Source organism: Streptomyces sp. NPDC038213 (assembly GCF_055600495.1).
In genome coordinates this window covers 110,959-165,949 of sequence record NZ_JBVJYM010000015.1, presented here as the reverse complement: position 1 = coordinate 165,949, position 54,991 = coordinate 110,959, and the positions used below count along the sequence as shown (strand labels likewise).

Here is a 54,991-nt window from a genome sequence, read left to right as displayed (position 1 = left end):
TTAAGGAGATGGCGTGCGGAGGCCCCTCTCTTCCCCCCCCCCCCCGCTTCCTTTTTTTTCACGCCTCCCCCCCCCCCTTCCCCCCAAGGTGCCGGACCCGTGTCACACGGTCAGCGCTGGAGGGTCAGCAGGCCGGGCCGGTAGGGCCACTGGCCGTAGTCACCGCCGGAGTTGGGGTCACGCCCCTGGTAGAGGAACTGCAGGCGGCAGGGGTCGACGGTGAAGGTCTGATCGGCGGAGGTGCGGATCAGTTCACCGTGGCTTATGTCGTTGGTCCAGGTGGCGCCGCTGTTGGCCTTGCCGGCGAAGGGGTTGCTCTCGGTCGCGGCCTGGGGCGTCCACGATCCGGTCAGACTGGTGGCCGTGAACGAGCGGAAGTAGCGGCCCTGCGAGCCGATCGCCTCGACGATCATGAGGTAGCGGTCCTGGCCCTGCAGCTTGTAGACCTGCGGGGCTTCGAACAGGTTGTTCGTCGTATCGCTCATGATCGTCGTGTACGAGGAGCCGAAGCTGCCGGGGAAGTTCCCGATCGGCATGCTCGCCCGGTAGATCCTGCCGTTGTCACCGGCGAAGAACAGGTACATGTTCGTGCCGTCGCCGATGAGCGTCTGGTCGATGGGCCCCGTGCCGGAATCGGCGATGCCTCCGGAGAAGAGCACCTGCTGCGCGGACCAGCCGTTGGGGTTGGAGGGGTCGGTCGAGGTCCGGTAGGAGAAGGCGCTGCCGCCTCCCCACTGGTAGGCGAGCACCCAGATGTTCTTCGGCGCGAAGTAGAAGAGCGTGGGCGCCACGACCGGGTTGGTCATCGTGTTCTGGGCGGCCGAGGCCATCTCCGGCCAGGCACCGAACAGGCCGAAGTTCATCGAACCCCAGCCGGTTCCGGGTCCGGCGCCGTGCGTCGTCGCGTAGACGAGGTGCTTGCCGTTGTACGGGGCGACGGTGAAGTCCTTGAGCGAGGCCCAGCCCGCCTTGGGCTGCGCCAGCGCGCCCGTGGAGGTCCAGCGGTACGTGGACGGCAGGGCGCACGTGCCGGGGGTGCCGGCGCCCACCTTGAGGAGCTGCCACTGCTGGTTGGTGCCGCCCCAGTCGTCGTACTGGACGACGTTCGCGCCGTCGGCGGTGGATCCGCCCTGGACTTCGAGGGCCTTGTTGCTGTGCCGCGCGATGAACCGCACGTAGCCGTCCGGGCTGTCGGCCAGCCGCCACTGCTGGTTCGTCCCGTTCACGTCGGCCCATTGGACGACCGCGGCGCCGTTGGCGGTGGACCGGCTCTGGACGTCGAGCACCTTGCCGGAGTGGCGGGACTTGATGCGGTAGTAGCCGCCGCCGGAGTCGACGAGCTGCCACTGCTGCTGGTTCTGGTCGTTCCTGGCCCACTGGGTGATGCGGGCGCCGTCGTCGGTCGCCAGGTTGTACACGTCAAGCGCCTTGCCGCTGTTGCGGTTGACCAGCACGTAGGAGGCATTGGGGTCGACGGTCGCCGCCCTCGCCGGCTGGACGCCGAGGAGGGTGGCCAGGAGCAGCAGGGGTGCGAGCACGGCCGGCAGCCGTTTGATGGACATCCGGTACGGATGGTGAAATCTCATCGGGAGGGCTCCTTCGGGGGTGGAGGTGGGGTGATCCGACGGACCGCCGGATGGCGGCGTCGGTGGTCTGCGCTGCTGGGCGGGGGTGGCACGGCGGGCTATGTTAGCGCTAACAATTTTGCGCATGGCACGTGTACTCGGACGTGTCACGAGGTCTCCTCGGGTTGGCCGTGCAGGCCGGGTCAGCCTTTGGTGGCGCCCGCCGTGAGGCCGCCGATCAGCTGCCGCTCGGCGACGGCGTAGAAGGCGAGCGCGGGGACCATGGCGAGCACGACGTAGGCGAAGACGAGGGCGTAGTCCGTCGAGTACTGGCCCTGGAACTGCTGGACTCCGACGGGAATCGTCTGCCATTTCGGATCGGTGAACACCAGCAGCGGCAGGAAGAAGTTGTTCCAGCTCGCGACGACCGCCAGCACCGACACAGTGCCGAGCGCGGGGCGTGCCATCGGCAGCAGGATCCTCCAGAAGAAGCGGAACTTGCCGCAGCCGTCCATGACGGCCGCCTCCTCGAGCTCTGCCGGGACGGTCCGGAAGAAGCCGCGCAGGATGACGATCGTCATGGGGAGCCCGAAGGCCGCCTGCGGGAGGATCACCCCCAGCGGGTTGTCGAGCAGGCCGAAGGTGCGCAGCAGCAGGAACAGCGGCAGGACGGCCACCGTGAACGGGAACATGAGCCCGATCGTGAACAGGGTGTAGAACAGCTCCCGCCCCCGGAAGGCGTAGCGGGCCAGCACGAACGCCGCCATCGCGGACGCCGCCACCGTGCCGCACGCCGTTCCGATCGCGATGCCGGCGCTGTTGGCGATCTGCCGCCAGAACATTCCGTCGCCGAGAATGCCGGTGTAGTTGCCGACCTTCCAGTGCTCGGGCAGTCCGAACGGGTGGGTGGTCAGCTCGCCGGTGCTCTTGAACCCGGAGATCACCGCGTAGATCAGCGGTACGGCGACGAACGCGCCGATCAGCCAGAGCAGGGCGTGCAGCGACAGGCCCCGGGCCGTTCTCCGGGCGCTCATCGGGCACCTCCGGTGGTGACGGCTCCGCTCAGGTCACGGCGCAGTACGTAGCGCTGGTAGAAGAGGGAGAAGACCAGGCTGATCATGAACAGCACCACGCTGATCGCACTGGCGTAGCCGACCTGGTAGCGCCGGAACCCGAACTGGAACATCGAGATCGCCATCGTCTCGGAGGAGTGGTTGGGCCCGCCGGCCGTCATGACCCACACGAGGTCGAAGAGCTGGATGGCCCCGATGACCGAGAGGAACACGCTGATCCGGATCGTCGGGCCCAGCAGCGGCAGCGTCACGTACCGGAAGCGCTGCCAGGCACCGGCGCCGTCGATGGCGGCGGCCTCGCGGATCTCGCCGGGGATGCTTTGGAGCCCGGCGAGGAAGAGCATCATGTGGAAGCCGAAGTACTTCCAGGTCATGACCACGAACAGGGTCGGCAGGACCGTCGACGGATCGGCCAGCCACCTGCCCTGCAGCCCTTCCAGGCCGAGCGCGCCGGCCAGCCGGTCGGCCAGGCCGTCGCCGGGAAGGAGGATCATCGCGAAGAGAACCGCGGTGACCACCTCGGACAGCACGTACGGCGCAAAGAACAGCATCCGGTAGACGGCCCGGCCGCGCAGTCCGCGGTTGAGCAGGACGGCGGTGAACAGCGCGAACGGCAACTGCACCGTGAGCGACAGGGCGATCAGGTACAGCCCGCGCCCCAGGTCGCCGAGGAAGACCTCGTCCCCGAACAGCCTGGCGTAGTTCGCGAAGCCGACGAAGTCCTCCATGGGGCCGGCCCCGCCCCACGTGAAGAACCCGGTGTGGACGGCGACGGCGATCGGGGCCAGGACGAAGACGAGGAAGAGGACCAGGGCCGGGACGAGGAACCAGGCCACCGACGCCCAGCTGCGGACCCCTCGCAGGAGCGAGCGTGCCGGGGCGGGCGGACGCGCCGGCGGGGCGTCCTGTGTGCGCTCCTCGATCAGCGTGGGCACGGGGCTAGGCACCCTGTGCAGCCTCGGTGATCGACTCGGTGACCTGCTCGGGCGTCCTCTTGCCCGCGATGAGGTCGGCCACACTGTCGTTGATTTCCTGGCCGACCGCCGGCGGGTACGCCTGGTCGAGGTAGAGCTGGAAGCCCGTCGCCCCGGCCAGGCTGTCCGCCACCGCCTTCCTGTTGGCGTCGGCGAGGCCGCTCTCCGCGCCCTTGACCACCGGCAGGAAGGCGTTGGAGGCGAGCAGCTTGGACTCGTTGTCCAGGACGAAGAACTTCAGGAAGTCCAGCGCCTCCTTCGGCGCGCCCTTGCGCAGGGCGAAACCGCCGCCGCCGCCGAGCACCTCGGTGGCCTGGCCGGCGCCGCCGTCGACCGCGGGGAAGGGGAAGAACCCCAGATCGGCCCCGAGGTCCGCGCCCGCGTCCTTCTGGACCGACGGCCCCCACTGCCCCATCAGCTCCATGGCGGCCCTGCCGTTGCCCATGGTCGCGGCCTGGCCGCCGGGGGTGGAGTAGCCGGCGCCCAGGAAACCCGTCTGGAACGGCCGGAGGTCGACCAGCTCCTTGAGGTGCGCGCCGGCCCGGACGAAGCCGGGGCCCGTGAAGTCCTTGGTGGTCGCGGCCTGCTGCAACGCGGGCAGTCCTGCGACGCGCATCGCGAGGTAGGCCCAGTAGAAGTGGCCCGGCCACTTCTCCTTGCCGGCGAGGGCGATCGGAGTGACGCCCGCGGCCTTGAGCTTCCCGACGTCGTCGAGGAGTTCGGCCCAGGTGGTCGGCGGGGCGGCGATCCCCGCCTTGGCGAAGAGCTTCTTGTTGTACCAGAAGCCGACCATGCCGGCGTCGTAGGGCACCGCGTAGGTGCGGCCCTCGAACTGGTAGGCCCGGAGCGAGACCGGGGTGAGCCGCGAGGACCAGCCGAGCACGTCGGTGAGGTCCTCGACCAGTCCCGCGTCGACCTGCTGGCGCAGGACCCCGCCGCCCCAGGTCTGGAAGACGTCCGGCAGCCTGCCCGCGGAAGTGCCGGCCGTCAGCTTGGTCTTGAACGCCTCGTTCTCCAACGAGGTCGTCTTGATCGTGATGTTCGGGTGGGCGGCCGTGAACGCCGAGGAGATCTGCGGGAACAGGGACTTGCCCGGCTCCGTGGTGGCGATGTTCCACCAGGCCAGGGTGACCTTGCCGCCGGCCGCCCGACCCGCCCCGGATTCCCCGCCGCCGCAGGCCGCGGTCAGCGAGGCGGACAGTGCGGTCAGGCCCGTGAGCGCAAGGAAGCGTCGTCGACTGGGGGGTGTGCTGGCCATGGGACCTCCGGAGTGGGGATGCCGGTGCGACGTCGAAAATGTTTCGCAACATCCTCGAATTCGTGCTGCCACAAACTAGGAACACGGGATCCACCGGTCAAGCCTTATCAACGAATTCCCTTTCCACACGGCCTGCTTGATGGTTGACAACCCGGTCACGCCGACCGGAGACTCGTCGAAAGTTTGCGATATCTGTCGCCAGCCCGGGCGTCCGCGCAGAAGGAGAGAAGTTGAGCGAGCAGCGTCCGACCCTGGCCGTCATCGCCGCCGCGGCCGGGGTCTCCCAGGCCACCGTGTCGAAGGTGATCAACGGCCGCACCGACGTGGCGCCTTCGACACGCGAGCGGATCGAGAGGCTGCTCGAGTCCCACAACTACCTCCCGCCCGGCCGTCAGGGCAGGGCCCGCAGGTCGGGTCTGGTCGACTTGATCATCGGCGGTCTGGACAGCGCCTGGGCCGTGGAGATACTGCGCGGCGTGGAGGCCGAGTGCGCCCAGCGGGGGGTGGGCACGGTCGTGTCCCTCCTCCCGCCGGGCGAGGCGACCCCGTCGAGCTGGGCCTCACTGCCGGTCCTGCACCACAGCGACGGCGTCATCCTCGTCACCGCCTCGGTCACCGCGGCGCAACGCGCCCAGGTGGAACAGGCCGGTGTGGCGCTGGTCGTCATCGACCCGGTCGACCTGCCGGGAAACGGTGTGCCCAGTATCGGCGCGACCAACTGGGCGGGCGGCCTCGCCGCCACGGAACACCTGCTGGGCCTGGGGCACCGCCGGATCGCCGCGATCGGCGGACGCAGGGAGATGCTCTGCAGCCAGGCCCGCATCGGCGGGTACCGGGCCGCGCTGGAGGGGGCCGGGATCGAGGTCGACCGCGACCTGATCCGGTTCGGCGACTTCCAGCACGAGGGCGGATTCCGGCGCGCCCGGGAACTCCTCGCCCTCCCCGAACCGCCGACCGCCGTCTTCGCCGGCAGCGACCAGCAGGCGATGGGCGTCTACGAAGCCGCCCGGCAGGCCGGGCTGAGCATCCCGCAGGACCTCAGCGTGGTCGGCTTCGACGACCTGCCGATGTGCGGGTGGCTGTCACCGCCCCTGACGACCGTACGCCAGCCGCTGGAGGAGATGGGCCGGCTCGCCGCCCGCACGCTCTTCCAGCTCCTGGACGGACAGCCCCTGGTCAGCCCCCGGATGGAGCTGTCGACCGAGCTCAGGGTCCGGCTCTCCACCGCCCCGCCCCGTCTCTAGGAGAACTCCGTTGACCGAGCCCTGGCGCGACCCCCTCCTCCCCGTGTCCGCACGGGTCACCGATCTGCTGCAACGCATGACACTGGAAGAGAAGGCGGGCCAGCTCACCGGCTTCTGGGCGCTGCCGTCGGATCCCGGGGCACCGGTCGCGCCGATGGAGGACGACTCGGGCGAGTCCGCACCCGCACTCGACGACATCGCCGCCCGCGGACTCGGCCAGCTCACCCGGGTGTACGGCACCGCGCCACTCACCGCGGAAGCCGGTATGGAACGGCTCGCGTCGCTCCAGAACAGGGTGACCACGTCGGGCCGGTTCGGAATCCCGGCGGTCGCGCACGAGGAGTGCCTGACCGGGTTCATGACGTGGGGGGCCACGGTCTTCCCCGGACCGCTGGCATGGGGGGCCTCCTTCGATCCCGGTCTCGTGCGCCGGATGGCCGCCGCCATCGGCACCGGGATGCGGCGGGTGGGCGTCCACCAGGGGCTGGCCCCGGTGCTGGACGTGGTCCGCGACTACCGCTGGGGCAGGACCGAGGAGTGCATCAGCGAGGATCCCTATCTCGTCGGAGCCATCGGCACCGCCTACGTGCAGGGCCTGGAAGGCGCCGGGATCGTGGCCACGCTGAAGCACTTCGCCGGGTACTCGGCCTCGCGCGGCGGCCGGAACATGGCTCCTGTCGCCTCGGGACCGCGGGAGTTCAGCGACGTGCTGGTCGAGCCGTTCGTACGGGCGCTGCGCGAGGGAGGGGCCCGGTCGGTGATGAACAGCTACACCGACGTGGACGGCGTCCCGGTGGCCGCCGACGGACAGCTGCTCACCGGGCTACTCAGAGATGAGCTCGGTTTCGGCGGGGTGGTCGTCGCCGACTACTACGCCGTCTCCTTCCTGGAGACCCGGCACGGAGTCGCCGGATCGCGTGCCGCGGCGGGCGCGCTGGCGCTGACCGCCGGAATCGACGTCGAGTTGCCCACGGCCCGCTGCTACGGCGAGCCGTTGACCGGACTCGTGCGGTCGGGAAGCCTCTCCGCGGATCTCGTCGACCGGGCCGCGGACCGGGTCCTGCGGCAGAAGGCGGAGCTCGGCCTCCTCGACCCCGGCTGGGAACCGGTCAAGCCCGAGCCGGTCGACCTCGACCCGCCGGAGAACCGGGCCCTGGCCAGGCTCCTGGCGGAACGGTCCACCGTCCTGCTCGCCAACGACGGCGTCCTGCCGCTGCGGCCGTGCCGGGTGGCGATCAGCGGGCCGTACGCCGACGACCCCCAGTCCTTCCTCGGCTGCTACTCCTTCCCCAACCACGTCGCACTGCCCGGCGACCCGGGGGTGGAGATCCCGACCCTCCGGGAGGCGCTCACCGCGGCGGGGTTCGCGGTCACCGACGACGAGCCGGACGTGAACCTCCTGGTGCTCGGGGACCGGGCGGGCCTGTTCGGCCGCGGCACCTCCGGAGAGGGCTGCGACGCCGAGACCCTCGACCTGCCCGGCGACCAGGCCGCACTCGCCTCCGCCGTACTGGACTCCGGGGTGCCGACCGTCCTGGTCGTCGTCTCCGGGCGGCCCTACGCGCTCGGGGCGCTCGCCGAGCGTGCGGCGGCCCTGCTGCAGGTCTTCTTTCCCGGGGAGGAGGGCGGGACGGCGCTGGCCCGGATCATCAGCGGGGCTGCGGAACCGTCCGGCCGGCTGCCGGTCTCCGTCCCCCGCCGGGCCGGCGGCCAGCCCGGCACCTACCTGCGCGCCGGGCTGGGCGGCCGCACCGCCTGGAGCTCGGTGGACCCGACCCCGCTGTTCCCCTTCGGCCACGGGCTGAGCTGGACCGGCTTCACCTGCTCGGACCTCTCGGTGGATCCGGTCGCCGCGACGGACGGGTCCGTCGCCGTTTCGGTCACCGTACGGAACGTCGGCGAGGTCGCCGGAACCGAGGTGGTCCAGCTGTACCTGTCCGACCCCGTGGCGTCCGTGGCCCGGCCGCAGCAGTGGCTCGCGGGCTTCGCCCGGGTCGAACTGCGGCCCGGCGCGGCCGCGCGGGTCACCTTCGACGTCCACGCCGACCGGACCTCCTTCACCGGGCTCGACCTGCGCAGACGAGTGGAACCCGGAGAGGTGGACGTGGCGGTCGGGCGCTCCAGCGGCGACCTTCCGCTGCGCGGCTCCTTCACTCTGGAGGGCCCCGTACGGCACCCGGGTGCCGACCGGGTGCTGTCCGTGCCGGTCCGGATCGTCCCGGTGCCATGACGCGCTTCTCGGGTGATCCGGTCCTGCCGGGGTTCCGCCCCGACCCGTCCGTCTGCCGGGTGGGAGCGGACTACTACCTGGTGACGTCCAGCTTCGAGTGGTTCCCGGGCCTGCCCGTGTTCCACAGCCGCAACCTCACCGACTGGCGGCGCATCGGCTCCGCACTCGACCGGCCGTCCCAGCTCGACCTCACCGGGTGCGCGCCCTCGCGGGGGCTGTTCGCCCCGACGATCCGGCACCACGACGGGGTCTTCCACCTCGTCTGCACACTGATGGACGGCCCCGGCCACTTCGTCGTCACGGCGACCGACCCGGCAGGGCCGTGGTCGGAGCCGCACTGGCTGGACGGCGAGGGCTTCGACCCGTCGCTGTTCTTCGACGACGGGCCGGACGGCGACGGCCGGGCCTGGTTCACCGCCGCCCGCGCAGTGGACGAAGCCGCCGGCCGCACCGAGATCTGGATGCGCGCATACCTTCCCCGCGAACGGCGGCTCACCGGACCGGAGCACGTCCTGTGGTCGGGCAGCCGCCCGGGCGCCCGCTGGTCGGAGGCCCCGCACCTCTACAGGGTCGACGGCAGCTACCTCCTGCTCACCGCCGAGGGCGGTACCGGTGTGGACCACAGCGTGGTGGCCGCCCGGGCCGACCACCCGACCGGCCCCTACCGGGGCGCTCCCGGGAACCCCGTCCTCCCGCCCGCCGGGGGCCCGGTCACCTGCACCGGGCACGCCGACCTCGTCCAGACCCCGGACGGTGACTGGCGCGCCGTCCTGCTGGGCGTCCGCCCGGGCTCCGCCCTCGGCCGCGAGACGTTCCTCACCACGGTCACCTGGGACGACGGCTGGCCGGCCCTGTCCCCCGTCGTCCACACCGCCCCGCGCCGCCCCCTCCACGAAGGCTTCGCCACCCTGTCCGCCGACTGGAGCACCCTGCGCACCCCACCCGGGCGGTTCTGGACCACCGGCGACGGACTCCGCCTGCGGCTGCGCCCCGAACGCCTCGGCGAACCCGCCACCCCGTCCCTCCTGGCCCGCCCCCAGGAGCACCCCGACTGCGACGTGTCCACCGAACTGCGCTTCACGCCGGCCGTGCCGTACGAGGAGGCGGGCCTCGCCGTGGTCCTCGACGACGACACCCACCTCCTCCTCGTGCGCACCTCCGAAGGACTCAGCCTCCGCCGAGGGTCCGAGGTCCTGGCCGCCTCTCCCCTGCCGCCGGGACCGGTCCGCCTGGGGGTCCGCATCCGCGGCTTCCGCCACAGCTTCGCCCACGCGGCACCGGACGGCCCCTGGCAGGAGCTGACGACCCTTGAAGCGACCTTCCTCGTCCCGCACTTCACCGGCGTCCAGCTGGGCCTGTACGCCAGTTCCAACGGCCTCCCCTCCACCGCCGAAGCCCACTTCGCATGGTTCGACATCACGTACCCGACCAGGCGGGACGCGCCGGAACGCGGGCGCCCGTGACGCCCCGGCCGGTCCCGGACCCCCGCCCCCCGCTCAGGCCGGCAGACCGGGGGCGGACCCGCGCACGGTCAGGCTGGTCGGGAGCACCAGCGGACTGGGGCGGCGGCCTTCGAGGGCACCGACCAGCATCCTGGCCATCTCCTCCCCCAGCGCCCGTACCGGCTGGTGGACCGTGGTGAGCGGCGGGCTGGTGTGCCGGGCGCTCGCCAGGTCGTCGAAGCCGATCACGGCGACGTCCCCGGGCACCCCGATCCCCCGTTCCCGCAGGACGCGCAGAGCGCCGACGGCCATGGCGTCGGAGGCGGCGAACACGGCGTCGAGGTCCGGATGCGCCCGCAGCAGTCGCTCCATGGCCCCGGCGCCCCCGCCCTCGGTGAACCGCCCGGGCTCGACGCCGAGGAGCGGCAGGCCCGCCAGGGCGAGCCCGCCGGCGAAGCCCTCCTCCCTCGCGGCGGAGGCCCTGGTGTCCCCCTGGCCGCTGATCATGACGGGGCGCCGGCGGCCCGTGCGGGCGAAGTGCTCGGCGGCCAGGCGGGCACCGCCCTCGTTGTCGGCGTCCACGTACAGCGCCGGCTCGCCCTGGAGCGGGAGCCCGCCGAAGACGACGGGGAGATCGGCCTGTTCGCACAGCCGCCCCAGCGAATCGTCACCCCGCAGCGCCATCAGCATGACCCCGGCGGCCCGGCGCGAGCGCAGCAGCTTCTCGAACCTCTCACGGCCCCGCTGGGTGTTGGCCAGCAGCAGGACCAACTCCAGTTCGGTCTGCTCCAGAGCCGTGCCGACGCCGACGACGACCTCCGCGAAGAACGGGTCGGCGAACAGTCCCGGCTCGTCGCTCGAGACCGCGAGCACCACCGCTGCGGACCTGCGGCTCGCGAGGGCACGCGCCGACGGATCGGGTACGAAGCCCAGCTCGCGCACCGCCCGTTGGACCGCCTCCCGCTTGGCGCGGCTCACGTGCGGGGCGTTGTTGATCACCCGGGAGGCAGCCGTGCGCGACACACCGGCCCGCGCGGCCACCTCGTCGAGCGTCGGCGTGCGTCTGGGCGACGGCTCCATGGGCGACCTGCTCCTCGTGCTCACGCGGACGGCGAACGCGGGCCATGATTCCACGCGCCGACGCGCTGCGGACCGTTGCGGGCACGCTCCGGGGCCCCGCTCCGGCAGCGCCTCCAACCTCTGGCGCTATGACGCAGACGGAATTCGTTTTGCGTTCAACCTATTGACACGTCCGGGGACCCCGCCCAATCATCCCCTCAGCGCGCTCCGGTCCGCCCGCTGGACCGGAAGCGCTTCCAATTCCCCCACCCCTCGGAGGAAGCACCACCATGCACACACGCATCCGAGCCGCATCGGCTCTGCTCGCCGGTGTCCTGACCGCCGGTTTCACCCTCCTCGGCACCGGCCCGGCACAGGCCGCCGACCCGACCACCATGACCAGCGGCTTCTACAGCGACCCCGACAACTCCGCGCTCCGGTGGGCCGACGCGAACCCGGGCGACGGACGGGCGGCGGCGATCCGCACGTTCATCGCCCGAACGCCGGCGGCCCGCTGGTTCGGGAACTGGAGCGGCGACATCGGTGCGGCAGCCGGCGCCTACGTGGGCCGCGCCGACTCCCACGACAAGCTGCCGGTCCTGGTCGCGTACAACATCCCCCACCGCGACATCTGCGCCGGCCACTCCGGCGGCGGCGCCGGGAGCCGCGCCGCGTACGACGCCTGGATCGCCGCCTTCGCCAGCGGCATCGGCAACCGCCCGGCCGTCGTGGTCCTGGAACCCGACGCGCTCGGCCACGAGAGCTGCATGACGGCCGCCCAGGTCGCCGAGCGCAACGCGATGCTCAAGAACGCCATCGCCCAGTTCAAGGCCAAGGCACCGAACACGTGGGTCTACCTCGACGCCGGGAACCCCGGCTGGGTGCCCGCCCCGGCCATGGCGCGGCAACTCGCCGCCGCCGGTGTCAGCGGAGCCCGCGGCTTCGCGCTGAACGTCTCCAACTACTTCACCACCGACCAGAACACGGCCTACGGCAACGCGGTCAACTCCGCCCTGGCCTCCTACGGCTCCACCAAGCCGTTCGTCGTCGACACCAGCCGCAACGGCAACGGGTCCAACGGCGAGTGGTGCAACCCGGCCGGCCGCCGGACCGGTACGCCCAGCCAGCGGGGCGGCGGTGCCGAAATGCTGCTGTGGATCAAGATCCCCGGCGAGTCCGACGGCAACTGCGGCGTCGGGACCGGATCCTCGGCCGGGCAGTTCCTGCCCGAGGTCGCCTACAAGATGATCTACGGCTACTGACCCCGTCACCCGAGATTTCCGCCTTGGAGGCTCCCCATGGGGTTATCTGTCATGTACGCGTCACAATCGCACACTGCCCGCCGGCGTTACGGCGCTCTGCGAACGGTCCTGGTCGCCGGCGTCCTCGGCGCGGCCGCCGTGCTGGTGCCGCCAGCGCCCGCGCAGGCCGCCGAGAGCACGCTCGGCCGTGCGGCAGCGCAGAGCGGCCGCTACTTCGGCACCGCCGTCGCCTCGGGAAGGCTGGGCGACCCGGTGTACACGGCGGTCGCGGGCCACGAGTTCAACTCCGTGACTCCCGAGAACGAGATGAAGATCGACGCCACCGAGCCCCAGCAGGGCCGGTTCGACTTCGCCGCCGCCGACCGCGTCTACAACTGGGCGGTGCAGAACGGCAAACAGGTGCGCGGCCACACCCTGGCCTGGCACTCCCAGCAGCCCGGCTGGATGCAGAACCTCAGCGGCAGCGCACTGCGCCGGGCGATGACCGGCCACATCAACGGCGTGATGGCCCATTACAAGGGCAGGATCGTCCAGTGGGACGTCGTGAACGAGGCCTTCGCGGACGGCAGCTCGGGGGCCCGGCGCGACTCCAACCTGCAGCGCACCGGCAACGACTGGATCGAGGTCGCCTTCCGTACCGCGCGCGCCGCCGACCCTGCCGCAAAGCTCTGCTACAACGACTACAACACCGACAACTGGACCTGGGCCAAGACCCAGGCCGTGTACGCCATGGTCCGGGACTTCAGGCAGCGCGGCGTACCGATCGACTGCGTCGGCTTCCAGGCGCACTTCAACAGCGACAGCCCGTACCATCCCAACTTCCGCACCACGCTCCAGAGCTTCGCCGCTCTCGGCGTGGACGTGGCCGTCACCGAACTCGACATCCAGGGCGCCTCGGCCACGACCTACGCCAACGTGACCAACGACTGCCTGGCCGTCCCGCGCTGTCTCGGCATCACCGTCTGGGGGGTGCGCGACACCGACTCCTGGCGGGCGGAGCAGACGCCGCTGCTGTTCGACGGCAGCGGCAACAAGAAGCCCGCGTACGCGTCGGTGCTCAACGCACTGAACGCCGGCTCCTCCCCACCGAACCCGTCGCCCGGTTCCGGGCCGATCAGGGGCGTCGGCTCGGGGCGCTGCGTGGACGTGCCCGGGGCCGCCACCACCGACGGCACCCAGGTCCACCTGTGGGACTGCAACAACCGCGTCAACCAGCAGTGGTCGTACACCGCCGAGCGCGAGCTGCGGGTGTACGGAAACAAGTGCCTCGACGCCGCCGGCACGGGAACCGGCACCAAGGTCCAGATCTACAGCTGCTGGGGCGGCGACAACCAGAAGTGGCGCATCAACGCTGACGGTTCGATCGTCGGAGTCCAGTCCGGTCTCTGCCTCGACGCCACCGGCAACGGCACCGCCAACGGCACCCTGATCCAGCTCTACACCTGCTCCAACGGCAGCAACCAGCGGTGGACCCGCACCTGACCCGGCTCCCGCACGCGGTCCGCCCGCCGACCGGCCTGCCGGCCGGCGGGCGGACCCGGCGTGCCGGGGGTCAGGAGCAGGGCGCCCCGCCCAGCGTGAAGCCCGCCGGGACAGCGTTGGCTCCCGAGTACGTCGCCTGGAAGCCGAAGCTCGCGCTGCCGCCGGGCGCCAGCGTGCCGTTCCATCCGGCGTCCCGGGCCGTGACGGTCCTGCCCTCCTGGCTCACCGCGGCGTTCCAGGCGCTGCCGATGCGCTGATCACCCGCGAAGCTCCAGCCGAGGCTCCACCCGGTCACCGCCGAGGCCCCGGTGTTCCTCACCGTCACCGTCGCCGTGAATCCGCTGCCCCAGGAGTTGTCGATCCGGTACTCCACCGTGCAGGAGGCCGCCGGAGCGTCGTCGTCCGACTCCGTGGCCGTGAACGTCGCCGACTGCACGCCGGGCCCGCCGGCCGAGAACGTCGCGACGCCCGGGGACGTGTCGGCATCCTGGGCGGCATGGACCGGGACCTGCCGCACGGTGGCCCAGTCGGACGGGGTGAACACCAGGGTCGCGGCCGCCGACAGGTCGCTGTCGCCGGAGACGCGGGCCACCGTCACGGTCACGTTCTGCGCGGGCGCGGCCGAAAGGCGCACACCCACCGGCGCCGAGCCTCCCTCCGGGACCGTCACGGCCGCCGGTCCCACCTGCACCACGGGCACCGCCGGGACGGCGCGCCGCTCGGCGGCGAACGCCGCCAGCCAGGCCAGTGAGGCGTTCCAGTTGACGGCCACCTCGTTGGTGGAGTACGAGCCGATGTCGTCCACGTAGCACGCCGCCGGTGCGCAGCCCGCGAGCCTCTCCCTGGCCACGGGGTCCTCCAGTGCGGCGTTCGGCCCGCCCGCGAAGGAGCCGGCCGGCGGGTGCGGCAGCGAGGCGTCGTTCTGGCGGGCCCAGAACCGGTGGTGCTGGTTCTGGGAGTAGCGGTCTCCGTATCCGGTCACGTAGGAGAGGTCGAGTGCGTTGCGGCCGAGCAGGTAGTCCAGGGACTCCAAGGCCCCGGCCCGGTAGCGCTGCTGACCGGTGAGCTCGTACGCGACGGCGAGCACGATCGCGTTGTTGGCGACGGAGCTGTTGGAGCCCCAGCCGTACCCGGTGGCGGGGAGCGGGACCGCGTAGCCCTGCCCGGCCATGGTCGACAGGTGGGCGTCGGCGGCGGCGGTCAGCAGCGCGCGCAGCCGGGCCGTGTCGGCGGCGGGCAGGGACACGCCGGGGACGGTGGCGAGGGTGATGCGGCCGGGTGTGGCGGTGCCGCCCCACCAGAAGGCGTCTACGGGCCTGGTGTGGTGCGCAGAAGTGGTGACGGCCTCCCGGTACTGCGCCTCGCCGGTGGTGGCGAGGAGTTCCGCCGCCGCCCAGTAGAACTCGTCGGACACGTCGGCGTCCTCGTAGGCGCCGCCGCCGGTGTTGTCGCTCCCGGGGGCCAGGACGTCCGGGTTGGCCCTGGCCGCCGTCCAGGCGCGGCGGGCCGCGTCCAGGCAGCGGGCGGCGAACGCGGCGTCGTACGGGGCGTACACCCGGGCACACTGTGCGGCAGCGGCTGCCAGGTTCAGCGTCGCGGCGGTCGACGGCCTGTGCAGCTCGCGTGGTGAGGAGTCGAGTTCGGGACGCGTCGGCAGTGCGGTCCACGCGGCGTCGTGCATCTTGTGGAAGGCCATGCCCGCCATCGGCTTCCCTGCGGGGACCTGCATCCGCAGCAGGAACTCCAGCTCCCAGCGGGCCTCGTCCAGCACGTCCGGGGTCCCGTTGGCGCGTTCCGGCACCCGCAGCGACCCGTCGCCGAGGGCTGCGCCGCCGCCCGAACGCCCGGCCCTCTCGAAGGAGTTGACCATCTCCCAGACGGATATGCCGCCGTTGACCACGTATTTTCCGTGGTCGCCGGCGTCGTACCAGCCCCCGCGGACGTCCAGGGCGTAGTCGCACACCCCGGGCTGGCAGGGGACGCTGGTGTCGCCCCGGTTCGGGGCCACACCCAGGTGCCCGGCGGGGCGGGCGTAGGCGCTGCCGCCGGCCAGGGCGGCATCGATCGCGACACCGCTGCGCTGCTGGTAGAAGAACGACATGCTGTCGGCGCGCAGTCCGTCGTACAGGGAGGCGGAGATGTCGAACGGGTGGCTGGTCCGGTCACCCGCGACCAGGGTGAAGCCCGTGCCGGCACCGGTGTAGGCGCCGAAGTCCACCAGGTGCGCGGACTGGCCGGAGGCCCGGTCGGGACCGTGCACGGTGGTGGTGCCCGAGGCGACTGCCGCGCCGGAGGCGCTGCGCAGTTGCCAGGCGAGCGGGGTGGTTGAGGGGGTGACCACAGTGGCCCGCTTGGGGCCGTCGGGCAGGTAGCCGAGCTGGTTGACCCGGACGGGCGTGTCGGCAGCAGCGGTGGCGCCGGCCGCGGCCGGTGCGTCCACGGCCGCCGCGGACGGGGCGCCGAGGGCGAGCGCCAGGCAGGCGAGGACGGCGGACGCGCGGCGCGGCATGCCGCGGGCGGGGGTGGCAGGGGGCACGGTGAAGCCTTCCGTTGGAGCGGGCGGGTCCGTGGGAGCGCTCCCATCAAGCCAGCGGCCGGACGGTCCGTCAAGACCGCCGGTCTGAGGGCGGGTTGGGCCGCGGCGGGCCACCCCCAGGCCTACCGGGTGTGAGCGGCGTTGCCGTAGTAGGCGTCCGGCCCGTGCTTGCGGGTGAAGTGCCGCTCCAGCAGATGCCCCGGCGGTTCGGACGTGCTTCCGAGGCGGGACCCCAGCGCCAACGTGTGCAGCGCCATCTCCGCAACGGCTTCGCAGACGACGGCGTGCTCCAGCGCAGCCGTCGCGGAGGCACCCCAGGTGAAGGGGCCGTGCCGTGAGACGAGCGCTCCGGGGACCTCGTCGGCCCGGTGCCCATCGCCGTCGAGCAGGTCGACGATCACCTGCCCGGTGTTGTACTCGTAGTTCTGCGCGCACTGCTCGGCGGTGAGGTCCGCCGTCACCGGCACGGGACCGTTGAAGGTGTCGGCGTGCGTGGTGCCGAGCACGGGTATGGGGCGGCGCGCCTGGGCGAAGGCGACGGCGTGCGCCGAGTGCGTGTGGGTGATGCCCCCGAGGGAGGGGAAGGCCCGGTAGAGGCACCGGTGGGTTTCGGTGTCGGTCGACGGCCGGAGGCGTCCGTCGACGACCCGCCCGTCCTCCAGCGCAACGACCACCAGATCCCCCTCGGTGAGTTCGGCATAGGGGACCCCGGACGGCTTGATGACGAAGACGCCCGCGTCACGATCCACTCCGCTGACGTTTCCCCAGGTGAGGGTGGCCAGGCCGGCCTCGGGGATACGCAGGTTGGCCGCGAGGACCTCGCGACGGAGGTCCTTGAGGTTGGGCTCGCTCACTGCAGCTCTCACCGTCTCTCCGGTATGCGCGGCGGCTTCTCGGGCCGGCGTCGGCAGGCCCGCGGTCGCGCACGCGTGTGGGCAGGACTGATCGGGGGCGCGACATGCTGCGCTGCTGCAGCTCCCCCGGGCTGATTGTGAGCGCTAACAAGCAGGATTCTCAATACCTACGTGGAGATTCCCCTCCCCACCCCGTAGTGAGCGCGGCATAATGTGAGCGCAAACAATCCACTCACCCCCCTCGCCTGCCGAACGGCCCGGGTGTGTGCGGGCCGCGACGGGTTCGATACCTTGAGGGAAGGCCGCTCGATGAGGAGAGGAAGAGAATTGACCCAGGTCCCGGACGTCTCGCGAGCGCCCACGATGGCCGACGTCGCGCGCGTTGCCGGCGTGTCCCACCAGACCGTTTCACGGGTGCTCAGCGACCACCCGAACGTGAGCGCCAAGACCCGCGCCGCCGTGACCGAAGTCATCGAGCAGCTGGGGTACCGGCGCAACTCTGCGGCGCGGGCGCTGGTCACCCGGCGGACCCACACCCTGGGCGTCATCGCGGTGAACACCACTCTGCACGGACCCGCAAGCACCGTGGCGGGAGTGCAGGAGGCGGCCCGTGACCGTGGCTACCTGACCTCGGCCGTCACCCTGCGGACCGCCACGCAGACGGCCCTCGCCGAGGCCATGCAGCACCTCGCCGGGTGGGGCGTGGAGGGGATCGTCGCCGTCACGCCGCAGCGCGCGGCGGTGCGCGCCCTGGCGGCACTGGAGGCACCCTGCCCGGTGGTCACCGTGGAAGGCGGCCACACCCTCGACCTGCCCGGGGTGTCCCTGGACCAGAACCTCGGCGCCCGCCTTGTCACCGAACACCTCCTCGCGTCGGGCCACGCCACCGTGTGGCACGTGGCGGGACCGTCCGACTGGCTGGAGAGCGAGGCCCGCACGCAGGGCTGGGAGGACACGCTCCGTGAGGCCGGCGCCGAGGTGCCGCCCGTGCTGCGCGGCGACTGGAGTCCGCTGTCGGGGTACCAGGCGGGCCAGCAGCTCGCGGGCCGGTTCCTGGCCTCGCGGGGGCGGGGAGCCGGCCTCACCGCCGTGTTCGTGGCCAACGACCAGATGGCCCTCGGAGTCCTGCGGGCCTTGCGGGAAGCGGGCCTGCGCACACCGGAGGACGTGGCCGTGGCCGGATTCGACGACATCCCCGAGGCGGAGTTCTTCCCGCCTCCGCTGACGACCGTCCGGCAGGACTTCGCCCTGCTCGGACGCGAGAGCATCGGCCTGCTCCTGGACCACATCGAAGGCCGGACCGACGAGTCGACGCACCTGGTGGTGGCGCCCGAGCTCATCGTGCGCGCCAGCACGGCCCGCAGGATCGGTCCGCCGGGCGGATGAGCCGCAGCCGCCGTCCGGTGCCCCGGCAGCACCGGACGGCGGCTGCGGCCGCCGCGCTCTCAGACGGTGACCGTGGTGAACCGGTGGACCGTTGTCGACCGGTACACCTCACCCGGGCGCAGTACGACCGCCGGGTAGTCGGGTCGGTTCGGCGAGTCCGGGTAGTGCTGGGTCTCCAGCGCGACGCCCGCATAGGCCTGGTAGGGCCTGCCCCCCTTGCCCGTGATGTCACCGGTCAGCCCCTGGGCGGTGTAGACCTGGATTCCCGGTTCGGTGGTGAGGACGTCCATGCGGCGGCCGGAGGCGGGTGCGTACAGGACGGCGGCCTTCAGCGGACGGGCCCGCCGGGCGCCGGCGAGGACCCAGTTGTGGTCGAAACCGCCACCGGCGAGGGCCAGTTGGGCGTCCGGCCGGGTCAGGACGTCGGAGAGCCGCCTGGGCCTGCGGAGATCGAACGGCGTGCCGCTGACCGCGCGTTGGGGGCCGTCGGGGATCAGCTCGGCGTCGACCGGGGTGTAGGAGGGGGCCTCGACCTGGAGGTGGTGGCCCAGGACGTTGCCGCGCCCCTCGCCCTCGAGGTTCCAGTAGGCGTGGTTGGTGAGGTTGACGACGGTCGGCGCGTCGGCGACCGCGTGGTACGACAGGGTCAGGTTGTCCTGCCGGTCCAGCGTGTAGGTGACGCGGACGTCCAGGGCGCCCGGGAACCCCTGGTCGCCGTCGGGGCTGTGCAGGAACAGGCGGACGCCGGTGCGGTGCGCGGAGTGGAAGGGTTCGCACCGCCAGACCCGCTGGTCGAACCCGTCGGGACCGCCGTGGAGCGTGTGCCCGTTCTCCTGGGCGGCGAGCCGGTGGGCGACTCCGTCGAGGACGAAACCGCCGCCCGCGATCCGGTTGGCGCAGCGGCCCGCCGTCGCGCCGAAGTAGCGTGCGGAGCCCCCGCAGGCGCCGGCGTCGCGGGGGGCGAGCACCACATCGGCGTGGTAGCCCCAGCGGTCGGGCAGGATCAGCGAACGGAGGCGGGCGCCGAGCGTGTGGACCTCCGCGCAGGCCCGGCCCGGGAAGCCGAACCGCCACCGCTCGCCCGCTCCCCCGTCGCCGACCCGCAGGGGGCGGTCCGTCCGCGGACCGGCGGTGGCCTGCCCGGGCCCGGCGGCCCGGCCGGAGGACTCGCGTAAAGGTTCCATGGAACGGTCCCCTCGGGTCAGTGGGCGCCGGGGCGGCGTCCGGTCATCAGCCGTTGCAGCACGATGAACACGAGCAGCAGTGCGCCGATGACGATGCGGGTCCACCAGGAGCTGAGCGTTCCCTGGAAGTTGACGACCGTCTGCATCAGCCCGAGGACGAGGACACCGAGGGCGGTGCCCAGAACGAAGCCGGAGCCTCCGGTGAGCAGCGAGCCGCCGATCACCGTGGCGGCGATGGCGTCGAGTTCCATGCCCATGGCGTGGAGGGCGTAGCCGGAGAGCATGTAGAAGGTCAGCAGGAGGCCGCCCAGAGCGGAGCACAGGCCGCTGACGGCGTACACGGCGATCTTGGTGGGGCCCACCGGCAGGCCCATCAGGCGCGCGGACGACTCGTTGCCCCCCAGCGCGTACACGTTGCGGCCGAAGCGCGTGTGGTGCAGGACGACGAAGGCGGTCACCAGCACGGCCAGGGCGATGACCACCGGGATCGAGACGAACAGCCCTCCCGGGCCGTACAGACGGGTCTGCGCGATGCCCGCGGTGGCGGGGTCGCTGATCGTGATGGATTCGGTGCTGATCGTGTAGCAAAGCCCGCGGGCGAGGAACATGCCCGCGAGGGTGACGATGAAGGGCTGGATGTCGAAGGCGTGGATGATCCAGCCCATGAGGGTCCCGCCGGCGGTACCGGTCAGGAGGACCAGGGGGATGACGGCGGCCAGGGGCCAGCCGTGCGACTCGATCAGCCAGGCGGTGAGCATGGTCGACAGGGCCACTACGGAGCCGACGGACAGGTCGATGCCGCCGGTGAGGATGACGAACGTCGCCCCGACCGCGACGACCAGCAGGAACCCGTTGTCGATCAGCAGGTTGAGCAGGACCTGCGCGGAGAAGAAGCCCTCGTAGCGCACCGAGCCGACGCCGAACATGGCGACCAGCAGGACGGCCGTGACGATCAGCGGGATGCGGGTGCGCGTGCGCGGGGACACCGCTGCGAACGGGCGGGTGGGCTGCGCGGCGGCGCTCGCGGTACCGGCGCTCATGCGCCTACCTCCTGGTGCTGCGGGGCGGGGCCCGCCGTCTCGTGGGGTCGGGGAGCGCCCGTCCTGCGGCGGCGCAGGGTCTTGGCCCGGAAGGCCGGTGACTGCACGAGGCAGACCGCGATGACGACGAACGCCTTGAAGACGAGGGTGGTCTCGGGCGGGACGCCGAGGGTGTAGACGGTGGTGGACAGGGTCTGGATGGTCAGGGCGCCCAGGACGGTGCCCCCCAGGGAGAAACGTCCTCCGGTCAGGGCGGTGCCGCCGATGACGACCGCCAGGATCGCGTCGAGTTCGATCCACAGGCCGGCGTTGTTCCCGTCGGCGCTGGACACGTTCGAGCTGATCATCAGCCCGGCGACGGCGGCGCACAGCGCACTGAAGACGTACACGAGGGCGAGCAGGCCGCCGGCGCGGATGCCGGCCAGGCGGCTGGCGGCGGGGTTCCCGCCCACGGACTCGATCAGGAGGCCCAGTGCGCTGCGGCGGGTGACGAAGGCGGTGAGCGCGACGAGCGCTGAGGCCAGGAGGACGGCGAAGGGGAGGAACAGCCAGTATCCGCCGCCGATCATCTTGTAGGGGGCACTGGTCACGGTGATGATCTGTCCGTCGCCGATCAGCTGGGCGACGCCCCGGCCCGCGACCATGAGGATCAGCGTGGCCACGATGGGCTGTACCCCCAGCCCGGCGACCAGGAGGCCGTTGGCGAGGCCCAGTACGAGGGCGACGCCGAGTGCGAGGGCGACGGCCGTGGCCGTGGTGGCCACGCTGCCGGGCTGTGCGGCGGCGGAGATGTGCCCGCAGGCCAGGGCGCCGGCGATGGCGACCGTGGAGCCCACCGAGAGGTCGATGCCGCGGGTGGCGATGACGAGGGTCATGCCGAGCGCCACCAGGACGAGGGGTGCCCCGAACTGGAGGATGTCGATGAGGCTGCCGTAGAGGTGGCCGTCGCGTACGCGGACGGCGAGGAAGCCGGGCTGGAACGCGAGGTTGCCGAGGAGCAGGGCGAGCAGGGCGAGCGCGGGCCACAGGAGCCGGTGGCCGGCCAGCCGTCGCCCGACTCCGCCGGCCGCGGGGTACCTGGCGGGCTGGGGGGTCATGGGGCCGCTCCGGTGGCGATGGTGGTGAACACGCGGTCGGGTGTGACGCTCTCGTCGTTCGCGAAGGCGGCCACCATGCGGTGGTCGCGGAGCACGGCGATGCGGTGGCTCAGGCGCAGGACCTCTTCGAGCTCCGCCGAGATGAACAGCACGGCGGTGCCTTCTCTCGCCAGGCGGGCCACCAGTCGCTGGATCTCGGCCTTGGCTCCGATGTCGATGCCCCGGGTGGGCTCGTCGAGGATCAGGAGCCGCGGTGCGGTCAGCAGCCAGCGGGCGAGGAGGACCTTCTGCTGGTTGCCGCCGCTGAGGTGGCGGATCTGTGCTTCCGGGTCGGCGGGGCGGATGTCCAGGGCTTCGATCCAGTGCCGCGCCAGTTCGTCCTGCTGGGCACGGGCCAGCGGCCTGGTCCAGCCGCGGGCGGCCTGCAGGGCCAGGACGATGTTCTCGCGGACCGTGAGCTCGCCCACCAGCCCCTCGGACTTGCGGTTCTCGGAGCAGAACGCGATGCCCCGGGCGATGGCGTGGCGGGGGGTGCGCAGGACTGTCCTCTCGCCGTCGATGCGCACTTCTCCGGCATCGGCGCTGTCCGCGCCGAACAGGAGGCGCGCCGCCTCGGTGCGGCCCGAACCCAGGAGGCCGGCCAGTCCGACCACCTCTCCGGCGTGGATGTCGAGGTCGTACGGTTCGATCGAGCCCGTACGGGCCAGCTGTCGTGCCCGCAGGAAGGGTGCGCCGGACGTCCGGGCGGCCGCCTCCGCCGCGGCGCGGCCGGACAGCTGGTCGAGGGCGGCCAGTTCCCCGCCGATCATGCGCTGCACCAGCGTCACCGGAGTGAGTTCACCGATGGGGTACTCGCCTTCCAGACGGCCGTTGCGCAGGATGGTGACGCGGTCGCACAGGTCGAACACCTGGTCCAGGAAGTGCGTCACGAACAGGACGGCCACACCGCGGTCCCGCAGCCGCCGCACCAGGGTGAAGAGCTGGGCGACCTCCTCCCGGTCCAGGCTCGAGGTCGGTTCGTCCAGCACGAGCACCTTGGCGGAGAGGTCCACCGCCCAGACGATCGCGACCAGTTGCTGCACCGCCAGTGAGTGCGAGCCGAGCGGGCTCGTGACGTCCAGGTGCAGGTCCAGCTCCGTCAGCAGCTCCGCGGCCCGCCGCCTCGTCTCGGACCAGCGGATGAGACCGAACCGGCGCGGTTCGCGCCCGATGAGGATGTTCTCGGCGACCGAGAGGTTCGGGCAGAGGTTGACCTCCTGGTACACGGTGCTGATTCCGGCGTGCTGCGCGTGGAGGGGGTCCGTGAACGCATGGGGGCGGCCGTCGACGAGGATGCTTCCGCCGTCCGCGGGGTGGACGCCGGTGAGCACCTTGATCAAGGTGGACTTCCCGGCGCCGTTCTCGCCCATCAGGGCGTGCACCTCACCGGGGAAGAGCCGCAGGGCGACTCCGTCGAGGGCGAGCACGCCCGGGAACTGCTTGCGGACGCCCTGGGCTTCCAGGACCGGCCGCGGGGTGGACGGGGATGCCATCCGCCCTCCTGTCATGGGTCGGTGGTGGAGCGGGATCCTGCCGGCGGGGCGGCACCGGGGCCGGGACTGCTCCGGCACCGGAACCCGCCGCGTCAGTAGGTCCGGGACGGCAGCGCTGCCGCGGCCTCGTCCTGCGGGAAGACGCCCTCCTCGGTCTCGACGCGCTTCGGGACGGTCTCCCCCGCCACGACCTTCCGGGCCAGCTCCATCAGCTGGCCCCCGAGCATGGGGTTGCACTCCACCACGACGTTGATCTTGCCCTGGGTCATGGCGACGAAGGCGTCCCTGATCCCGTCCACCGAGATCACCTTGATGTCCGTGCCGGGCTTCCTGCCGGACTCCTCGATGGCCTGGATCGCGCCGAGGGCCATGTCGTCGTTGTGGGCGTAGAGGACGTCGATGTCCTCCTGGGACTTCAGGAACGCCTGCATGACCTCCTTGCCCTTGGCGCGGGTGAAGTCCCCCGACTGCGAAGCGACGATCTTGAACTTGCCGTCGGTGCGGATGGCGTCGGCGAATCCGGCCTTGCGGTCGTTGGCGGGTGCGGAACCCGTGGTGCCCTGGAGCTCGACGATGTTGACCGGCCCCGGCTGGTTCGCGTAGGCGCCGGTCAGCCACTCGCCCGCGGACTTGCCCTCCTTGACGAAGTCGGAGCCCAGGAAGGTCTTGTAGAGGGAGGTGTCCGCGGTGTCCACGGCGCGGTCGGTGAGGATCACCGGGATGCCCGCGTCCCTGGCCTCCTTGAGCACCGTGTCCCAGCCGGATTCCACCACCGGCGAGAACGCGATGACGTCGACCTTCTGCTGTATGAAGGTGCGGATCGCCTTGATCTGGTTCTCCTGCTTCTGCTGGGCGTCGGAGAACTTGAGCGTGATGCCGGCCTTCTTCGCAGCCTCCTGGACCGACTTGGTGTTGGCCGTGCGCCAGCCGCTCTCAGCACCGACCTGGGCGAATCCCATGGTGATCGGGCCCCCGGAACGCTTTGCGGCCCCGGCGGCCGGGGCGGATCCGGGGCCTTCGGTCGAGCAGGCGGTCAGGGCCGAGGAGGCGAGGAGGGCGGCGGTGAGGACGAGAGCTGCTCTGCGGGCCATGAGGGGTGTCCTTTCGGGTGTGCGGAATGCGCCGTGCAGTGCCGTGCCGGGTCGGGACACGACGAGGTCGGGGCCCGGGCGGGCAGGAGGAGTGCCCCGAAGCAGGCGCCGTCGCATTGTGAGCGCTAACAAGCCTCGTTCTCAACCCCCTTGCACGCATTACCTGTCCACTATCCTCGGGATCCCCCGGCCGTGTCGGCGCTGATGCACCAGCAGATCGCGCAGCCCGCGCACATGAATCGCGTCAGCATCTTGCCCGCGGTCATTGTTAGCGCTCACAATTGCAGCCCTCGGCCTGTCGGCCCGACTGCCGGGACTACCGGCCCGGCATCTCCGGTCGGCCGCTGGGCCGCCGGTCGCCCCGCCCTCCTTCGAAAGGCACTCCGTTGACCCCACCCCCTCCCCCCGCGCCCGCCGCAGCACCCGAGCAGTACACGGTCGGCGTCGATTTCGGCACGCTGTCGGGCCGCGCCGTGGTGGTCCGGGTCCGCGACGGCCGGGAGCTGGCTGCGGCGGTCCACACCTACCGGCACGGCGTCATCGACCGGCAACTGCCGCACGACGGTGCGCAGCTGCCTCCGGACTGGGCCCTGCAGCACCCCCAGGACTGGCGGGACGTGCTGCGCCACGCCGTCCCGGAGGCGGTGGCGGCGGCCGGGGTCGACCCCGCCGCGGTGATCGGTATCGCCACCGACTTCACCGCCTGCACCGTGCTCCCCACGCTGGCCGACGGGACCCCGCTCAGCGAGACCGGCCTGGCCGGACGGCCCCACGCCTGGCCCAAGCTGTGGAAGCACCACGCGGCCCAGCCGCACGCCGACCGCATCAACGAACTCGCCCACGCCCGCGGCGAGAAGTGGATCGCCCGCTACGGCGGCCGGATCTCCGCGGAGTGGCAGTTCGCCAAGGCCCTCCAGGTGCTGGAGGAGGACCCCCTCGTCTACGAAGCCTGCGCGCGGTGGATCGAGGCCGCCGACTGGATCGTGTGGCAGCTCACCGGGACCGAGTCCCGCAACGCCTGCACCGCCGGCTACAAGGGCATCCACCAGGACGGCGCCTACCCCGGCGAGGACTACCTGGCGGCCCTGAACCCGCGCTTCGGCGACTTCGCACGCACCCGGCTCGCCTTCCCCCTCGCCGCCCAGGGCTCACGCGTGGGCTCGCTCAGCGCCGAGGCGGCAGCGTGGACCGGGCTGCGCGCCGGGACCGCCGTGGCCGCGGGCAACGTCGACGCCCACGTCACCGCCGCGGCTGCGCGGGCCGTCGAGGACGGCCAACTGCTCGCCATCATGGGGACCTCCACCTGCCACGTCGTCAACGCCCCCGTCCTCGCCGACGTCCCCGGCATCTGCGGTGTGGTGGCCGGCGGGATCGTCGAGGGGGCCTACGGCTACGAGGCCGGCCAGAGCGCGGTCGGCGACATCTTCGCCTGGGTACTGGACCAGGGCGTCCCGCCGGACTACCTCGCCGAGGCCGCCGGCCGCGGCGAGGACCTGCACACCCTGCTGACCCGCAAGGCCGCCAGGCAGCCCGTCGGCGGACACGGCCTCGTCGCCCTGGACTGGCTGAACGGCAACCGCTCGGTCCTCGTCGACCACCACCTCTCGGGAGTCATCGCGGGCCTCACGCTCGCGACCCGCCCCGAGGACGTCTACCGCGCCCTGCTCGAAGCCACCGCGTTCGGCACCCGCGTCATCGTGGAAGCCCTGGAGGCGGGCGGCGTACCGGTGCACGAGTTCATCGTCGCCGGCGGACTGGCCAGGAACGAACTGCTGATGCAGATCTACTCCGACGTGCTGCGGCGCCCGGTCTCCCTCGCCGCGTCCGACCAGGGCCCCGCCCTCGGGTCGGCCATCCACGCCGCCGTCGCCGCCGGAGCCCACCCCGACGTACGCACGGCCACCGCCGCCATGGGCCGCCGGCTGCCGGCCGTGTACACGCCCGACGCGTCCCGGGCCGACGCCTACGACGCCCTCTTCGCCGAGTACCGCCTCCTGCACGACCACTTCGGCACCGGCGGCCTGCTGCACCGCCTCCGGGGCATCCGCGACACCGCCCGCACCGCGCTGTGAAAGCAGCCCCCGCAGCCCGTTCCGCACACCCGCACCCCCCTCCGCACGCCGCCCCCGCCCGCCCCCTTGCGGGACGCCACCCCCAGGAGCACATGTGACCAGCCGCACCTCCCCCGCCCGGGACATCTGGTTCCTCACCGGCAGCCAGGGCCTGTACGGGGAGCAGACACTGAAGCAGGTCGCCGACCAGTCGCGGCAGATCGCCGCCCTGCTCGCCGACGTCTCCGGCCTTCCCGCACGCGTGGTGTGGAAGCCGGTCCTGACCGACGCCGAGGCCATCCGCCGGATCTGCCTGGAGGCGAACGCGGACGACCGGTGCACCGGGCTCATCGCCTGGATGCACACCTTCTCGCCGGCCAAGATGTGGATCGCCGGACTGGACGCGCTGCGCAAGCCGCTGCTGCACCTCCACACCCAGTCGAACGTGGCCCTGCCCTGGGACACCATCGACATGGACTTCATGAACCTCAACCAGGCCGCCCACGGCGACCGCGAGTTCGGGCACCTCCAGACCCGGCTCGGGGTGCCCCGCAAGACCGTGGCCGGCCACGTCGCCGACGCGGGCACGACCTCGCGCGTCGCCGTCTGGGCACGGGCAGCGGTCGCACGGTCCGAACTGGCCGCCCTCAAGGTCGCCCGCTTCGGCGACAACATGCGCGACGTGGCCGTCACCGAGGGGGACAAGGTCGAGGCCCAGCTGCGCTTCGGCGTCTCCGTCAACACCTACGGGGTCAACGACCTGGTGGAACTCGTCGACAGCGCGGACGACACCCGGGTGGACTCCCTCGTCGAGGAGTACGGGGACCTGTACCGCCTGGCGCCGGAACTGCGGCCGGACGGCGAGCGGCACGGCTCACTGCGGTACGCGGCCCGCATCGAGGCCGGCCTGCGCACCTTCCTCGAAAGGGGCGGCTTCGGGGCCTTCACCACCAACTTCGAGGACCTCGGCGGACTGCGCCAGCTGCCCGGACTCGCGGTCCAGCGGCTCATGGCCGAGGGCTACGGCTTCGGCGGGGAAGGGGACTGGAAGACCGCAGTCCTGCTGCGCGCCCTGAAGGCGGCCGCCGCCGGCCTCCCGGGCGGAACCTCCTTCATGGAGGACTACACCTACGACATGACGCCGGGCAGCGAGCTCATCCTCGGCGCGCACATGCTCGAGGTCTGCCCCACCCTCGCGGCGGCCGGGCCCGCCTGCGAGATCCACCCCCTCGGCATCGGCGGGCGGGAGGACCCGGTGCGCCTGGTGTTCGACGCGGCCCCCGGCCCGGCCGTGGTCGTCGGCCTCGCCGACCTCGGCGACCGCTTCCGCCTGATCGCCAACGACATCGACGTGGTGGCGCCGCCGCATCCGCTGCCCCTCCTGCCGGTCGCCCGCGCCGTCTGGCGTCCCCGGCCGGACCTGCGGACCTCCACCGAGTCCTGGCTGACGGCCGGCGGGCCGCACCACACCGTCCTCAGTTCGGCCCTGACCTCCGAGCACCTCGACGACCTGGCGGAGATGCTCCGCATGGAACTCGCCCTCATCGACGGGAGCACCACTGCGCAGCAGTTCCGGCGCGAGCTCCGCTGGAACCAGGCCTACCACCGGCTGGCGCTGGGGCTGTGAGCCGTTCGGCGCCCGGCGCGTCCGAGCAGTTGCGCGTACGCGCCCATGGCGGGGGCAATCTCCGCCCGGGCCCGGAACCGGTGGTGGGCGAAGACGGGCGCGGCGCCGCCCGCGAGGTACGCCGCACACGTCCTGGACTGACTGGGAGCGCTCCCACTGTGCAGGCGTGACGGGGCGCCGTCAAGACGTCCGGACAGTCCGGGCAGGCATCGAGGTATTTGCTCGATTCCTCTTTCCTTCGGTGTCCGCTGGCGCTACGGTCTGGGCCGCAACAAGTGGGAGCGCTTCCATCCGTCGGCGCCCCGTCAAGGCGCACCCTGCCGCACGTAGGAGCCCGTGCACCTCACCGCCCCCGGCGGAGCGGTACACGCCTCGTCCCGTGACGGTCTACCCGGCGGTCCCGGCACCGCCTGCAAAGAACCGCGCAAGAGGAACAGCCCTTCCCGAATTCGCCCCGGTCACGGACCGCGTTCCCCCGCACTGTCCCCCTTCGGCACTGGGCTGCGCTGCAACCGGCGCGCCCTGAACGAAAGGCACGACATGAGCCGCACAGTCCCCCGGACCGCCTTGTTGGCGGCCTTGAGCCTCATCACGGCCGCCGGCGCCACCGCCACCGCATTCGGCACCACTTCCGGTGCCGCCGCGGCCGGCTGCAGGATCGACTACCAGGTCTCGAACCAGTGGAACTCCGGATTCGGCGCCAACGTGATCGTCACCAACACCGGTGACCCGGTCGCCTCCTGGACCGTGGAGTGGTCCTACGCGAACGGCCAGCAGGTCACCCAGGGCTGGAACGCCACCCTCACCCAGTCCGGGGCCGCGGTCACCGCGAAGAGCATGTCCTACAACGGCTCCCTGGCCACGGGCGGTTCGACGTCCTTCGGCTTCAACGCTTCGCACACCGGCACCAACACCGTCCCCGCGACGTTCAAGCTGAACGGCGTCACCTGCAACGGTGCCACCGAGCCGACCCAGCCCCCCACCACACCGCCGACCACGCCTCCGCCCACCGGCGGCAAGGTCGACAACCCCTACGCCGGCGCCAGGATGTACGTGAACCCCGAGTGGTCGGCCCATGCCGCCGCCGAGCCCGGCGGCAGCAGGGTCTCCCACCAGCCCACGGCCGTCTGGCTCGACCGCATCGCCGCCGTCACCGGCGCGTCCGGCAAGATGGGCCTGCGCGCCCACCTCGACGCGGCTCTGGCGCAGAAGGGCAGCGGTGAACTCGTCGTCCAGTTCGTGATCTACAACCTGCCGGGCCGGGACTGCTCGGCGCTCGCCTCCAACGGCGAACTGGGCCCCACCGAGATCGACAAGTACAAGACGCAGTACATCGACCCCATCGCCACGATCCTCGCCGACCCCAAGTACGCGGGTCTTCGGATCGTCACCGCGGTCGAGATCGACTCCCTGCCGAACCTGGTCACCAACGTGTCCGGGCGGCCGACGGCCACCCCCAACTGCGACGTGATGAAGGCCAACGGGAACTACGTCAAGGGCATCGGATACGCACTGAACAAGCTCGGGGCGATCGCCAACGTCTACAACTACGTGGACGCCGGCCACCACGGCTGGCTCGGCTGGGACGACAACCTCGGCGCCTCCGCCGAGATGTTCAGGCATGCCGCCACCTCCGAGGGCTCCACGCTGGCCAACGTGCACGGCTTCGTCGTCAACACCGCCAACTTCAGCGCCCTGAAGGAAGACCACTTCACGATCGACGGCTCCGTCAACGGCACCCCCGTGCGCCAGTCGAAGTGGGTCGACTGGAACCGCTACACCGACGAACTGTCCTACGCCCAGGGCATGCGCAGCAAACTGGTCTCCCTGGGCTTCGACCCCAACATCGGCATGCTGATCGACACCTCCCGCAACGGCTGGGGAGGCACCGCCCGGCCCACCGGCCCCGGCCCCTCGACCAACGTCGACACGTACGTCAACGGCGGCCGGTACGACCGGCGCATCCACCTCGGCAACTGGTGCAACCAGTCGGGCGCCGGGCTGGGCGAGCGGCCGAAGGCGGCCCCCGCAGCCGGCATCGACGCGTACGTGTGGGTCAAGCCGCCGGGCGAGTCGGACGGCGCGAGCAGGGAGATCCCCAACGACGAGGGGAAGGGTTTCGACCGGATGTGCGACCCGACCTATACGGGCAACGTGCGCAACGGCAACAGCATGTCGGGGGCCCTCCCGAACGCACCGCTGGCCGGGCAGTGGTTCTCCGCCCAGTTCCAGGAGCTCATGAAGAACGCGTACCCCGCGCTGTGACGCACCGCCGGTAGAGGCCCGGGGCCGTACGGAACCGTCCGCGTTCCGTACGGCCCCGGGCCGAACCGCGCCCCGCCCCGGCCCTCACGAAGATTCCCGCACGATCAGCTCCGTCGGCAGGATCCGCTGCAGTTCGTCCCCCGCCACGGGAGCCGCGCCGTGCCTCTCCCCGATCCTCTGGAGCAGCAACCTGGTCATCGTGCGGCCCATCTCCTCGATCGGCTGCCGCACGCTCGTCAACGGCGGATCCATCAGGCGCGCCACCGCCGAGTCGTCCACCCCGACCAGCGCCACGTCCTCGGGGACCCGCCGCCCCGCCTCGCGCAGCGCCGCCCGCGCACCTGCCGCCATCACGTCCGACGCCGCGAAGACCGCGTCCAGCCCGGGATCGCGCGCCAGGAGCTCGCGCATCGCCTGCCGGCCGCCCGCCTCGGTGAAGTCCCCGGCGGCCGTCAGGGCCTCGTCGGGCACGATCCCCGCCTCGGCGAGCCCCGCCAGGTAGCCGCCGAGCCGCGCCCGGGCCGCGTACATGTCCTGCGGCCCCGTGATCGTGGCGATCCTGCTGCGGCCACGGCCCACCAGGTGGGCGACGGCCGCCCGTCCCGCGCCGACGTTGTCGGAGTCCACGTAGGCCGCCGCCTCGGCCGCCGAACGCCGCCCGTTCATCACCAGCGGCACCCCCAGCCCCGTGATGAGGGCGGGCAGCGGGTCGTCCCCGTGCACGGAGGCCAGCAGCACGCCGTCGACCCGCTGCGCGGCCAGGTAGTGCGCGAACCGCTGCCGCTCCGCCCCGGTGCGGACCAGCGTGAGGAGCAGTTGCTTGTCCGCGACCGCCAGTTCGGTGCTCACCCCGCGGATCAGGTCGAGGAAGTACGGTTCGGCAAACACCCTGGCCTCGGTCTCCGGGATGACGAGGGCCACCGCATCGGTCCGGCTGCCGGCCAGGACCCTGGCCGCCTGGTTGGGTACGTACCCCAGCTCTGCGACGGCACGGGCAATGGCTTCCCGCGCCTGCTCGCTCACTCCCGGGGCTCCGTTGATGGCCCGCGAGACCGTACCCCGGCCGACACCGGCCAGTGCTGCGACCTGTTCCAGGGTGGGCCTGCCGTTGCGGCGTTCGCTCACGCTCCTGAACTCCCCTCCGTACCGACGCACTCGGGTCGGGCAAGCCGATGTATGCCCGCCCCGGCAGCAGTAGAACACGCTGCATACGAAACGGAGTTGTGGGTACGCCCGTCCACGGGTGCGCGACACAGGCCTTCACGGCGGCCTCGTCAGTGCGCGTACCGCTGACGCGCAGCCGTCAGGGCAGCGGGAGCCGCGCGGGGTCGGAGATGATCCGGTGGACCGTCGACCAGGCGGCACCCAGGACCGGGCCGCGCCGGCCGAGGGCGGAGGGCCGCACTGCTTCGGCAGGCCAGGGCCGGACGGTGACCCGGGCCGCCAGTTCGGCGCGCAGCGGCGGCAGGAGCCAGTCGGCCAGTTCGGCGTAGGCGCCGCCCAGGACCAGGGAGTCCGGGTCGATCAGGTTCACCGCCGAGGCCAGGGCGAGGCCCAGGGCCCGTCCGGCCCGGTCCAGGGCGCGCAGGGTCGCCGCGTCCGCGGCCCGGGCCCTGCTGCTCAGCAGGGCCACCGGGTCGCGCGCGCCGGCCAGCCCGGCCTCGCGCAGGACGGCTGCTTCGCCGGCGTACTGCTCCAGGCAGCCGCGGGCCCCGCAGGGACAGGGCGCGCCCTCGGGGTGCACGGGCAGGTGGCCGAGTTCGCCCGCGAAGCCCCGGGCACCCCGGAACAGCTGCCCGCCCAGCACCAGCGCGGCGCCGATCCCGGCCCCGGCGGAGACGTGGACGAACGTCTCGGCCGGGTTCCCCTGCTCCCGCTGCTCGGCGAGGGCGCCGAGATTGGCCTCGTTCTCGGGCTCCGGCACGCTGTCGGGGTCGGGCCAGTGGTCGGCGGGGCGGACGGCCTGCCAGCCGAGGTTGGGGGCGTTGGCGACCAGCCCCCCGGGGGCGTCCGGAACCACGCCGGGCACGGCCACGACCCGGCCCGCGACGCGCAGGCCCACGGCAGCGGCCTGCGACTCCGCCTCGGCGCCCAGCGCGGCCGCCTCGGCCAGGACCTGCGCGGGCGGCCGTCCCGCGTTGGCCTGCTCCACCCGGCGCCATACCCGCGGTGCGCCGCGCAGGTCCACGACGCACGCGGCGAGGTGGGCGACGCCGATCTCCAGCCCCAGGCCTGCGGGGCCGCGGTCGCTGAGGACCAGCGCCCGTCCGGGGCGGCCGACGCGTCCGCTGGGCGCGGCCTGCGCCTCGGCCAGCGCGCCGCGGGCGATGAGCTCGTCGACCAGGGAGGAGACGGCCGGCCGGGTCAGGCCCGTGCGGCCGGCGACGTCCGCCCGGGAGAGCGGGCCGTGCGCAGCCACTGCGCCCGTCACGACCGCCAGGTTCTGCCGGCGCATCCCCTGCTGCGAGGCGGGCCCGGCTTCCACGGCTCCGCCCGCCCTGCCCGTCCCCGCCATGTGCGCCGTGCTCCTATCGTCGTGCGGGCGCGGCCTCCTGCAGGGTCCGCGCCCTCCGCAGGGTACTGGCGATCCTTGCGAGCGCGTCGTCGTCCCGGGTCACCGGTTCCAGTACCCGGCCGCCGGCGGTCCCCCAGCGTCGGGCGACGGCATCCGCCGGCTCGCCCGTGAGCAGCGCGGCGGCCTGGGCGGCGGCCCCGAGGGCTACCGGTTCGCGGATGTCGGGCACCTGTACCGCGCGGCCCGACAGGCGCAGGACGGTCCGCTGCCAGGCCCTGCCTCGGGCGCCGCCGCCGATCAGCAGCAGTGGTTCGTCGGGGGCGGGGTTCTCGCCCCCGGCGCGCAGTACGTCGTCCAGTGCCGCGAGCAGGGCGTGGACGGCGCCGTCGTAGGCGGCCTGGAGGACCTGTCCCGGCGTGGTGTCGTGGCGCAGTCCGTGGACCAGGCCGGACGCACCCGGGAGGTCCGGGGTGCGCTCGCCGTCCAGGTAGGGGAGCACCACGAGCGTGCCGCCCCCTTCGACGTCCTCGCGGTCCCGGCCCACGAGGGCGGCGAAGCGGTCGACGGCAAGGGTGCAGTTGAGCGTGCAGGCGAGCGGCAGCCAGCCGCCGAGGGCATCGGCGAAGCCGGCGACGGTTCCGCCCGGGTCGGCGGGCCGGGTCCGGCCGACGGCGTAGACGGTGCCCGAGGTGCCGAGGCTCAGCACGGGGCGTCCGGGGGGCAGGCCCAGCCCGAGGGCGGCGGCCATGTTGTCACCGGTTCCGGTAGCCACCGGCGCCCCCTTGCGCAGGGGGGTCCCGGCGCGGACGGTACCCGCCCGGGCGCCCGGGGGGAGGACCTGGGGCAGCAGCCCGGGGTCGAGGCCGATCCGGCCGAGGACGTCCCCGTCGTAGCCGTCCGGTCCCCACCAGCCGGTTCCCGATGCATCACCGCGATCCGTCACGGCCTCCCCCGTGAGCCGCTCCGTCAGGAAGTCGTGGGGGAGGCGGACGGCCGCGGTGCGGTCGGCTGCGGGCCGTTCGTGCGCCTGCAGCCAGGCCCACTTGGCGGACGTGAAGGCGGCCGTGGGGACGCTGCCGGTACGGCGTGCGAGTTCTGCCGGACCGAACGCGGCTGCGAGTTCGGCGGCCTGGGGAGCGGAGCGGACGTCGTTCCACAGCAGGGCCGGGCGCACGGGCCGGCCGGCCGCGTCGAGGGTGACCAGGCCGTGCTGCTGGCCCGCGACCGAGCAGGCGGCGGCGCGGTCCGCCCAGCCGGTTTCCGCCGCGGCCTCGCCGAGGGCACGCCACCACTGTTCGGGGTCGCTCTCCCGTCCGGTGCCCGGGCTGACGGTGTGCGGGGCGCGGCCTTCGCCCAGGACGGCGCCGGAGTCCAGGTCGACGGCGACGGCCTTGGTGGACTGGGTCGAGCTGTCGACACCGATCACGACACGCTGAGCAGACACGGTTTCCTCCGGCGGGGTTCCTTCGGGGCTGTCCGCATACTAATTTGTTTTTCGCGATTACAAATAGCCCTCGGCCTGCTCCGGAGCCCCTCATGACCAGCGACCCGCTCACCCCCGTCCCCGCGCACAAGTTCACCTTCGGCCTGTGGACCGTGGGCTGGCAGGGACAGGACCCCTTCGGCGCCGCGACCCGCGGCCCCCTCGACCCGGTCGAGACCGTCGAGCGGCTGGCCGGGCTCGGCGCCTACGGCGTCACGTTCCACGACGACGACCTGATCCCCTTCGCGGCCGGCGAGGCCACGCGCGCGCAGGCCGTCAAGCGCTTCCGCACCGCGCTCGACACGGCCGGCCTGAAGGTACCGATGGCCACCACCAACCTCTTCACCCATCCGGTCTTCAAGGACGGCGCCTTCACCTCCAACGACCGGGACGTCCGCCGGTACGCACTGCGCAAGACGATCCGCAACATCGACCTGGCAGAGGAGCTCGGCGCCTCGGTCTACGTGGCCTGGGGCGGCCGCGAGGGCGCGGAGTCGGGTGCGGCAAAGAACGTGCGCACCGCCCTCGACCGGCTGAAGGAGGCCTTCGACCTGCTGGGCGAGTACGTCGGGTCCCAGGGCTACGACCTGCGCTTCGCGATCGAGCCCAAGCCGAACGAGCCGCGCGGGGACATCCTGCTTCCCACGATCGGCCACGCCCTGGCCTTCATCGACGAGCTGGAGCAGCCGGAGCGGGTGGGCCTCAACCCGGAGGTCGGCCACGAGCAGATGGCCGGGCTGAACTTCGCGCACGGCATCGCCCAGGCCCTGTGGCACGGCAAGCTGTTCCACATCGACCTCAACGGTCAGACCGGCATCAAGTACGACCAGGACCTGCGCTTCGGAGCGGGCGACCTGCGCCAGGCCTTCTGGCTGGTCGACCTGCTGGAGGGGGCGGGGTACGACGGGCCCCGCCACTTCGACTTCAAACCGCCGCGCACGGAGGACTCCGCGGGCGTCTGGGCCTCGGCGGCCGCGTGTATGCGCAACTACCTCCTGCTGGCCGAGCGTTCCCGCGCCTTCCGCTCCGATCCGGAGGTGCGGGCCGCGCTCAGCGCCTCCCGGCTCCCCGAACTCGCCCTCCCCACGGCCGAGGACGGCCTCGCCGGGCTCCTGGCCGACCGGTCCGCCTTCGACGAATTCGACGCCGATGCCGCCGCCCGGCGCGGCATGGCCTACGAACACCTCGACCAGCTCGCCCTGGAGCACCTCCTCGGCGCGCGCTGAGGAGGGCCGTCCACGGGCCGGGGCGCAGGCTGCGGGGGTCAGGCCGGCCGGGCGGGGGCCCGCAGTTCGATCCTGTACCCGCCCTGCGGGGTGGGTCCGGCGGTGAGGGTGCCGTCGAGGAGTTCGGCGCGTTCCTTCAGGCCGACCAGTCCGTGGCGGGCACTGGGGAGGGCGACGCACGGACGGGTGGGAGCCGTGTTGGTCACGGCGACGCCGAAGTGGTGGGCGTCGGCCCACAGGTGGACCTCGGCGCGGGCTCCGGGGGCGTGTTTGCGCACGTTGGTGAGGGCCTCCTGGACCGTTCGGTAGACGGTGCGCTGCGCGGTGGTGCTGATGCCGGCCGGGAGCCGCCCGGTCAGCGAGGTCTCGATGCCGCTGTTGGCGATCAGTTGCTGGAGGTCGGCGAGGGTGGGCTGGGGGGTGAGCTCGGTCGCCCTCCCGCCGGAGGCGCGGAGCAGGGTGACCATGTGGCGGAGTTCGTCGAGGGTGTTCGCGCTGAGGGTGCGGATCGTACGGGCGGCCTCGCGGGCGTCGGGGTCCTTGGCGGCGACCTGAAGGGCTCCTGCCTGTACGGCGATGAGGCTGACCTGGTGGGAGACGACGTCGTGCATCTCGCGGGCCAGTTGGGCGCGTTCGCGGGCGAGGACGGTCTGGGCGTACAGGGCCCGTTCGTGCTCCCGGGCCTCTTCGACCTCGACGAGCTGGCGGGCCACGTCGTGCCTGGCCTGGACGAGCTGGCCGAACAGGACGGGTGCTGCGGCCGTGGCCAGCGTGTAGACGAACTGGACGAGCGTCCAGGTCCGGTCCCCGTCGAACGCTCCCGACGGCCAGACCAGGGTCGCGGCGGCGGCGTTCAGCAGGGCGCAGCCCGCGAGGAGCGGGCGGTTGCGGGTGGAGGCGGCCAGGGTGTACAGGGCGGCGACCGGGGCGACCGCGACGTCCATGAACAGGGCCATGGGCAGGGTCAGCAGGAAGACGGCGAGCGGGAAGCGCCTGCGCAGGAACAGTCCGGCGGAGCCCGCCGCGGCGCAGGCCCACATGACGGGGGTGCCCTCGCCCAGGAGGTTGATCCAGGCGTCGAGAGCGGCCAGGACCACCAGGCCCGCGTCGACGGACCAGGGCGGCGGGCGCCGCCACGGTGCCCGGTCCGTGCTCATCGCCCGCTGTCCCCTGCCGTGCCGTCGGTGCGGGTGAGCAGTCCGGCGCGCTCGGCGAGAAGTGCGGCCTGGACGCGGCCGGTGACCCGCAGTCTGGTGAGGATCGAGCTGACGTGGTCCTTGACCGTGCCCTGGCTGAGGTGGAGGCGGGCTCCGATGTCGGCGTTGGAGAGTCCTTCGGCGATCAGGGTGAGGACGTCGCGTTCCCGGTCGCTGAGGAGGTCCACGCGTGCGGCTTCGGCGTCCCGGGGTGCCCCTCCGGCCCCCGGGTGGCTGCGGAGCAGCGTGCGGGAGGCTCTGGGGGACATCACCACCCCGCCCGCCGCCAGGGTGCGGACCAGGTGGACGAGCTGTTCGGGCTCGGTGTCCTTCAGGAGGAAGCCGGAGGCCCCTGAGCGCAGTGCGGTGAGGATGTACTCGTCGGTGTCGAAGGTGGTCAGCATGGCCACGTGGGGCGGTTCGGGCAGCTCCTGGATCTGCCGCAGTACGGTCAGGCCGTCCACGTCCGGCATGCGGATGTCCAGGAGCACGACGTCCGGCCGCTCGCGCCGGACCACGTCGGCCGCCCGGGCGCCCACGGCGGTCGCCACGACCCCGATGCCTTCGGACGCGTTCAGGATCATCTCGAAGCCGGAGCGCACCAGCGCCTCGTCGTCCACCACCACTACCCGGATCACCGCCGTTCCACCTCATGCTCCCGACTGCTCTGCCCGGCTGCTCCGCGCCCCGTGCGCCCAGGTGCCCCGCCTACGCGTTCGCCCGACGCCGACCGTACGTCCCGCAGGGTACGGGGTGGCGTACCCGCTCCCGGAGTGCGGACACCCGGCGGGTCGGGTCCAGCCGGTCGGGGGGTGGTCCCGGCCGGTCGGCGGGGGTGCCACCGAAACCTGCCGGATGGTCCGCCCCCATGCTGCACAGGGAGATTGCCCCTATGACACAGATACAGCCGCCGCAGGCGACACCAGCTCCGCCGGAGAACGCGCCTGCCGTCCCCGCAGCCCCGCCCGGCCCCTCGACGGGACGCCTGGTCGGCGTGGACCTGGCCCGCGCGCTGGCGGTGTTCGGCATGTACGTCGTCCACATCGGCCCGCCGCTGTCGGCGACGTCGGGCGCGGGCACCTGGGTCCGCTACCTGGCCGACGGGCACTCGTCGGTGCTGTTCGCCACCCTCGCCGGGTTCTCCCTGATGCTCATCGCCGGCCGCCGCACCCCGAAGACGGGCCTCGCCGGCCGGCAGGCCAAGGCCCGGATCGCGATCCGCGCCGTGGTGCTGCTCGCCCTGGGCACCGTGCTGGCGATGGAGTACGGGGGCGTGATCATCCTCGGCTTCTACGGCGTCTACTTCCTCCTCGCCCTGCCCCTGCTCCGGCTGTCCGCCAAGGCACTGGCGATCACCGCCGCAGGGCTCGCGCTCACCACGCCCCAGCTGGCGTTCGTCCTGAACGCGCAGCTGAGCGAGTCCGTCCAGCAGGCCGTCGGCGCCTACGACCCGCTCAAGAAGATCAGCGAGGTCGGCGTCCTCGACCTGCTGCTCACCGGCTTCTACCCGACGATCACCTGGATGTCCTTCGTCGTCGCCGGCATGGCGCTGGCCCGCCTCGACCTGACGGCCGTCACCGTCCAGCGGCGCCTGGCCGCACTCGGCGCCGCCCTGACCGTAGGGGCGTACGGCCTGTCCCTGCTGCTGGCGGGCCCGAACGCCCTGCGCAGCACCGCGGAGGAAGGGAAGTCGTCCGCCGGCTTCGAGAAGGCGTCGTCGTTCGGCAGCGGATCCCTCGACGCCCCGCAGCGGGCAGCCGCGGAACTGCTGTCCGCCGGGCCGCACAGCGGCACCACGTTCGACGTCATCGGCAGCGTGGGAGTCGCGATCCTCGTGATCGTCGGCGCGACGGTGCTGATGGACCGCGCGGCGCGCCTGCGGCGTCTGGCCACACCGCTCATCGCCGTGGGCACCATGTCCCTGACCGCCTACGTCGGCCACTTCCTCGCCCAGTCCGTGCTCGCCGTACCCGCCGGCGAGAGCACCCAGACGTCCTGGATCCCCGTGGCCGCGTTCATCCTCGGGGCGGTCGTGTTCGCCGCGCTCTGGTCCCGCTTCTTCCGCCGCGGACCGTTGGAGGCGCTGCTCAACGCCGCCACCCAGCCGGCGAAGCACGTGCGCTGACACCGGACCGGGCGGGCGGGCGGCGGCCGGTCACCGGCCGCCCGGCTCCGACAGCCCTTGCGGGCCCCTCATCCCGACCGCCCGGTCCGGCGCCCCGCCGAACGGGCTGAAACAGGTCCCGACCAGCTCGGACGGGAACGCCCGGCGACGCCGTCCGCGAACCGCGGATCCCAAAGTGCGGATACGGCGGCGCTGCACCCGGGCTCCCGGAACCCCGCGTGCTCCCCACGCGGCAGGGACCTGCTCCTCTTGATCCGTACGTGCTGTCGCACCGGAACCGGACATCCCCTGACCTTCGTCCTGACGTGATCACCGCCGTGACCGCCGGTTGGGCGCTCGCCGCCCCAAGGCTCGAGCGGGGGCACGTCAGAGCCCCTGTGGTGCTGGTCCTCGCGGAGGCCCTGGTCGCGGGTGTCTCCCCCGGCTCCCTGCTCCCATGTCTGATGACCGCGGCCGACCGCAGGCAGTGGATGACCGGGCAGTCCCGCCGCGCTCTCGTCCTGGTCACCCCGCTGCTCGTCCCCGCCCCCAGCTCCGCACCCTGCCCGTGGCTGGTACCCGACTGCCGTCCGGCTCCACCGCGCCACACAGCAGGGCTGCCCCCGCCGAGCGGCGGGGGCAGCCCTGCTGCGCACTCCACTCACCCGGCGGAGGGCCCTGCCGGGACCAGGAGCTGGGTAGCCGCCAGCTGTGCGTACAGCTCGTCCCGGTCGACCAGTTCCTCGTGGGTGCCGATCGTGCGGACCCGGCCGGCATCCATGACGACGATGCGGTCGGCGTCCGTCACCGTGGACAGGCGGTGGGCCACGACCAGGACGGTGGTCTCGCGCGCCGTCTCGGCGATGACGTCCCGCAGTGCCAGTTCGTTGACGGCGTCGAGCTGCGAGGTCGCCTCGTCCAGCAGCAGCAGCCCGGGCCTGCGCAGCAGCGCGCGGGCGATCGCCACCCGCTGCCGCTCACCGCCGGACAGTTTCGAGCCGCGGTGCCCGACCGGGGTGTCCAGACCGTGCGGGAGCCGCTCCACGAGCGTGTCGAGCCTGGTCCGTACGAGGACGGCGCGGATGTCGTCGTCCGTCGCGCCCGGCGCGCTGAAGACCAGGTTCTCGCGCAGGGTGCCGGCCAGCACCGGAGCGTCCTGCTCCACGTACCCGATGACGGAGCGCAGCTCGGACAGCGGCCACTGCCGGATGTCCGCGCCGTCGACCAGGATGCGCCCGCCGGTGGTCTCGTAGAACCGCTCGATGAGCGAGAAGACCGTCGACTTGCCCGCGCCCGACGGCCCGACGAAGGCCGTCATACCGGCGCCCGGCACGTCGAAGTCCAGCCGCCGGTGGATATCGGGCAGCCCGGCCCCGTAGCGGAAGGACACGCCCTCGAAGCGCACGGACACCGGACGCCCCCCGCCGCGCACCGGCCCGTGAGCGGCCGGCGGCTCCGCCTCCAGCCCGTCCACCTCCTTGATGCGGGAGATCGCCGCCGCGCCCTCCTGGTACGCGGAGGCCGCCTCGACCAGCTTGTACACCGGCTCCATCAGATAGAACAGGTACAGCAGGAACGCGATCAGCGTGGAGACCGGGATGTCCTTGGACGCCACGCGCGCCCCGCCGACTGCGAGCACCGCGAGGAACGCCAGCTGGACGGCGAGGTTGTCCGCCGTTCCCAGCAGGGCCTCCCACTTCGCGCCGCGCACGCCGTGCCGCCAGGCCCGCCGGGCCGAGGCCTCCACGCGTGCGGTCTCCCGCTCCTCCGCGCCGGACGACTTCACCGCGCGGAACGCACCGAAGACGCGCTCCAGGCCGGTGGACATCTCCCCGACCGCCTCCTGCGCGCGCTCGGCGGCCTGCCCGATCCTCGGCATCACCAGGGCGGCACCCGCCCCGACGACCGCGACGACCGCGAGTGCGACGCCGAGCAGGACGGCGTCGAGGAAGGCCATCACCACGACCGCCGCGACCAGCGCCAGTGCCCCGGTCGCGGCGTTGACCACGGCCTGGGTGCTGACCGCCCGGAGCAGGGTGGTGTCGGAGGTCACCCTCGACATCAGGTCACCGGGCTGCATCCGGTCCACGGCCGTCAGCCGCAGCCGCAGCAGCCTGCCGATCAGGCCGCGGCGGGCGGTCAGGACCACCGACTCCGCCGTCCGCTCCAGCACGTAGGCGCCGAAGGCCTCGGCCACCGTGCTGAGCAGCACCAGCGCGGTCAGGACCAGCAGGAGGGTGCCGAGCGTGCCGCCGGACGAGAGCCGGTCGACCAGCGTCTTCGTCGCCAGCGGCTGCAGCAGGCCTCCGGCCGCCCCCACCAGCGCCAGCAGCAGACCGAGCGCCACGGCCCACCGGTGCGGGCGGACGTACCCGTACAGCGCCCTCAGCGTCTCCCCGACGCCCGGCGACTCGGCACCGGTGGCCTCCGGGGCGGATGCGGTGTTCACAGGATTTCCTTCCTACGGTCTCCCGCGCGCATCGGCAGCGCCGGGCATCGGCCCGGTCCCGCACGGGGCCGCGACGCCCGCGCAGCGGGCCGGCTCGCCGGCCGTCGCGGCGAGCCGGTGCACAGCGGCAGCCGGTATCCGGGGCTTGCGGCGACCTGAACTGTCCGCGCCGGGGACCGGCGGACGGCAGCGGGAGCGCACTCCTGCCTGCAGTGGGCCGCGCCCCCAGCCTGGAGGACCGGGGTCTCTACCGGCCATCCGCCACCCGGCGGGTGCTCCCCCGCCGGGTGGCGGGGAAGCACCCGCGGAGTGACCCGGCCAGGAGGTCCGCCTCCCCTGCGGACCGCCGTGCCGGCCCGGGCGGCGCAGAGGCCCGACGGGGCCCACCGCTGCTGCCCGGCATGCCGTTGCCGACTGGGAAGACCACTGCCTCCTTTCGCCCCGCCGTCAACGTCCGACGTCAACAGCCGCCCTCAGCTGCACCACCGGGGCCACTCCCCCCGCAGCCGTGCCAGGTCGGCCTCGGCGCGGATGCGGCCCGCGTGTTCGCGGGTGAAGACGGCCTCCGTCTTGGTCAGGACCAGGACGTAGGGACGTCCCTGGCGCCGGGTGGTGTGGGAGACGGGCAGGCCCGCCTGGTCGATACGGCTGTGGAGGTGGCGGCGCCCCTCCTTCGCCAGCGGCCATTCCATGGCGTGGCGGGTACGGGAGGTGAGGAAGGCGTCCAGGTCCGGGCAGAGTACGCAGCCGGCCGGGCACGCCCCGGCCGGGGCCAGGGACCAGTCGTCGGCTGCGCGCACGGGGCGGGTGAGGACTGCGGTGAGCCGGTCGTCGCAGTGGCCGGCGAGGGTCTGGAAGGCGCGGACGGCGGGTGCGCCGTCCGGTCCGGCCGTACCGTAGCGGGCCGCTGTCCGCAGGGCGGGGAGCAGGCATTCCAGCACGGTGTCCGGCAGGCCGCACAGCGTGGCGGCGATGGCGGCGGCGGTCTCGGGCCCTGCCGCCTGCAGGACATGGGTCAGCGGTGCGCCGAGCCCCTCCATCCCCGTGCGGCGCTCCGCCTCGCGGCTGACGGCGAGCCAGCCGGTGAGTTGCTGCTCGACTGCTTGCCAGGCACCCTCAACCAGCAGCGAGGCGATCGCTTCCCCGTCGCCGTCGGCGGCCTGCAGTGCGGTGCACAGACCGGGCAGCGATGCGAGCCACGCCGCACGGTCGGCCCGGGTGTACCCCCCGGCTGTGCCGAACCATCTGCTGACGGCCCCGCGGGCCCACGTCCTTCCGTACCGGGCGGCAGCTTCCGCGAGGCCCGGGGCGTGCCGCTCGCCCAGGGTCTCCACCCTGAAAGGCTCGAGGAGCATCGCGGCAGTGTCCGCTTCGCCCAGGCCCACCGCGACGGGCAGGGCGGCGTCGAAGAGCGGCGCGGCCCCCTCACCTGAGCCGTGGTGCTTCCAGAACGGGGTGAGCGACCGGGCGAGCGAGCGCGCCCGGTCGAGGTCCCCGGCTTCCAGGTGGTCCTGGAGTTCCCTCAGTGCACTCTCGGCGCCGGCCTCGGCGCGGGCCGTGAACGAGCGCTGCCGGGGCCACAGGACCACGGCGGCCCGCCGGTACCAGCGGTCGAGGGTGTTGCCGTAGTTGCCCATGTAGCCCTCGTACTCGGACTGGTAGGGCGTCAGGTCCCTGTTCTGGGTGGTGGCGCACACCTCGGCGTACGGGACGGGCAGGTTGATCTGCTCGCCGCCGGTGCCGTCCGGGCGGGTCCACCAGCTCAGCGTGATCTCGTCGTCGATCAGCTCGACCAGTTCGTAGTGGGAGAAGTCGCCGCTGCGGCGGCGCTCGGCACCGGGTTCCCCTTCGGGGTCCAGGAGGCATTCCCCTCCGCACTCCTCGTCCTCGCAGTCGTCGTGGTGCTCGACCTCGCCGTAGTAGTCCCAGCGATCGTACGGAGCGTGCGCGTCCCAGGTCTCCTTCACCTCGGCCAACGCGAGGACTGCTTCGCAGTCCGCCTCCGCGGCGGCCCGGCGGAGCAGGGTGGTGCGGGTGTCGTCGGCTCCCTTGAGCCGGTCCCAGTCCAGGCCGCGCTGGGTGTACTCGTGGTCGAGGAGGTACACGAGGCGGTTCGGGGGCGCGGCCTTGCGGCGGCCGTAGGGGTAGCGGTCCTCCGCCGGCTCGGTGAAGTGTCTGGTCAGGCAGTGCACCAGGTCGGCGACCGGATCCCCGTCGTCCTCACCGGGCGGGCGGATGCGTTCGGCGAGGAGGTTCATGGTGAGGGTGACGCGGTAGCCGGAGGTGACGGGCCTGACCTCGTGCAGGCAGTCCGCGTAGAAGGCGACGAAGGTCAACTTCTCGCGGGACGCCTGGTGGACGACGCTGCGGCCGGCGTGCGCGACAACGAGTTCGCCGCCGGTGTGGTGCGAGGGCAGCGAGACGACCAGAGTCCCCACCATGGAGTCGTCCTTCTCGGAGTCCTGGTGCGGTAGGAAGAACTGGCCCCTGCCGTAGAGGAGCAGTGCGTGCGGCTCGGCACGCAGGACGGTGGTGGGCGGCAGGCCGAGCGCGGTACGGACACCGTCGAGGACGCCGTCCAGGGTGCGGCCCCAGTCAGTGCCGCCGAGCGTCACGCGGTCGGGGGTGATCTCCCAGGTGTCGCGGACTGTGGTGTCCGACAGGGTCTGCTCGCCCCGGCCGAAGGACGCCTGCCGGGCCTGCGCGATCAGCTTCCTGGTGACCGGGGCTCGCAGCGGCAGCGGCAGTTCCCCCACCCCGTCGACCTCGATGCGCAGCGCGCCGGCAGGCATCTCCGTACGGGTGCTGAAGTCCCCGCGCCGCCGTGCGCCGCCGAGCAGCTCCGCCAACTGCTTCCGTGCTCCGTGTCCCATGCTGTTTCGTCCCCGGGTGTGCCGCATGCCGTACGAGCTGTCCCGGAAAACCTAACGGCCCGGGGCCGTCCTCGTCCTCGGGCTGCGGGTCGTGCGGCGGAGGCGGTACGGCTTGACGGGGCGGTTGGGAGTCGATGCTCCGCCGGGAGCTGGAAGGCGTGAGGCCACGTCCGTCGGCGTGGTGGATCGACGGCCATCGGTGATCCCGCCTTGAGGCTGTGCGGGGAGTCGGGTGGGGAGGGCGCGTCCGCGGTCGTTGACCCGTGTGGGCGGCGTGCTTGGGCCAGCAGTTCTCCGCTGCCCGCCCGCAGCGCAGGGGCGGTCCTCCTGACCGGCGCGGCGATCGGTGACAGGCGGCCGGCCAGAGGTGGATGAGGATCCCGTACGCCTTGGGACTTGGGACCGTAGGGCAGCACCCGGCCCAGCAGAAATGATCTTCACAGAGAGCCGAGTGGGCCGAGCCCGCACCCCGCGGCGGACTCCCCTGCGATGCAGGGCGGCTGAGCCGGTTCGCCGGGGAAGGCCATGCTTCGATGACGGGAGTCATACTTTCATGCGCAATCTGTACGCTAGCCGGCCGGGGCTCAGGGCGGCCGCTGTCGCCGTCTCCACCACTATGGCCCTCGGTGTCATGTCGCCCGTGGCCGCCGCCAGTGGGTCCGGTACCGAACAGCAGGCGGCCGTCCACCACGTGGCCGCCTCACTCGCGTCGGAGCTCGGCATCCCGGAGATCACCGAGGACGGGCTCGACGATCGCCTGACGGCGCTGGGAACGGACCTTTCCCCGCAGTCCCTGGCCCGGGCCTTCTACCCGCGCGATGCGCGGGCGCGCGAGACGTTCGTCAGACTGGCCGACTCCAACGGCTACGCGCGCTCCTTCTGGGGCTCGACCTGGAAGTACACCAAGTGCGCCGCGGCCGTCGCAGCGGCGTTCGTTCCTGCGGGGAAGGCCTACAAGGCGATCAAGGGTCTCGGTGGAGTCGCCCGGACAGTCAAGCTGCTGTGGGGCGCGGGCAAGGCGTCCGACTTCGCGAAGATAGCGGGTGGTGCGGCTGCGGAGATCCTGGGCATCGCCAGTATCCAGAGCTACTGCTTCTGATCGGGGCCGTGGCATGGGATCCGACGATCCGGGCCGGGGTGTCCTGCGGCCCTGGAGCACGGCAGGGCAGATCGCGCTGGTCTACGCCGCCCTCTACGTGTCGCTGGCCGTCCTGCTGAGGAATCCGGTGCGACTGGACTGGCTGGTCGTACCGATCGCCGCCGCGTGGGTGGTGGCCACGCTCGCCGAGCGCACCGCAGGGCCGTGCAGGGCCGCAGACCCCGCCGTACTGGCCGCGGTGGCCGCCGTCTTGGCCCTGACTGGTGCGCTGCTGTCCTGACCAGGCTGTATCCGAGTGCGGAGCGAGGCAGGCGCTTCACCCCGGTGCGGGGTGAGGCGCCTGTTCCGTGACGGGGCCCGCGGGCCGGTCCTGCCCTACCGCGGGTAGGGCAGGACCGCGGTCAGCACGAATCCGCCCGTCTCGTCGGGCTCGGCCGCCAGGGTCCCGCCGGCGTCCGCGAAGGCCCGGTGCAGGGCGGCGAGGCCGAGGCCTCCGGAGTCGCGGACGACACGGCCGACGCGCCGGGGCCCGTTCGCCACGCGGAGGCGGACGGAACCGCCGGCCACCTCCAGCCGCATGGCGGTGGTGGCGCCGGGGGCGTGCTTGGCGGCGTTGGTGAGGCCTTCCCTGGCGGCCCGCTGGAGCAGGAGGGCGTCGTCGCCGGGGAGGTCGTCGACCTTGCGGTCCGCGGTGTACTCGAGCGCCATGCCGGTCACCGCCATGTTGTCGCAGAGGCTGCGCAGGAAGCGGTCGAGGTCGAAGGCGGCGGCGTGCCCGGCGGGGGCCGTGAGCGTCTCCAGGACCGTGCGCACCTCGGCCATGGCGGATCGGGCGGACTCCTCGACCAGCCTGGCCCGTTCGCGCAGTTCCTCGTCGTCGGCACGCAGCCGCAGGGCCGACGCCTGCAGGACGAGGACGGTCATCTTGTGGCCGAGGACGTCGTGGGTGTGCTGCGCGAAACGGGTGCGCTCCTCGACCGCGGCGAGGTCGGCCGCCTGTTCGACCTCCTCGCGGGCCCGGGCCACTCTGGCCCGCAGCACGTCGGTGGTGGCGCGGTAGCGGCGCATGCCCTCCCCGAACAGGGCGGGGAGCAGGAGGTTGCCGAGGAGGACGTTGCCGAGGTTGCGGTCGGCGCACCAGGTGGGCAGGGCGACCCCGCGGATCAGGACGTAGCTCAGTGCCATGGCCGTGACCCAGGCCCAGCGTGCGCGTCCTCCGAAGCAGGTCACGGCCGCTGCCGCGGCAACCAGCGGCGGGCGACCGTCGGCTACGAGCAGGAACAGCGTCGCCGCGGCGGCGGGGACGAGGGGGTGGCGACGGTACAGCAGCAGGGTGGCGGAGGTGAGCCATCCGAGCAGGACGACGACGCCGTGGTCGGAGACCAGGCCGGTGTCGAACTCAGGGGGCACCAGTGTGCACAGGACGCCCCAGACCAGGAAGAGGGCGAAGCCGGCAAGCGCCTCCCTGTTGCGCAGCAGGCCGACCGCACGTGCGGTGAAGGGGGCCCTGGTGCCCTTCGTGCGCATCGTGCCCTCCTGCCCGCCCGGACCTGCGCCGGTGTGCTGCCGACCCAAGGATGCGGCACCCGGGCCGTCGGGGCGGCGCGCGGCGCGGGGCGAATGGGTACCCGGCCCGCCACCGGTCGGGGTCGGGATCAACGTTCGTTCCGTACGGAGTCACCCTTCGGCCGAACCGTCGACCTCGGAGGGCGGTTGGGCGCCGCTCGGCGCGTCAGGCTGCAAGCGGTCCCCGTTTCCGCAGTGCTCAGAAGGTTGCCATGCCCTCCTCCCGTCGCCGCCCGTGGTCCGGACGGTTCCGCTGTGACGTTCCACTGCTCCTCTGCTGGCAGCGGATGCCTCCGCGGTGGGCCGACGTACTGGTCACGCTGCTGGCCTCTGCCGCTGCGCTGGTCGGCGTCCTGATGGCCCGCCCCTCCGGGCTGGCTCCGTCGCTGCCGAGCGCCCTGCTGGTCGCCGTGCTGTGCTCGCTGCCGCTGCTCGCCCGGCGGACGCTGCCGCAAGCCGCTCTGGTGGCGAGCGTGCTCGCGACTCTCTCGACGGACAGTGCCACCCCCCTGGTCTTCGGTGCCTGGAGCATGGGGCGCTACGGCCGCTCCGGTCGGGCGGCGTGGCTGGCGGCGGCCGGGGCCGGCTACGTGGCCGGCAGCCCGCTGGTCGAGGCGGACCCGTGGAACCTGGCCCTCTTCTACCATCTGGCCGCCTGTGTCGTGGCTCCCGGCCTGTTCGGGGACCGGCTGCGCCGGCAGGAGCAGCTCGTCGAGGCTGTTTCCGGGCAGTTGCGGGAGGTCTGCTCGGCGCTCGACGAGGCGGTCGCATACGCGGTTCTGGAGGAGCGGACCAAGCTCGCGTTCGACATGCACGACAGCATCGGCCACCACTTGGCGGTGGTCAGCCTCCAGGCGGCCGCGATCCGTACCGGTGCCGGCCGCCCGGAGCAGGTTCGCAGGTCGGCCGGAGCAGTGGAGCAGTCGGCGCGGGCGGCCATGGCCGACCTGCGCAGCATCCTGGACGTCCTGCGCCGTGGTCCGGGCGACCCGGTGCCCCCCGCCCGGCTGTCCCGCAGCGGATACGGCACCTTCCTGGAGGCTCTGGTCCGCACGATGGCCGGGATGGGACTGGATGTCGGGCTGTCGGTTCGGGGGGTGCCCGGCCCGCTGTCGGTGGGCGTGGAGACGGTCTTGTACCGGGTGGGGCGGGAAGGGATCACCAACGCGATCAAATACGGAGCGGGTGCCCCGATCCGGCTGCGGCTGCACCACCGGGCGGGGCAGGTCGAGCTGTTCGTCGAGAACGGGCCGCCGCGCGGCGAGCCCCGGCCGTGGGAGAGCTCCGGGATCGGTCTGGAGGGTCTGCGACGGAGGGTGGCGGAGATGCGGGGCTCGCTGACCGCCACCGCCACCGCCGAGGGGGGCTTCGCCGTGCACGTCCGGCTCCCCGTCCCGGCCGGCGCGGCCGAAGGCGCGGCATGTGCCGGGCCGGACGCGCGGGCGGAGGGCGGGGCACCTGCTACCCGGGGTTGATGTCGTTCACGGACAGGTTGACGGCGTTCATGGACAGCTCGCTGCCGACGGTGAAGAAGGGGCGTATCCGGGTCGGGCCCCGCCTGGTCCGTTTCAGGATGACAGGCGCATAGTTGTGAATTGTCTTCTTGTCGGTGTAGTCACCGAGGAAGCGGCCTATCCGGACGGGCGGGCAGCCCTGGGCGGGCACCAGGCGGAGGTCCCACACGTCGTGTTCGGTGGCTCGTCGGCGGGCCAGCAGCTGTACCGGAACGGTGAAGCGGAATCCACCGTCGGGGAGGGCCTCGACCGGCACGGTGAACGTGAGCCCGGGATGCCCCCGCCCTTCGAGGAGGACCTCGGCGCCCGCCGCGAGTGCGGCACCCCACAGGCGGCCGGTCACAGAGAACCCCTCGCGGCCGGTCCGGTGCACCCGGTCGGCTTCCGCGTGCACCGGCCTCACCCAGCTGCGCAGGCTGAGGCCCCCGTCCTCGCCGACCGCGGGCACGAGGGCGTGGAAGACGCCACGGGTGCCCTCGGGGCCGTCGATGCGGCTCAGGTGGCGGTTGTCGAAGGCGCCGCCCATCAGGCGCCTGCCGGGCAGCTCCCCTGCGTCCGCCGCGTACAGGTCCCAGCACCCCTCGCCCGGGAAGGGGTCCCGGTGGTGCACGACCGCGGTGTGCCGCCACGGCCGGCCGGGGGCGGGGGAGGGGACGAGAGCGACGGCGGTCTCGGTCCCCGCCGCGGTGTTGCGGCACAGCAGGCGCAGGCCGGTGGTCCGGGCCGGGTCGTCGACGTGGACGGCGACGTCGCCGTTGGCGCGTACCTCCCAGTCCGCCGTGCGGGGCAGGTCCCGGCGCCGGCGTAGGAGGTCGATCAGGGACTCGTACCGGGTGGCGATGTCGTCGGGTGCGTACCGGGCGGCCGTCTGCTGGGCCGCCCGGCCGATGCGGCGGCGGTTTCGCGGGTCCTCGACGAGGTACTGCAGGGCGGTGGTGAGTGCCTCGGTGTCGCCGACGGGGACGAGGAGGCCGTCCTGGTCGTGGGTGATGATCTCCCGGGGGCCGTAGTCGCAGTCCGTGCTGACAACGGGCAGGCCGGCCGCCATCGCCTCGATGATGTTCATGGGGAGGCACTCGGAGGCCGATGCCGAGACGGCGATGTCGGCCTTGGGCCACTCCCGTTCCATGTGTGCGGAGGCTCCCATGAGGAGGACCTGGTCGTGCAGGTCGAGTTCGCCGACGAGGGTGTCCAGGGCGGCGCGTTCGGGACCCCGGCCGTAGATCCTCAGCCGCCAGTCGGGGTGCCGGGCGGCGATCGGGGCGAAGGCCCGGATGATCTCGTCGTACCGCTTGCCCTTGTCGAGACGGCCTGCGGCGACGATCGTCGTGCCGCGTCCGTCGGCGGGCTCACCGGGCGGCGGAGGGACGCAGTTGGGGATGGAGGTCGTGTGGACACCGGAGCCGACGACGATCTGGTGGATGTTGTCCGCGTCTTCGCGGCTGACTGACACTAGTGCGTCGAGTCCGCGGGCGGCGTCACGCAGGGCTGTGCGCTGGTCTGCGCCCAAGGTGTGACCGGCCTGATGAATCTGGGCGATCTTGAGGAAGTCGCCGGCCATCCGCCCCAGGCACACGGCGATGCCGGGATGGCAGGAGATGACGACGTCGGCGTCGGTATAGGTGAGGTAGCGGGCGAGCCTGACCTCGACGAGTCGGCTGTTCTCCTTGGAGCGCATGCCGTCCCGGACGGGGAAGACCTGGACAGGCTGGTGGTGGAGGGGGTCGTCGGCGTCGCAGCGGGGTGCGGCGGGGCGCAGGTCGAGGAGGTCGACCGGGGTGACGCCCGGGGCGAGGGGGAAGACGGCGCGCTCCCGGTCGCGCAGGAGGGAGACGACCTCGACCCGGTGGCGCTCGGCGAGTGCGGCGGCGAGGTTGAGCGTGCTGGTGATGACGCCGCCGATGGCGTACCGGTTGTGGATCAGGAAGACGATCTTCACGGGCTTCTCTTCGTTGGGGGCGGGTAGCGGATACGGGGGCACGGGTGGGCTCTCCCCCGGCCGCCGGTGCGGCTATTCCAGGAGGTTGCGGGCTCCGGGGGGCTTCAGCCGTTTGATGTGCGTGCAGGGTCCGTCCGGGACGCAGGGCCGCCAGGGGCCTTGCTGTCGGAGCCAGTTGGCTTGTGGTACGGCGAGGACGTCGAAGGTGAGCGGGGCCGGGAGGGAAGTGCCGCCGTCGGCGACGGCTGTGAACTCGACGGTGTGCCGGCCCGGTTCCCAGTCGTGCGGCAGTCGGAAGCGCCATGCCCCGTCGGCCAGTTCGGCCTGTCCCAGCCAGCGCCCTGCGCAGGAGGCGGTGACGCAACGGACGTCCGGTCCGGCGGTTCCTTTGAATACGGGCGCGGGGCCGTTGAGGGAGTCCGCGGCGGGGGCGGTCACCACGGGTGCGGGCACATGGGTGCGGATGCGGAAGGAGACCGTGGCGGGGGCCGAGCGGCCGCGGTCGGACACGGCGATGACGTCGAGTTCGTGCTCGCCGGCCGGCCAGGTGGAGGTGTGGCGCCACTGCCAGCGCCGCTGGCCGGTCACACCGGCGGTGCCGAGGACGGTGTCCGCCCGGCAGAACACGACGTGGGTGGTGCCGGGCGGGGCGGTGCCGGTGAATCGCAGGGTGGGGTGTCCGGCGGCGTCGCGGCGGGGGGTGAGCGTGACGGGTTGAGGATGGACCCGTCGCTGCTCGCGCCACCGGCCGCTGTCGGCGGTGGCGGTGTAGGGCTGCAGCGGCTGCGGCTGCGGGGTGTCTTCGGTGGCGGGCTGAGCCGCGGGTGCCAGCAGCCCGAGGGAGTGGAGGCCGTCCGCAGCGAGCCGGGCCACCGCCCGCGCGCCCTGCCGGTTGAGGTGGAGCGTGTCGATGATGCCGTCCGGGCAGTCCGGGTGCTGCCCGGGGTCGAACCAGCGGAAGTAGCCCCGGGCCCGCTCCGGCCCCCAGCCGGCGAGCAGTCCGGCGGTCGAGCGTTCCAGGTCGAGGAGGGCGGTTCCCCGCTGTGCCGCGACGCTTCGGGTGCACTCCGAGTACCCGCCGAGGGGTGGCACGGGTACGCCGTCGGGGCTGAAGAGGTGCCGGGCGACCTGCGTGGCGAGGACGGGTACGACCCCGCGGTCGCGCAGGACGTCGACGTAGAGGTGCAGGTAGGCCTCGAACTCGCGCGGGGTGAGGTACAGGTCGGGCCGGAAGGCGGCCTGCTCGCAGACGCCGAAGCAGATCAGGAAGAGGTCCTGGGGTGCCAGCGATTCCAGAACGGCGGGCAGGCGGTGGCGGAAGTACCAGTGGCTCGTGCAGCTGTCGCTCGCCGTGTTGACGACCTCGGTACCGTCCTCGAACAGTGCGCCCAGGTGCTGTCCCCAGCCCGAGAGCACCTCGTTGTCGGGGTGCCGGCTGGCGGCGACGGAGTCGCCCGCGATGACGAGTTTGCGGTGGGGGCGCCGGTACCGGCCCAGGGGAACTCTCCTGAGGATGCTCACGTGGCTCTCGCTTCGTCGTTGCTGCGGGGCTGTTCAGGCCGCGCGACCGCTGCTTCGTTCCGATCCTGGTGCCCGGGACTCCCGCCGGGGGGCGACGTAGGTTGACGGCCGCAGTCCGGATGGCGGCTCAGGTGCCCGACCGGAGGGCGGTGTGCCGGGACGGGACGTCAACCTCCGCGGCGCGCGGTCGCCCTTCGCCCGGGTGGCCGGATCCAGCGGGTTCCTAGCGTGGACGGGGACGAACGCCCCCTGCGGCCCGGACCGGGCGGGGCAGCCCCCACACATCCGACGGAACCAAAGATGATCATTTCGCTCCTGGCTCCGCTGCGCCGCGGCAGCCGTGCCCAGCGCGCCGCCGCCGTCCTCCTGGTCGGCGGCCACCCTGTCCTGCTCGCCGCCGCCGTAGCCGCGCGGGCGGATGCCTTCGCTCTCGGCGGCGCTGTCGTAGTCCTGGCCGAGACGGCGCTTCAGCGGGCGGGAAGTCCGCACCTCGCCCTGCTTCGCCGCCTACGGCTGGGGCAGGGCGTACGGACGCTGCTGCGCCACCTGCTCGTGCTTCTGCTCCTGGTGCGGTCGGGCTGTCCCACCACCCTGCTGGTGACGGCGAACACCGCGTTCGCCGTCTTGCCGGTGCTGGCCTTCGCGCACGACTCTCTGGCCCGGATGCTGGGCAACGGGTCTAAACCGCCGGTGCTCTCGCACAACGTGCCGGGGGCGGCGGGTGTGGCACCGGGCTTGGGCCGGGCGTGTCGTTGGATGAACCGCAGTGATCTCCCGGCCCACACGGGGCTGGTCGCCGCCGCGGGGACAGGCTGGCTGCCCGCCGGATACGTGGGGCTGTCCGTGAGCACGGTGTGGGCCGGGAGCGCGTTCGCGGCCATGGTCCGGCGTGCGGCCCGGAGCAGGCCGGTGCGGAAGTCGGAGGTCCTGGAGCACACGAACAGGTGGCTGGCGGAGTACCGGCCGACCGTGGTCCTGTACTTCTCGGGGTCCGGCCGGTCGGTGTACCAGGTCAACATGTGGCTGCGGGCCGTGGAGCGCCTGGACTGCCGGGCCGTGGTCCTGCTGCGGGAGCGGGCCGTGCTGCGCCGGCTGGCGCCGACGGAGCTGCCGGTGCTGTGCGTGCCTGCCGCCGTGGACGTGATGTGCCTCGACCTCTCGACGGTGCGTGTGGGCCTGTATGCCGCGAACGTGGGCAAGAACATCCACCTGCTGCGCGAGCCCGGCATCAAGCACGTGTTCATCGGGCACGGCGACAGCGACAAGGCCGCCAGTGCGAATCCGTTCGTGAAGGCCTACGACGAGGTGTGGGTGGCCGGTCCGGCGGGTCGGCTGCGCTACCGCGATGCTGAGGTCGGGGTGGCGGACGCGGCCGTCGTGGAGATCGGCCGCCCGCAGGTGTCCGGCATCGGGCAGAGCAGGCCCCGGGATCCGAGCCGGACGGTCACGGTGCTGTACGCGCCCACGTGGGAGGGGTGGACCGATACTCCCGGCGGGAGTTCCCTTGTCCCGGCCGGTGAGGCCGTGGTCCGTGCCCTGCTGGCCGTGGAGCCGCCGGTGCGCGTGCTCTACCGCCCCCACCCCCTGACCGGGCACCGCAGTGGAGCGGCACGGGCGGCACACGGACGGGTCGCGGCCCTGCTGAAGGCGGCGGGCGCGGCGGGATCAGGGGGGCCAGGGCACCGGGTGCTGGCCGGGCCGGGCACGCCCGGCCTCCACGAATCCTTCGAACTGGCCGATGCGCTGGTGTCGGACCTCTCCAGTGTGGTGTCCGACTTCCTGGCGAGCGGGAAGCCGTACGCGGTGGTGGACACCGTCGGGCGTTCGGCGCCGCTGTTCCGGGCTGGGCATGTGACGGCGCGGGCAGGATACGTCGTACGGTCCGACGGCGGCGGACTCACCACGCTGGTGGGCGCTGTCCGCAGTCCCGGTGCGGACCCGCTGGAACCGGCGCGGCGGGAACTGAGCGCGCATCTGCTGGGTGCGGGAGGCCTGGACCCGCAGGAGCGATTCTGCGCGGCGGTGCGGCGGCTCTCCGCGGCAGCCGAGCAGCGCAACCGGCGGCAGGCGGGGGCCGCGGAGTAGATGGTGCGCCGCGGTGCGGCGCATGGTCAGTCGTGGTCCGGCGCCTGGCCTGGCCGCCGGACCAGCCCCACCTCGTGGGCGAGCAGCGCGGCCTGGGTTCGGTTGTCGAGGTCGAAGCGGGCCAGTACGCGGGAGACATAGGTCTTCACGCTCGTAACGGACAGGTGCAGATCGGAGGCGATCTGCTGGTTGGTGAGCCCCTCCCCCACGAGGCACAGCACGCTGCGCTCGCTGTCGGTGAGGGCGTCCAGCTTCTCCTTGATGCCCGGGTGGTAGAAGTGCGTTCCCGTGCTCCGCGCCTTGTCGACCAGTTTCGCCATGATCGGCGCGGACAGCGCGGTGCCTCCCGCGGCGACGGTGCGGACGGCGGCGGCGATCTCCTCTGCCGGGGAGTCCTTCAGGAGGAAGCCGGAGGCTCCGGCCGCCAGTGCCCGCATCACGTGGTCGTCGGTGTCGAAGGTGGTGAGCACCAGCACCCTGGGCGGGGTGGGGAACCTCAGCACCTGCCGGGTGGCGTCCACGCCGTCGACCCTGGGCATGTGAAGGTCCATCAGCACGACGTGGGGTGCGTGGAGCCGGGATTCGCTGACGGCCTCCGCTCCGTCGCGCGCCTCGGCGAGGACCACGATGTCGCCTGCGGCCTCCAACACCGCGCGCAGTCCCGACCGGATCAGTTCCTGGTCGTCCACGATCACCACACGAATCGACACCCATCGCTCCTGTCCACGGCCGTGCTTGCACCTACTTCACCCGACATTAGCGGCATGGCCGGTATCTGCTGATATCGGTATCCGCGGTTTCCGTGCAGCTGGTACGCACGGCGCGGTGCGGGCGACGAACGGCTGCCCACTCCGGCCGGGCGTCGACCGGACGGTCAACGTTCGGCCCGGTCCCGGGACACCGTGCGGGCGCCAGGCTGGTGCGCGACCTGTGCCACCCGGGCACGGCCCCCGGCCGGGGCGCCGGCCCAGCGGCCCGAGGGCGCCTTCGCAGCCCGGCGGCCCGACGCCGTGCGCCTCCTGAAAACGAATCGAGTAGCAGCAATGATCTTCTCCTGCCTGCCAGAGACCTTGGCCGGCCACCCATGCGCAGCACCGTCCCCGGCCTGCGCGGCGGCTGTGCCCCGGGGCGTCAGAGAGGTACGGAGCCGGTGACGGCCACAAGCAGAC

General features: G+C 72.6%; 39 protein-coding genes (1 of these 39 cut by a window edge). 16 read left to right on the top strand and 23 right to left on the bottom strand.

The features are described 5' to 3' along the window. Positions 1 to 110: 110 nt before the first annotated feature. From ACZ7JZ_RS21660 to ACZ7JZ_RS21645, 4 genes are all read right to left on the bottom strand, one after another. Complete coding sequence (locus ACZ7JZ_RS21660) at positions 111 to 1,586, bottom strand: non-reducing end alpha-L-arabinofuranosidase family hydrolase (protein ID WP_470941568.1); 1,476 nt, start codon at positions 1,584 to 1,586, stop codon at positions 111 to 113. A 182-nt stretch (positions 1,587 to 1,768) separates the two neighbouring features. Further along, positions 1,769 to 2,599: a carbohydrate ABC transporter permease gene (locus ACZ7JZ_RS21655; protein ID WP_470941566.1), complete on the bottom strand. Its 831-nt coding sequence runs from the start codon at positions 2,597 to 2,599 to the stop codon at positions 1,769 to 1,771. Next, a complete protein-coding gene (locus ACZ7JZ_RS21650) occupies positions 2,596 to 3,585 on the bottom strand; it encodes a carbohydrate ABC transporter permease (RefSeq protein WP_470941564.1) in 990 nt (329 codons plus the stop codon). Before ACZ7JZ_RS21650 ends, ACZ7JZ_RS21655 begins: the two co-directional genes overlap by 4 nt. Beyond that, positions 3,578 to 4,870 (bottom strand): extracellular solute-binding protein, encoded by a 1,293-nt coding sequence (locus ACZ7JZ_RS21645; RefSeq protein WP_470941562.1) that lies wholly within the window; start codon positions 4,868 to 4,870, stop codon positions 3,578 to 3,580. Before ACZ7JZ_RS21645 ends, ACZ7JZ_RS21650 begins: the two co-directional genes overlap by 8 nt. Before the next feature lie 230 nt (positions 4,871 to 5,100). Between ACZ7JZ_RS21645 and ACZ7JZ_RS21640 the strand changes: the two genes are divergently transcribed. Genes ACZ7JZ_RS21640 through ACZ7JZ_RS21630 form a run of 3 tightly spaced genes read left to right on the top strand, consistent with a single transcriptional unit; the run spans position 5,101 to position 9,807 of the window. Continuing rightward, entirely contained in the window at positions 5,101 to 6,114 is a 1,014-nt protein-coding gene (locus ACZ7JZ_RS21640) for a LacI family DNA-binding transcriptional regulator (RefSeq protein WP_470941560.1), read from the top strand. 10 nt (positions 6,115 to 6,124) lie between these two features. Further along, positions 6,125 to 8,344 (top strand): beta-glucosidase, encoded by a 2,220-nt coding sequence (locus ACZ7JZ_RS21635; RefSeq protein WP_470941558.1) that lies wholly within the window; start codon positions 6,125 to 6,127, stop codon positions 8,342 to 8,344. Then, the gene (locus ACZ7JZ_RS21630; protein WP_470941556.1) at positions 8,341 to 9,807 is read left to right on the top strand and encodes a glycoside hydrolase family 43 protein; all 1,467 of its coding nucleotides are present in this window, start codon (positions 8,341 to 8,343) and stop codon (positions 9,805 to 9,807) included. Before ACZ7JZ_RS21635 ends, ACZ7JZ_RS21630 begins: the two co-directional genes overlap by 4 nt. A 33-nt stretch (positions 9,808 to 9,840) precedes the next feature. On the opposite strand, the gene ACZ7JZ_RS21625 is transcribed toward ACZ7JZ_RS21630, so the two are convergent. Then, positions 9,841 to 10,866 carry a LacI family DNA-binding transcriptional regulator gene (locus ACZ7JZ_RS21625; protein ID WP_470941554.1) on the bottom strand — a complete coding sequence of 342 codons (1,026 nt, stop codon included), beginning with the start codon at positions 10,864 to 10,866 and terminating at the stop codon, positions 9,841 to 9,843. Between the two features lie 269 nt (positions 10,867 to 11,135). Here ACZ7JZ_RS21625 and ACZ7JZ_RS21620 point away from each other — a divergent pair, with 269 nt between their 5' ends. Both ACZ7JZ_RS21620 and ACZ7JZ_RS21615 read left to right on the top strand, forming a co-directional pair. Beyond that, a complete protein-coding gene (locus ACZ7JZ_RS21620; RefSeq protein ID WP_470941552.1) occupies positions 11,136 to 12,107 on the top strand; it encodes a glycoside hydrolase family 6 protein in 972 nt (323 codons plus the stop codon). Between the two features lie 51 nt (positions 12,108 to 12,158). Beyond that, positions 12,159 to 13,589, top strand: coding sequence for an endo-1,4-beta-xylanase (locus tag ACZ7JZ_RS21615; protein WP_470941550.1), 1,431 nt, complete (start codon positions 12,159 to 12,161; stop codon positions 13,587 to 13,589). 70 nt (positions 13,590 to 13,659) lie between these two features. On the opposite strand, the gene ACZ7JZ_RS21610 is transcribed toward ACZ7JZ_RS21615, so the two are convergent. Further along, the gene (locus ACZ7JZ_RS21610; RefSeq protein WP_470941575.1) at positions 13,660 to 16,098 is read right to left on the bottom strand and encodes a glycoside hydrolase family 9 protein; all 2,439 of its coding nucleotides are present in this window, start codon (positions 16,096 to 16,098) and stop codon (positions 13,660 to 13,662) included. Positions 16,099 to 16,247: 149 nt separating this feature from the next. Further along, positions 16,248 to 16,979, bottom strand: coding sequence for an L-ribulose-5-phosphate 4-epimerase AraD (araD, locus tag ACZ7JZ_RS21605; protein ID WP_470941548.1), 732 nt, complete (start codon positions 16,977 to 16,979; stop codon positions 16,248 to 16,250). A 309-nt stretch (positions 16,980 to 17,288) separates the two neighbouring features. Between araD and ACZ7JZ_RS21600 the strand changes: the two genes are divergently transcribed. Further along, positions 17,289 to 18,365, top strand: coding sequence for a LacI family DNA-binding transcriptional regulator (locus ACZ7JZ_RS21600; protein ID WP_470941546.1), 1,077 nt, complete (start codon positions 17,289 to 17,291; stop codon positions 18,363 to 18,365). Between the two features lie 59 nt (positions 18,366 to 18,424). Here ACZ7JZ_RS21600 and ACZ7JZ_RS21595 read toward each other — a convergent pair whose 3' ends face one another. The 5 genes from ACZ7JZ_RS21595 to ACZ7JZ_RS21575 form a co-directional block, all read right to left on the bottom strand. Next, on the bottom strand, positions 18,425 to 19,549 hold the full coding sequence (locus ACZ7JZ_RS21595) for an aldose epimerase family protein (protein WP_470941544.1): 1,125 nt from the start codon (positions 19,547 to 19,549) through the stop codon (positions 18,425 to 18,427). Positions 19,550 to 19,566: 17 nt separating this feature from the next. Continuing rightward, entirely contained in the window at positions 19,567 to 20,589 is a 1,023-nt protein-coding gene (yjfF, locus tag ACZ7JZ_RS21590) for a galactofuranose ABC transporter, permease protein YjfF (protein ID WP_470941542.1), read from the bottom strand. Then, entirely contained in the window at positions 20,586 to 21,686 is a 1,101-nt protein-coding gene (locus ACZ7JZ_RS21585) for an ABC transporter permease (RefSeq protein ID WP_470941540.1), read from the bottom strand. Before ACZ7JZ_RS21585 ends, yjfF begins: the two co-directional genes overlap by 4 nt. Further along, complete coding sequence (locus ACZ7JZ_RS21580; protein ID WP_470941538.1) at positions 21,683 to 23,218, bottom strand: sugar ABC transporter ATP-binding protein; 1,536 nt, start codon at positions 23,216 to 23,218, stop codon at positions 21,683 to 21,685. The genes ACZ7JZ_RS21585 and ACZ7JZ_RS21580 overlap by 4 nt, the downstream gene beginning before the upstream one ends. 92 nt (positions 23,219 to 23,310) lie before the next feature. Next, a complete protein-coding gene (locus ACZ7JZ_RS21575) occupies positions 23,311 to 24,309 on the bottom strand; it encodes an ABC transporter substrate-binding protein (protein WP_470941536.1) in 999 nt (332 codons plus the stop codon). A 386-nt stretch (positions 24,310 to 24,695) separates the two neighbouring features. Between ACZ7JZ_RS21575 and araB the strand changes: the two genes are divergently transcribed. The 3 genes from araB (at position 24,696) to ACZ7JZ_RS21560 (ending at position 30,252) form a co-directional block, all read left to right on the top strand. Beyond that, on the top strand, positions 24,696 to 26,381 hold the full coding sequence (gene araB / locus ACZ7JZ_RS21570; protein WP_470941535.1) for a ribulokinase: 1,686 nt from the start codon (positions 24,696 to 24,698) through the stop codon (positions 26,379 to 26,381). Between the two features lie 94 nt (positions 26,382 to 26,475). After that, positions 26,476 to 27,987, top strand: coding sequence for an L-arabinose isomerase (gene araA, locus ACZ7JZ_RS21565; protein ID WP_470941533.1), 1,512 nt, complete (start codon positions 26,476 to 26,478; stop codon positions 27,985 to 27,987). 540 nt (positions 27,988 to 28,527) lie between these two features. Further along, entirely contained in the window at positions 28,528 to 30,252 is a 1,725-nt protein-coding gene (locus ACZ7JZ_RS21560; RefSeq protein WP_470941531.1) for a glycoside hydrolase family 6 protein, read from the top strand. Between the two features lie 84 nt (positions 30,253 to 30,336). Here the strand turns inward: ACZ7JZ_RS21560 and ACZ7JZ_RS21555 are convergent, their stop codons facing one another. From ACZ7JZ_RS21555 to xylB, 3 genes are all read right to left on the bottom strand, one after another. Further along, positions 30,337 to 31,377, bottom strand: a complete 1,041-nt coding sequence (locus ACZ7JZ_RS21555; protein ID WP_470941529.1) for a LacI family DNA-binding transcriptional regulator — start codon at positions 31,375 to 31,377, stop codon at positions 30,337 to 30,339. A gap of 178 nt (positions 31,378 to 31,555) precedes the next feature. Then, complete coding sequence (locus ACZ7JZ_RS21550) at positions 31,556 to 32,767, bottom strand: ROK family transcriptional regulator (RefSeq protein ID WP_470941527.1); 1,212 nt, start codon at positions 32,765 to 32,767, stop codon at positions 31,556 to 31,558. Between the two features lie 13 nt (positions 32,768 to 32,780). Then, entirely contained in the window at positions 32,781 to 34,211 is a 1,431-nt protein-coding gene (gene xylB / locus ACZ7JZ_RS21545) for a xylulokinase (protein ID WP_470941525.1), read from the bottom strand. 92 nt (positions 34,212 to 34,303) lie between these two features. Here xylB and xylA point away from each other — a divergent pair, with 92 nt between their 5' ends. Beyond that, complete coding sequence (xylA, locus tag ACZ7JZ_RS21540; RefSeq protein ID WP_470941523.1) at positions 34,304 to 35,476, top strand: xylose isomerase; 1,173 nt, start codon at positions 34,304 to 34,306, stop codon at positions 35,474 to 35,476. 38 nt (positions 35,477 to 35,514) lie between these two features. Here the strand turns inward: xylA and ACZ7JZ_RS21535 are convergent, their stop codons facing one another. Both ACZ7JZ_RS21535 and ACZ7JZ_RS21530 read right to left on the bottom strand, forming a co-directional pair. Further along, a complete protein-coding gene (locus ACZ7JZ_RS21535) occupies positions 35,515 to 36,633 on the bottom strand; it encodes a sensor histidine kinase (RefSeq protein ID WP_470941521.1) in 1,119 nt (372 codons plus the stop codon). Next, a complete protein-coding gene (locus ACZ7JZ_RS21530; RefSeq protein ID WP_470941520.1) occupies positions 36,630 to 37,310 on the bottom strand; it encodes a response regulator in 681 nt (226 codons plus the stop codon). The genes ACZ7JZ_RS21535 and ACZ7JZ_RS21530 overlap by 4 nt, the downstream gene beginning before the upstream one ends. Positions 37,311 to 37,564: 254 nt before the next feature. Between ACZ7JZ_RS21530 and ACZ7JZ_RS21525 the strand changes: the two genes are divergently transcribed. Continuing rightward, complete coding sequence (locus ACZ7JZ_RS21525; protein WP_470941518.1) at positions 37,565 to 38,797, top strand: DUF418 domain-containing protein; 1,233 nt, start codon at positions 37,565 to 37,567, stop codon at positions 38,795 to 38,797. A gap of 640 nt (positions 38,798 to 39,437) precedes the next feature. On the opposite strand, the gene ACZ7JZ_RS21520 is transcribed toward ACZ7JZ_RS21525, so the two are convergent. Together ACZ7JZ_RS21520 and ACZ7JZ_RS21515 are read right to left on the bottom strand one after the other, a co-directional pair. Then, positions 39,438 to 41,225: an ABC transporter ATP-binding protein gene (locus ACZ7JZ_RS21520; protein ID WP_470941516.1), complete on the bottom strand. Its 1,788-nt coding sequence runs from the start codon at positions 41,223 to 41,225 to the stop codon at positions 39,438 to 39,440. Positions 41,226 to 41,698: 473 nt separating this feature from the next. Further along, positions 41,699 to 44,098 (bottom strand): 2OG-Fe(II) oxygenase, encoded by a 2,400-nt coding sequence (locus tag ACZ7JZ_RS21515; RefSeq protein WP_470941514.1) that lies wholly within the window; start codon positions 44,096 to 44,098, stop codon positions 41,699 to 41,701. A 553-nt stretch (positions 44,099 to 44,651) separates the two neighbouring features. Here ACZ7JZ_RS21515 and ACZ7JZ_RS21510 point away from each other — a divergent pair. Next, a complete protein-coding gene (locus ACZ7JZ_RS21510) occupies positions 44,652 to 45,197 on the top strand; it encodes a hypothetical protein (RefSeq protein ID WP_470941512.1) in 546 nt (181 codons plus the stop codon). A gap of 13 nt (positions 45,198 to 45,210) precedes the next feature. Next, the gene (locus ACZ7JZ_RS21505; protein ID WP_470941510.1) at positions 45,211 to 45,477 is read left to right on the top strand and encodes a hypothetical protein; all 267 of its coding nucleotides are present in this window, start codon (positions 45,211 to 45,213) and stop codon (positions 45,475 to 45,477) included. A 95-nt stretch (positions 45,478 to 45,572) separates the two neighbouring features. Here the strand turns inward: ACZ7JZ_RS21505 and ACZ7JZ_RS21500 are convergent, their stop codons facing one another. Next, a complete protein-coding gene (locus ACZ7JZ_RS21500) occupies positions 45,573 to 46,724 on the bottom strand; it encodes a sensor histidine kinase (RefSeq protein ID WP_470941508.1) in 1,152 nt (383 codons plus the stop codon). Positions 46,725 to 47,050: 326 nt separating this feature from the next. Here ACZ7JZ_RS21500 and ACZ7JZ_RS21495 point away from each other — a divergent pair, with 326 nt between their 5' ends. Next, positions 47,051 to 48,238, top strand: a complete 1,188-nt coding sequence (locus tag ACZ7JZ_RS21495; RefSeq protein ID WP_470941506.1) for a sensor histidine kinase — start codon at positions 47,051 to 47,053, stop codon at positions 48,236 to 48,238. Here ACZ7JZ_RS21495 and ACZ7JZ_RS21490 read toward each other — a convergent pair. Both ACZ7JZ_RS21490 and ACZ7JZ_RS21485 read right to left on the bottom strand, forming a co-directional pair. Next, positions 48,225 to 50,216 carry a glycosyltransferase gene (locus tag ACZ7JZ_RS21490; RefSeq protein WP_470941504.1) on the bottom strand — a complete coding sequence of 664 codons (1,992 nt, stop codon included), beginning with the start codon at positions 50,214 to 50,216 and terminating at the stop codon, positions 48,225 to 48,227. The genes ACZ7JZ_RS21495 and ACZ7JZ_RS21490 overlap by 14 nt on opposite strands. A 72-nt stretch (positions 50,217 to 50,288) precedes the next feature. After that, positions 50,289 to 51,737 carry a hypothetical protein gene (locus ACZ7JZ_RS21485; RefSeq protein ID WP_470941502.1) on the bottom strand — a complete coding sequence of 483 codons (1,449 nt, stop codon included), beginning with the start codon at positions 51,735 to 51,737 and terminating at the stop codon, positions 50,289 to 50,291. 300 nt (positions 51,738 to 52,037) lie between these two features. On the opposite strand from ACZ7JZ_RS21485, the gene ACZ7JZ_RS21480 reads away from it, so the two are divergent. After that, positions 52,038 to 53,822, top strand: a complete 1,785-nt coding sequence (locus tag ACZ7JZ_RS21480; RefSeq protein WP_470941500.1) for a CDP-glycerol glycerophosphotransferase family protein — start codon at positions 52,038 to 52,040, stop codon at positions 53,820 to 53,822. A gap of 26 nt (positions 53,823 to 53,848) precedes the next feature. Here the strand turns inward: ACZ7JZ_RS21480 and ACZ7JZ_RS21475 are convergent, their stop codons facing one another. Then, the gene (locus tag ACZ7JZ_RS21475; protein ID WP_470941498.1) at positions 53,849 to 54,532 is read right to left on the bottom strand and encodes a response regulator transcription factor; all 684 of its coding nucleotides are present in this window, start codon (positions 54,530 to 54,532) and stop codon (positions 53,849 to 53,851) included. A gap of 440 nt (positions 54,533 to 54,972) precedes the next feature. Between ACZ7JZ_RS21475 and ACZ7JZ_RS21470 the strand changes: the two genes are divergently transcribed. Beyond that, positions 54,973 to 54,991, top strand: the 5' portion of a protein-coding gene (locus ACZ7JZ_RS21470; protein ID WP_470941496.1) for a hypothetical protein. Its footprint extends 2,069 nt past the window's final position; only the first 19 of its 2,088 coding nucleotides appear in the window; its start codon is at positions 54,973 to 54,975; its stop codon lies off the right edge, out of view.

Excerpts from the sequence above, each read along its gene's own strand:
- ACZ7JZ_RS21660 (WP_470941568.1), bottom strand. The coding sequence starts at position 1,586 with ATGAGATTTCACCATCCGTACCGGATGTCCATCAAACGGCTGCCGGCC.
- ACZ7JZ_RS21655 (WP_470941566.1), bottom strand. The coding sequence starts at position 2,599 with ATGAGCGCCCGGAGAACGGCCCGGGGCCTGTCGCTGCACGCCCTGCTC.
- ACZ7JZ_RS21645 (WP_470941562.1), bottom strand. The coding sequence starts at position 4,870 with ATGGCCAGCACACCCCCCAGTCGACGACGCTTCCTTGCGCTCACGGGC.
- ACZ7JZ_RS21630 (WP_470941556.1), top strand. The coding sequence starts at position 8,341 with ATGACGCGCTTCTCGGGTGATCCGGTCCTGCCGGGGTTCCGCCCCGAC.
- ACZ7JZ_RS21625 (WP_470941554.1), bottom strand. The coding sequence starts at position 10,866 with ATGGAGCCGTCGCCCAGACGCACGCCGACGCTCGACGAGGTGGCCGCG.
- ACZ7JZ_RS21620 (WP_470941552.1), top strand. The coding sequence starts at position 11,136 with ATGCACACACGCATCCGAGCCGCATCGGCTCTGCTCGCCGGTGTCCTG.
- ACZ7JZ_RS21615 (WP_470941550.1), top strand. The coding sequence starts at position 12,159 with ATGTACGCGTCACAATCGCACACTGCCCGCCGGCGTTACGGCGCTCTG.
- ACZ7JZ_RS21610 (WP_470941575.1), bottom strand. The coding sequence starts at position 16,098 with ATGCCGCGCCGCGCGTCCGCCGTCCTCGCCTGCCTGGCGCTCGCCCTC.
- ACZ7JZ_RS21600 (WP_470941546.1), top strand. The coding sequence starts at position 17,289 with ATGAGGAGAGGAAGAGAATTGACCCAGGTCCCGGACGTCTCGCGAGCG.
- ACZ7JZ_RS21595 (WP_470941544.1), bottom strand. The coding sequence starts at position 19,549 with ATGGAACCTTTACGCGAGTCCTCCGGCCGGGCCGCCGGGCCCGGGCAG.
- yjfF (WP_470941542.1), bottom strand. The coding sequence starts at position 20,589 with ATGAGCGCCGGTACCGCGAGCGCCGCCGCGCAGCCCACCCGCCCGTTC.
- ACZ7JZ_RS21585 (WP_470941540.1), bottom strand. The coding sequence starts at position 21,686 with ATGACCCCCCAGCCCGCCAGGTACCCCGCGGCCGGCGGAGTCGGGCGA.
- ACZ7JZ_RS21580 (WP_470941538.1), bottom strand. The coding sequence starts at position 23,218 with ATGGCATCCCCGTCCACCCCGCGGCCGGTCCTGGAAGCCCAGGGCGTC.
- ACZ7JZ_RS21575 (WP_470941536.1), bottom strand. The coding sequence starts at position 24,309 with ATGGCCCGCAGAGCAGCTCTCGTCCTCACCGCCGCCCTCCTCGCCTCC.
- ACZ7JZ_RS21560 (WP_470941531.1), top strand. The coding sequence starts at position 28,528 with ATGAGCCGCACAGTCCCCCGGACCGCCTTGTTGGCGGCCTTGAGCCTC.
- ACZ7JZ_RS21550 (WP_470941527.1), bottom strand. The coding sequence starts at position 32,767 with ATGGCGGGGACGGGCAGGGCGGGCGGAGCCGTGGAAGCCGGGCCCGCC.
- xylA (WP_470941523.1), top strand. The coding sequence starts at position 34,304 with ATGACCAGCGACCCGCTCACCCCCGTCCCCGCGCACAAGTTCACCTTC.
- ACZ7JZ_RS21535 (WP_470941521.1), bottom strand. The coding sequence starts at position 36,633 with ATGAGCACGGACCGGGCACCGTGGCGGCGCCCGCCGCCCTGGTCCGTC.
- ACZ7JZ_RS21525 (WP_470941518.1), top strand. The coding sequence starts at position 37,565 with ATGACACAGATACAGCCGCCGCAGGCGACACCAGCTCCGCCGGAGAAC.
- ACZ7JZ_RS21515 (WP_470941514.1), bottom strand. The coding sequence starts at position 44,098 with ATGGGACACGGAGCACGGAAGCAGTTGGCGGAGCTGCTCGGCGGCGCA.
- ACZ7JZ_RS21510 (WP_470941512.1), top strand. The coding sequence starts at position 44,652 with ATGCGCAATCTGTACGCTAGCCGGCCGGGGCTCAGGGCGGCCGCTGTC.
- ACZ7JZ_RS21505 (WP_470941510.1), top strand. The coding sequence starts at position 45,211 with ATGGGATCCGACGATCCGGGCCGGGGTGTCCTGCGGCCCTGGAGCACG.
- ACZ7JZ_RS21500 (WP_470941508.1), bottom strand. The coding sequence starts at position 46,724 with ATGCGCACGAAGGGCACCAGGGCCCCCTTCACCGCACGTGCGGTCGGC.
- ACZ7JZ_RS21495 (WP_470941506.1), top strand. The coding sequence starts at position 47,051 with ATGCCTCCGCGGTGGGCCGACGTACTGGTCACGCTGCTGGCCTCTGCC.
- ACZ7JZ_RS21480 (WP_470941500.1), top strand. The coding sequence starts at position 52,038 with ATGATCATTTCGCTCCTGGCTCCGCTGCGCCGCGGCAGCCGTGCCCAG.